The 57,671-nt window shown below is 60.6% G+C and carries 46 protein-coding genes and 2 pseudogenes (1 of these 48 running past the window's edge); 27 read left to right on the top strand and 21 right to left on the bottom strand.

All coding sequences use genetic code 11. The features are described from left to right. Positions 1-58: the 5' portion of an ABC transporter substrate-binding protein gene (locus tag ACIPV6_RS19395; protein ID WP_400272447.1), read on the bottom strand. 1,499 nt of this gene lie to the left of the window's left edge; the window shows 58 of its 1,557 coding nt (coding positions 1-58); it begins with the start codon at positions 56-58; its stop codon lies beyond the left edge, outside the window. Positions 59-295: 237 nt separating this feature from the next. Here ACIPV6_RS19395 and ACIPV6_RS19390 point away from each other — a divergent pair, with 237 nt between their 5' ends. Continuing rightward, a complete protein-coding gene (locus ACIPV6_RS19390; protein WP_400272446.1) occupies positions 296-1,120 on the top strand; it encodes an IclR family transcriptional regulator in 825 nt (274 codons plus the stop codon). Here the strand turns inward: ACIPV6_RS19390 and ACIPV6_RS19385 are convergent. Together ACIPV6_RS19385 and ACIPV6_RS19380 are read right to left on the bottom strand one after the other, a co-directional pair. Continuing rightward, a complete protein-coding gene (locus ACIPV6_RS19385; RefSeq protein WP_400272484.1) occupies positions 1,117-1,608 on the bottom strand; it encodes a TetR family transcriptional regulator C-terminal domain-containing protein in 492 nt (163 codons plus the stop codon). The two genes, ACIPV6_RS19390 and ACIPV6_RS19385, sit on opposite strands and share 4 nt — an antisense overlap. 24 nt (positions 1,609-1,632) lie before the next feature. Then, positions 1,633-1,764: pseudogene (locus tag ACIPV6_RS19380) on the bottom strand (TetR family transcriptional regulator); the annotation flags it as partial. A gap of 110 nt (positions 1,765-1,874) precedes the next feature. On the opposite strand from ACIPV6_RS19380, the gene ACIPV6_RS19375 reads away from it, so the two are divergent. Together ACIPV6_RS19375 and ACIPV6_RS19370 are read left to right on the top strand one after the other, a co-directional pair. Beyond that, entirely contained in the window at positions 1,875-4,247 is a 2,373-nt protein-coding gene (locus ACIPV6_RS19375; RefSeq protein WP_400272445.1) for a family 78 glycoside hydrolase catalytic domain, read from the top strand. Positions 4,248-4,536: 289 nt separating this feature from the next. Beyond that, complete coding sequence (locus tag ACIPV6_RS19370; protein ID WP_400272444.1) at positions 4,537-5,187, top strand: flavin reductase family protein; 651 nt, start codon at positions 4,537-4,539, stop codon at positions 5,185-5,187. Between the two features lie 488 nt (positions 5,188-5,675). Here ACIPV6_RS19370 and ACIPV6_RS19365 read toward each other — a convergent pair whose 3' ends face one another. From ACIPV6_RS19365 to ACIPV6_RS19355, 3 genes are all read right to left on the bottom strand, one after another. After that, positions 5,676-6,446, bottom strand: a complete 771-nt coding sequence (locus ACIPV6_RS19365; protein WP_400272483.1) for a 2,3-diphosphoglycerate-dependent phosphoglycerate mutase — start codon at positions 6,444-6,446, stop codon at positions 5,676-5,678. Between the two features lie 49 nt (positions 6,447-6,495). Continuing rightward, positions 6,496-6,711 carry a hypothetical protein gene (locus tag ACIPV6_RS19360; protein WP_400272443.1) on the bottom strand — a complete coding sequence of 72 codons (216 nt, stop codon included), beginning with the start codon at positions 6,709-6,711 and terminating at the stop codon, positions 6,496-6,498. 99 nt (positions 6,712-6,810) lie between these two features. Beyond that, on the bottom strand, positions 6,811-7,779 hold the full coding sequence (locus tag ACIPV6_RS19355; protein WP_400272442.1) for a tripartite tricarboxylate transporter substrate binding protein: 969 nt from the start codon (positions 7,777-7,779) through the stop codon (positions 6,811-6,813). Between the two features lie 165 nt (positions 7,780-7,944). Between ACIPV6_RS19355 and ACIPV6_RS19350 the strand changes: the two genes are divergently transcribed. Beyond that, on the top strand, positions 7,945-8,727 hold the full coding sequence (locus ACIPV6_RS19350) for a MurR/RpiR family transcriptional regulator (RefSeq protein WP_400272441.1): 783 nt from the start codon (positions 7,945-7,947) through the stop codon (positions 8,725-8,727). On the opposite strand, the gene ACIPV6_RS19345 is transcribed toward ACIPV6_RS19350, so the two are convergent. The 5 genes from ACIPV6_RS19345 to ACIPV6_RS19325 form a co-directional block, all read right to left on the bottom strand. After that, positions 8,724-10,235, bottom strand: coding sequence for a tripartite tricarboxylate transporter permease (locus ACIPV6_RS19345; RefSeq protein WP_400272440.1), 1,512 nt, complete (start codon positions 10,233-10,235; stop codon positions 8,724-8,726). The genes ACIPV6_RS19350 and ACIPV6_RS19345 overlap by 4 nt on opposite strands. Positions 10,236-10,237: 2 nt before the next feature. Next, positions 10,238-10,810: a tripartite tricarboxylate transporter TctB family protein gene (locus ACIPV6_RS19340; protein ID WP_400272439.1), complete on the bottom strand. Its 573-nt coding sequence runs from the start codon at positions 10,808-10,810 to the stop codon at positions 10,238-10,240. Positions 10,811-10,824: 14 nt separating this feature from the next. Beyond that, positions 10,825-11,502, bottom strand: coding sequence for an RraA family protein (locus ACIPV6_RS19335; RefSeq protein WP_400272438.1), 678 nt, complete (start codon positions 11,500-11,502; stop codon positions 10,825-10,827). A 35-nt stretch (positions 11,503-11,537) separates the two neighbouring features. After that, the gene (locus ACIPV6_RS19330) at positions 11,538-12,530 is read right to left on the bottom strand and encodes an amidohydrolase family protein (RefSeq protein ID WP_400272437.1); all 993 of its coding nucleotides are present in this window, start codon (positions 12,528-12,530) and stop codon (positions 11,538-11,540) included. 468 nt (positions 12,531-12,998) lie between these two features. Then, positions 12,999-13,985, bottom strand: a complete 987-nt coding sequence (locus ACIPV6_RS19325) for a tripartite tricarboxylate transporter substrate binding protein (protein ID WP_400272436.1) — start codon at positions 13,983-13,985, stop codon at positions 12,999-13,001. A 291-nt stretch (positions 13,986-14,276) separates the two neighbouring features. Between ACIPV6_RS19325 and ACIPV6_RS19320 the strand changes: the two genes are divergently transcribed. From ACIPV6_RS19320 to ACIPV6_RS19310, 3 genes are read left to right on the top strand one after another with little or no spacing between them, the layout of a single operon-like run. Beyond that, positions 14,277-15,176 (top strand): MurR/RpiR family transcriptional regulator, encoded by a 900-nt coding sequence (locus tag ACIPV6_RS19320; protein WP_400272435.1) that lies wholly within the window; start codon positions 14,277-14,279, stop codon positions 15,174-15,176. Next, positions 15,173-15,778, top strand: coding sequence for a tripartite tricarboxylate transporter TctB family protein (locus ACIPV6_RS19315; protein ID WP_400272434.1), 606 nt, complete (start codon positions 15,173-15,175; stop codon positions 15,776-15,778). The genes ACIPV6_RS19320 and ACIPV6_RS19315 overlap by 4 nt, the downstream gene beginning before the upstream one ends. Before the next feature lie 8 nt (positions 15,779-15,786). Further along, positions 15,787-17,304 carry a tripartite tricarboxylate transporter permease gene (locus ACIPV6_RS19310; protein WP_400272433.1) on the top strand — a complete coding sequence of 506 codons (1,518 nt, stop codon included), beginning with the start codon at positions 15,787-15,789 and terminating at the stop codon, positions 17,302-17,304. A 234-nt stretch (positions 17,305-17,538) separates the two neighbouring features. Here the strand turns inward: ACIPV6_RS19310 and ACIPV6_RS19305 are convergent, their stop codons facing one another. Genes ACIPV6_RS19305 through ACIPV6_RS19285 form a run of 5 tightly spaced genes read right to left on the bottom strand, consistent with a single transcriptional unit; the run spans position 17,539 to position 22,275 of the window. After that, entirely contained in the window at positions 17,539-18,732 is a 1,194-nt protein-coding gene (locus ACIPV6_RS19305; protein WP_400272432.1) for an MFS transporter, read from the bottom strand. Next, positions 18,729-20,348, bottom strand: a complete 1,620-nt coding sequence (locus tag ACIPV6_RS19300) for a hypothetical protein (protein WP_400272431.1) — start codon at positions 20,346-20,348, stop codon at positions 18,729-18,731. The genes ACIPV6_RS19305 and ACIPV6_RS19300 overlap by 4 nt, the downstream gene beginning before the upstream one ends. Before the next feature lie 34 nt (positions 20,349-20,382). Continuing rightward, positions 20,383-20,898: a ribonuclease E activity regulator RraA gene (gene rraA / locus ACIPV6_RS19295; RefSeq protein WP_400272430.1), complete on the bottom strand. Its 516-nt coding sequence runs from the start codon at positions 20,896-20,898 to the stop codon at positions 20,383-20,385. Beyond that, on the bottom strand, positions 20,895-21,890 hold the full coding sequence (locus ACIPV6_RS19290) for an amidohydrolase family protein (RefSeq protein WP_400272429.1): 996 nt from the start codon (positions 21,888-21,890) through the stop codon (positions 20,895-20,897). The genes rraA and ACIPV6_RS19290 overlap by 4 nt, the downstream gene beginning before the upstream one ends. Before the next feature lie 34 nt (positions 21,891-21,924). Continuing rightward, positions 21,925-22,275: a VOC family protein gene (locus ACIPV6_RS19285; RefSeq protein WP_400272428.1), complete on the bottom strand. Its 351-nt coding sequence runs from the start codon at positions 22,273-22,275 to the stop codon at positions 21,925-21,927. A gap of 328 nt (positions 22,276-22,603) precedes the next feature. Between ACIPV6_RS19285 and ACIPV6_RS19280 the strand changes: the two genes are divergently transcribed. From ACIPV6_RS19280 to ACIPV6_RS19235, 10 genes are all read left to right on the top strand, one after another. Continuing rightward, positions 22,604-23,518 carry a MurR/RpiR family transcriptional regulator gene (locus ACIPV6_RS19280; RefSeq protein ID WP_400272427.1) on the top strand — a complete coding sequence of 305 codons (915 nt, stop codon included), beginning with the start codon at positions 22,604-22,606 and terminating at the stop codon, positions 23,516-23,518. Continuing rightward, positions 23,515-25,122, top strand: a complete 1,608-nt coding sequence (locus tag ACIPV6_RS19275) for an ABC transporter substrate-binding protein (protein ID WP_400272426.1) — start codon at positions 23,515-23,517, stop codon at positions 25,120-25,122. Before ACIPV6_RS19280 ends, ACIPV6_RS19275 begins: the two co-directional genes overlap by 4 nt. A gap of 64 nt (positions 25,123-25,186) precedes the next feature. After that, positions 25,187-26,104: an ABC transporter permease gene (locus ACIPV6_RS19270; RefSeq protein ID WP_400272425.1), complete on the top strand. Its 918-nt coding sequence runs from the start codon at positions 25,187-25,189 to the stop codon at positions 26,102-26,104. Positions 26,105-26,139: 35 nt separating this feature from the next. Beyond that, positions 26,140-28,110 carry a dipeptide/oligopeptide/nickel ABC transporter permease/ATP-binding protein gene (locus ACIPV6_RS19265; protein WP_400272424.1) on the top strand — a complete coding sequence of 657 codons (1,971 nt, stop codon included), beginning with the start codon at positions 26,140-26,142 and terminating at the stop codon, positions 28,108-28,110. Continuing rightward, on the top strand, positions 28,107-29,171 hold the full coding sequence (locus ACIPV6_RS19260; protein WP_400272423.1) for an ABC transporter ATP-binding protein: 1,065 nt from the start codon (positions 28,107-28,109) through the stop codon (positions 29,169-29,171). The genes ACIPV6_RS19265 and ACIPV6_RS19260 overlap by 4 nt, the downstream gene beginning before the upstream one ends. Next, the gene (locus ACIPV6_RS19255; RefSeq protein ID WP_400272422.1) at positions 29,168-29,764 is read left to right on the top strand and encodes an RraA family protein; all 597 of its coding nucleotides are present in this window, start codon (positions 29,168-29,170) and stop codon (positions 29,762-29,764) included. The genes ACIPV6_RS19260 and ACIPV6_RS19255 overlap by 4 nt, the downstream gene beginning before the upstream one ends. A gap of 67 nt (positions 29,765-29,831) precedes the next feature. After that, a complete protein-coding gene (locus tag ACIPV6_RS19250; RefSeq protein ID WP_400272421.1) occupies positions 29,832-31,439 on the top strand; it encodes an ABC transporter substrate-binding protein in 1,608 nt (535 codons plus the stop codon). A gap of 69 nt (positions 31,440-31,508) precedes the next feature. Beyond that, positions 31,509-32,273 (top strand): fumarylacetoacetate hydrolase family protein, encoded by a 765-nt coding sequence (locus ACIPV6_RS19245; protein WP_400272420.1) that lies wholly within the window; start codon positions 31,509-31,511, stop codon positions 32,271-32,273. A gap of 45 nt (positions 32,274-32,318) precedes the next feature. Continuing rightward, complete coding sequence (locus tag ACIPV6_RS19240; RefSeq protein ID WP_400272419.1) at positions 32,319-32,630, top strand: hypothetical protein; 312 nt, start codon at positions 32,319-32,321, stop codon at positions 32,628-32,630. A gap of 48 nt (positions 32,631-32,678) precedes the next feature. Further along, positions 32,679-33,107, top strand: a complete 429-nt coding sequence (locus ACIPV6_RS19235) for a universal stress protein (protein WP_400272418.1) — start codon at positions 32,679-32,681, stop codon at positions 33,105-33,107. Positions 33,108-33,342: 235 nt separating this feature from the next. Here ACIPV6_RS19235 and ACIPV6_RS19230 read toward each other — a convergent pair whose 3' ends face one another. Together ACIPV6_RS19230 and ACIPV6_RS19225 are read right to left on the bottom strand one after the other, a co-directional pair. Next, on the bottom strand, positions 33,343-34,530 hold the full coding sequence (locus tag ACIPV6_RS19230) for an MFS transporter (protein WP_400272417.1): 1,188 nt from the start codon (positions 34,528-34,530) through the stop codon (positions 33,343-33,345). Beyond that, a complete protein-coding gene (locus ACIPV6_RS19225) occupies positions 34,527-35,369 on the bottom strand; it encodes a MurR/RpiR family transcriptional regulator (RefSeq protein ID WP_400272416.1) in 843 nt (280 codons plus the stop codon). Before ACIPV6_RS19225 ends, ACIPV6_RS19230 begins: the two co-directional genes overlap by 4 nt. A 151-nt stretch (positions 35,370-35,520) precedes the next feature. On the opposite strand from ACIPV6_RS19225, the gene ACIPV6_RS19220 reads away from it, so the two are divergent. Genes ACIPV6_RS19220 through ACIPV6_RS19205 form a run of 4 tightly spaced genes read left to right on the top strand, consistent with a single transcriptional unit; the run spans position 35,521 to position 39,288 of the window. Then, positions 35,521-36,114, top strand: coding sequence for a tripartite tricarboxylate transporter TctB family protein (locus tag ACIPV6_RS19220; protein ID WP_400272415.1), 594 nt, complete (start codon positions 35,521-35,523; stop codon positions 36,112-36,114). A gap of 2 nt (positions 36,115-36,116) precedes the next feature. Then, the gene (locus ACIPV6_RS19215) at positions 36,117-37,643 is read left to right on the top strand and encodes a tripartite tricarboxylate transporter permease (protein WP_400272414.1); all 1,527 of its coding nucleotides are present in this window, start codon (positions 36,117-36,119) and stop codon (positions 37,641-37,643) included. Further along, entirely contained in the window at positions 37,640-38,650 is a 1,011-nt protein-coding gene (locus ACIPV6_RS19210; protein ID WP_400272413.1) for a Bug family tripartite tricarboxylate transporter substrate binding protein, read from the top strand. Before ACIPV6_RS19215 ends, ACIPV6_RS19210 begins: the two co-directional genes overlap by 4 nt. Before the next feature lie 32 nt (positions 38,651-38,682). Further along, positions 38,683-39,288 carry a methyltransferase gene (locus ACIPV6_RS19205; RefSeq protein WP_400272412.1) on the top strand — a complete coding sequence of 202 codons (606 nt, stop codon included), beginning with the start codon at positions 38,683-38,685 and terminating at the stop codon, positions 39,286-39,288. 102 nt (positions 39,289-39,390) lie between these two features. On the opposite strand, the gene ACIPV6_RS19200 is transcribed toward ACIPV6_RS19205, so the two are convergent. Next, positions 39,391-40,650 (bottom strand): DUF3500 domain-containing protein, encoded by a 1,260-nt coding sequence (locus ACIPV6_RS19200; protein WP_400272411.1) that lies wholly within the window; start codon positions 40,648-40,650, stop codon positions 39,391-39,393. A gap of 1,490 nt (positions 40,651-42,140) precedes the next feature. Here ACIPV6_RS19200 and ACIPV6_RS19195 point away from each other — a divergent pair. Together ACIPV6_RS19195 and ACIPV6_RS19190 are read left to right on the top strand one after the other, a co-directional pair. Next, complete coding sequence (locus ACIPV6_RS19195) at positions 42,141-44,519, top strand: restriction endonuclease (protein WP_400272410.1); 2,379 nt, start codon at positions 42,141-42,143, stop codon at positions 44,517-44,519. 953 nt (positions 44,520-45,472) lie between these two features. Beyond that, positions 45,473-45,889, top strand: a complete 417-nt coding sequence (locus tag ACIPV6_RS19190) for a hypothetical protein (protein ID WP_400272409.1) — start codon at positions 45,473-45,475, stop codon at positions 45,887-45,889. A 145-nt stretch (positions 45,890-46,034) separates the two neighbouring features. On the opposite strand, the gene ACIPV6_RS19185 is transcribed toward ACIPV6_RS19190, so the two are convergent. Then, complete coding sequence (locus ACIPV6_RS19185; RefSeq protein ID WP_400272408.1) at positions 46,035-46,844, bottom strand: hypothetical protein; 810 nt, start codon at positions 46,842-46,844, stop codon at positions 46,035-46,037. A gap of 739 nt (positions 46,845-47,583) precedes the next feature. Here ACIPV6_RS19185 and ACIPV6_RS19180 point away from each other — a divergent pair. From ACIPV6_RS19180 to ACIPV6_RS19165, 4 genes and pseudogenes are all read left to right on the top strand, one after another. Next, a pseudogene (locus ACIPV6_RS19180) lies at positions 47,584-47,748 on the top strand (DUF4236 domain-containing protein); the annotation flags it as partial. 240 nt (positions 47,749-47,988) lie between these two features. Beyond that, positions 47,989-50,943, top strand: a complete 2,955-nt coding sequence (locus ACIPV6_RS19175; RefSeq protein ID WP_400272482.1) for a TerB N-terminal domain-containing protein — start codon at positions 47,989-47,991, stop codon at positions 50,941-50,943. Continuing rightward, positions 50,940-52,337: an ATP-binding protein gene (locus tag ACIPV6_RS19170; protein WP_400272407.1), complete on the top strand. Its 1,398-nt coding sequence runs from the start codon at positions 50,940-50,942 to the stop codon at positions 52,335-52,337. Before ACIPV6_RS19175 ends, ACIPV6_RS19170 begins: the two co-directional genes overlap by 4 nt. Further along, on the top strand, positions 52,255-55,152 hold the full coding sequence (locus ACIPV6_RS19165) for a DEAD/DEAH box helicase (RefSeq protein ID WP_400272406.1): 2,898 nt from the start codon (positions 52,255-52,257) through the stop codon (positions 55,150-55,152). Before ACIPV6_RS19170 ends, ACIPV6_RS19165 begins: the two co-directional genes overlap by 83 nt. 527 nt (positions 55,153-55,679) lie before the next feature. Here the strand turns inward: ACIPV6_RS19165 and ACIPV6_RS19160 are convergent. Beyond that, positions 55,680-56,711 carry an HIRAN domain-containing protein gene (locus tag ACIPV6_RS19160; RefSeq protein WP_400272405.1) on the bottom strand — a complete coding sequence of 344 codons (1,032 nt, stop codon included), beginning with the start codon at positions 56,709-56,711 and terminating at the stop codon, positions 55,680-55,682. Positions 56,712-57,671 lie beyond the last annotated feature (960 nt).

The raw sequence follows: 57,671 nt of genomic DNA, 5'->3' as shown, positions 1-57,671 counted from the left end.
GGAGCGCCCCGGCCAGGACGGCCGCGCTCCGACGTGCAGGTGAGTTGAGGAGATTCATGTGCTGCGCCTTCGCATTCGTGATGGAATCGTGTGTCGAGATGAGGAACCGGTGGCCTGGATAGGGTCTGCTTTGACCTTGTGCGGGCCGACCCGTCGGCGCCCTCTCGTCAGATGGCTTCCGGTGACCGGCTTCTTCAAGAGTCGTGGGCGAACAGCACGTTCCCCCACGTGTATTTCATTGGTTGAAACAGTATTGTGGTGGAAGTCACTTCCCGGATTGAAAGGATTCAGCCGAATGGCCGTCGAGAATGGGAACGCCGCCGAAAAACCGCAACGCGGCGGGCGACCCAAGCAGGGCGAACCCGTGATCGATCGCGCACTGAGCTTGCTCGCCGTCTTCAGCGACCGCCGTCGTGCCTTGACCCTGTCCGAAATGGCGCGGCTGGCCGGGATGCCGGCCCCTACGGCACTGCGGCTGATAGCCCGGTTAGTGGCATGGGGGGCCTTGGAGCGCCTGGAGGACGACCGTTACGTCGTCGGCGTCCGGCTATGGGAGGTGGCATCGTTGTCGCCGCGCGGTCACGGCGTCCGGGAGATCGCCCTGCCCTACCTTGAGGACCTTTTCGCCGTCACCCGCCATCACGTACTGCTTGCCGTGCGGGACAGGAACGAGGCCGTCTTGATCGAGCGGTTGTCGTCCAAGGAGGCAACCGAAGTCGCTTACCGCGTCGGCGGGCGCGCGCCGTTAAGGTCGACGGCGGTGGGCCTGGTCCTGCTGTCGGGTGCAGACGCTGACTTCCAGGAGCTGGTCATCAGCCAACCGCCCGATGTCGAAGCCGGCGTGGACTCCATGCCCGAAGGCCAGTTGAGGCGCACACTGTCCGATGTCCGCCGAACAGGCGTGGCCATGATCCGACGATCGGCACCGTCGCGGACCGTATCCGTAGCCTCCCCCATATTCGGCGCCGAAGGGTCCGTGGTGGCAGCACTGTCAATTGTGGTACCCGACGGCGCGACGCCACCCAACGTGTTGGCTCCCGCCGTACAGGCCACAGCCAGGGCTGTGTCGCGAAACCTGGGTTACAGCCCCGAGCCCAGTGGAAGCGTGCGAATGCGCTAAAGGCTATCGGCTGCACCCGCGTGTTCTGGAGCCAGGAGGGAGCGGGCGAGGCGCCGGGAGTAGTCGCGGATACCCTCAACGAGATCGAGATTTCCGCCTGACAACACCCACTGGAGTTGCAGTCCGTCACTGACGGCAATTATCTCCCGGGCGCATGCTGTCGCGTTGAAATCGGGCCGCAGGTGCCCCCTCCCGACCCCCTCGTCCAGTCGCTGCGCGGTCTCATGCACGGCCCTGTCGTACCAGGAGGCGTAGAGTTCGTGCGCCGGGGTGGTTGCATCAGCGGCCTCCGAAGAGATCAGCACAAACAACTCGATGAGACCCGGCTCCCTGGCCAGTTCACGCGTGGAGTCCACCATATTCCGGAACACGGCCGCGGGATCCTCGGCATGCTCGTCCCAGCGCGAGCCCCACCAGGTAGCCGTCTGCTCAAGCCTCCGCTCGGCGACACCCAGCAGAAGGTGCTTCTTGGATCGGAAGTGATGCATGAGACCGCTTTCACTGAGCCCCACATCCGCTGCCACCTGGGATAAGGGCACCCTGTGATAGCCGGACGCAGCAAAGAGCCTCGTTGCCGCATCGAGGATCTGGGTGCGTTTGGCCCGCCCCACCTCATAGCTTCCAGTTTTCCGCCGCGTTCGCATGCTTCAGGGTAGCCATTCATGGACCTAAATAAAAACAGTGCTTACTCGGTTTTTATGTTCTAGCATTGGATCAATCCGGCAATTAGGCCGATTTCTTCAAGGAGTTGCCTGTGATTGACCTTCAGCCTTCCGCCCAAGTGTCCCTGAGCGGCGCCACGTGGATTTCGCCAAGCGAAAAGACACCCACCGAGCCCGGCCATCGGCCGGCATACTGGCTCCGCGGTCACTTCACCTGGGGCCCTGAGGACGGTCCGGCAACAGTCCATGCCACTGCCCACGGCATCTACGAATTGTTCGTCAACGGCACCCGCGTGGGCCACGAGGAACTGACGCCTGGTTGTACGTCCTACCGGAAACGCCTCCAGGTGCAGTCATGGGATATCACTCCCCTGCTGGCCGCCGCCGAAGAGAACGAGGTCTCAGCCCTGCTGTCCGACGGCTGGTTCCGCGGCCGGCACGGCTTCGAACGCCGCGCCAACGGGTTCGGAGCAGAGACTGCCTTCCTCGGCGCCATCCGGACGGACCGTAGGACCCTCCTCACGACAGGCCCGCAGTGGGCATCCCGGGAAAGCCACATCACACGCGCCGACCTCATGGACGGCCAGGCCACTGATTTCCGGCTCCATTGCTCCCTGGGCGAAGGTACGACGCCGGATGGCTGGCTTCCCGTGGTGCCTCGCCGAAATGGGCTGTACGCCGACCGGCAACGCCTTGTCATCCAAACCGAACCCGGCGTGCGACGAATCGAAGAACTTCAGCCCGTTGCGGTGACGTATCCCATGCCGGGCCGCACAGTGGTGGACTTTGGCCAGAACATCAATGGTTGGGTCCGGTGGACAACGCTGGGACCCAGCGGGACGCGAACCCGGCTTGTCCACGGGGAGGTCCTGGACGATACCGGTTCTGTCACGACAGAACACCTTCGAGCCTTCGAATTCGCATCAGGGGCGAAGTTGCCCGCAGGCCAAGTGGATGAGGTCATTTCCGCGGGACGTGCCGGGGACGTCTTCGAACCACGGCACACGACACACGGCTTCCGATACGTGCAGCTCGACCGGGACGGCGACGCCCCCACGCCAGGCGACATTACCGCCGTCGTTGTCCACTCGGATCTGGAGCGGACCGGCCACTTCGAGTGCAGCGATCCCCGCCTCAACGCCCTCCACGACGCCGTGCTCTGGAGCTTCCGCGGCAACGCCTGCGACGTTCCCACCGACTGCCCCCAGCGGGAGAGATCCGGCTTCACCGGCGACTGGCAGGTGTTCGTCGACACCGCTGCCCTCATGTATGACGTCTCAGGGTTCAGCGCCAAGTGGTTGAGGGACTTGGCGTCGGACCAGTGGCCGGATGGTCGGGTGCCAACGGTCGTGCCGAACCCGGCAGGCGATGGCCCGTCTGGCAACGCCTTTGAAGACCTCGCCGCAGGGTCGGCGGGCTGGGGTGACGCAGCCGTGTTTGTCCCGTGGTCGCTCTGGCGAGCATACGGTGAAGATACCTTACTGGCCGAGGCGTTCCCGCCGATGTGTGCCTGGGTTGACTACGCAGCAGGGATCGCATCCTCGGCGCGTCACCCGGAGCGGGCTGCGCGGCGCCCCGTTCCCCTGCCCCACGAGCAGTACCTGTGGGACACGGGCTTTCACTTCGGCGAGTGGCTCGAGCCTGATACTCCGCCAAACCCGGACCCCACCCGCGACCACGGAATCCTGGCCACCGCCTACCTGCACCGTTCCGCCAGCCTGCTCGCCGCAGCAGCCAGAGTACTCGGCAACGCCGAAGCAACATCACGTTACGGCGCACTAAGTGCCAACGCACTCGCAGCATGGCAAAAGGAATACCTCGACCACCACGGAAGACTCAGGGAGGAGTCCCAAGGCCACTATGTGCGGGCACTGGCTTTCGGGCTGGTACCTGAACACTTGCGGCCTGGCACCGCGGCCAGGCTCGTGGAATTGATCCAAGCCAACGGCGGCCGGCTGGGCACAGGCTTCCTGGCGACAGGGATGTTGCTGCCCGTCCTGGCCGACCATGGATACTTGGATGTCGCCTATGATCTCCTGCTTTCAACAGAGGAGCCGTCATGGCTGGGGATGCTCGACGCAGGAGCAACGACCATGTGGGAGTGGTGGGACGGCGGTTCCGGTACCACAGCCAAGGGCTCCCTGAACCACTACAGCAAGGGGGCCGTGGCGTCGTTTCTCTACACCCATGTGGCCGGCATCCGCCTGCCGGACAACCCCGACGCCGAGCACGCCGCCTATCGCTCAGTGACCATCGCACCGCAACCTGGAGGCGGCATCACATCCGCGAGTGCCGCCGTCGAGACCTTCCGCGGCCGGGTCAGTGCGGCATGGACGATGAAGGCCGGAAAGTTCGATCTCACCATCGAGCTGCCAGCTGGGTCGAGGGCAACGGTGAAATTACCGGACGGAAGCAGACACACAGTTGTTGGTGGACAGCATCAGTTCGACTGCACCTGCCGCTGAATGTTCGAAATCGGGCAGGATCTTGGACGAGGCACTGGACGGCGGTGAAGCCAACCTGACGGAATATCCGTTATCGGCGTTCTGTCCGAGGTGTCGTTAGGGGACAGAATCGTGCATTAGACGGGTGTCGGGTCTGGCCGTGTCGGTCGAGCCGGAGCAGGCCTTCTGGGGCTGATTTGCGCGAGTCTTGGCCATTGACGAGGCGAGTTGCGTGGCTCACTGCGTTTGCGGTGTCTGGCTACGGGTACGTATCCGGCATGCAGTCGTTGATCCCGATTAGTGTTGTGTGGTGACTTATGCGCTGCATGCTGAACCCGTGACCGAGACGTTCCTGACTATCGAGCCGAGTATCCTCTACTTCGGCACACCCGTCGTGCTGATATCCACGACAAATCCCGACGGAACAACCAACCTCGCACCGATCTCATCGGCCTGGGCTCTAGGCCACACCGTGGTGTTGGGCATCGGCACCGACGGGCAGACCGTGTCCAACCTCCGCGAACAGCCCGAGCTCGTCATCAACGTCCCGTCACCGGACCTGTGGGAGCACGTTGAGCGCCTGGCCCCGCTGACCGGACGCTTCCCTGTCCCGTCCACGAAGCCGCACGGCATGAGGTTCCAGCCGGACAAGTTCACCGCCGCCGGGCTGACACCCCTGCCCTCCGACACGGTGAACCCGCCGCGAGTCGCCGAATGTGCCCTTCAGCTGGAAGGAACAGCACTCAGCCTTACCGAAGGCTCAGCAGGAGGTTTCGTAATCGTCGAGGTCGCAGTCAGCCGCGTGCACGCGGCCGCCGAGATCGTCGTTCCCGACACCCAGCACATCGACCCGACCAAATGGAGCCCGCTGATCTACAACTTCAGACACTACTTCGGACTCCACCAGCAACTCGGCCACTCATACCGAACCGAAACCCCTGTCTCGGGGGCCGTTTCCTGATCCATCGCCCGCAACCCGCTACCAGGCATTCCCCCGGTGTCCACTGGGTCTCAGGCCGGGATGACTACCAGAAACCACGGACCTGACCCCGCGACCTCTCAGCCGGAACCGGCCACCCCGGGACGGCGACGCAACGGCTCGTAGCTTGACGGAATCACGGTTATCGGCGTTTCGTCGAAAGCGTCACAGGGAGAGAGAATCGCGCATTCATTGATGGCTTGCTGGTCAGATGAACGACGTGGATCTGCCTGGTCACGTCCTTAGGGTTGGTCAGCGCTTACTTGACTGCAAGCATCCGTATCCTCGGTGCCTGGCAGGATGGACCGGCCGCCGCGTTGTGCATCAAAAGAAAACCCGCGACCTGGATGCCTCCTGGGCCACAAGTTTGACTTCACAGCTGACTGCGGCCCGCGTTCGGCCGCTCTTCCCCATTCGATCGGGCTCGGAGGTTTGGGTCCGCCGACGCTGGGACTCGGCATCATCGGCTCTCAAAATTCCGAAACGAGGTCTTTGACCTCTGTCTTGCGGGCCGGCGATTGCCGAGCAGACAGATAGTTGTGTGAGACCGCTGCCATGGTCGAGTCGAAGCGGTAGATGAGTGGACTGGCAATGGGGATGTTCAGGTGCGCCAGGTCCTCATCCGGAGTTCGGTCCAGATGCCTGACGATGGCGCGGAGGGAATTGCTGTGCGCCACGACAAGTACTGTCTTACCTCGGCGGAGATCGTTTTTTATCTCGTTTTCCCAGTATGGGAGTACCCGGTGGCTGACGTCTCTGAGACTCTCTGACATGGGCGGGACCCCTGAGCCTTCGCCATAGCGGGGGTCAAATGGATCGACGCTTTCGCGGCTGGGTGGCGGTGTTCCTTCCCAGGATCGCCGCCACCAGTCAAGGTGGGTGCCTCCGTACTTTGTGACAGCATCTTCGCGTCGTTGACCTTGGAGGAGTCCGTAGTGTCGTTCGTTGAGCCGCCATGTCCGTTTGCTGTCCACCCACGAAGATTTGGCCGCCGCAAGCACGTGGTTGGCCGTCTGAATGGAACGTACGAGACGGGATGTGTGGGCGACGTCGGGGAAGATGTTGGCTGCCGAGAGTAATTCTCCGACCCGGTGTGCCTCCATTATTCCGGTTGAGCTCAGCGGCACATCCGCCCACCCCGTGAAACGGTTCTCCTCGTGCCAGACGGTCGTACCGTGCCGCAGGAGTATCAAGGCTCCGGGAAGTAAAGATGCCTTCCGGGTGCGATACGCCGTTGCCATGCCCACGGTGCGTGTGCTCCCCCGGCCGGCAGCATCCGCAGCCGACCCGTCAGAGAGCATGATGTTCCCTGGTTAGCCCGAACGGTACGGAATCACTCAAATCCACGGTGAATGATCCGTAGTCCAGTCTGGTAACCAGAATGCCCTGCGTTCCGTTGCGCATTGCTGCTCGCTTGGCGACAATGACGGCGGCGTCCAGCCGAGCTTCCATGTTCGATCGCGTCGTTGCTGTCACCGAAATGGGCAGGTTCGCTGTGGTCTGCATGGGTTCCTCATCTCCCATCTGTTCCGGAGTGCAATACCGGAGATTTGTGTATGGTCCGTGGCTCCCGCCCCGGGGGGCCGGAGCCACGGACCGGCCGTGCTATTTGGCGGCCAGTTGGTTCTCAAAGGTGGACTGCTGGGCAGTCCACTTGCTTTCGATGTCGGAGCTTGGGAAGAACAGCGGCTCTTGGAAGCCTGCGTTGACCATTTCCTTGAATTTGCTGTCCGATGCGGCTTTTTCGACCGCGGCTTCAATCTTCTTGATGGTCTGTTCGGATGTTCCCTTAGGCGCGGAAACGGCGAGATAGCCGTTGATGTCAATATCGATACCGAGTGACTTGAACGTCGGAACGTCCGGCAGGAAGGGGTCCTTCGATCCGCCAAAAATGCCGATCGCCCGGAAGTCGCCGTTCTTTACCCCCGGCACAACGGTGGTTCCTCCGCCGACGATTGCATCGACCTTGTTGCCCAAGAGTGCGGTTGTCTTGTTGCTGCCGCTGTCAAAGGGGACGATGTTGAACGTTACGCCTGCAGACTTTGCTGCTGCCTGGACACCGAGCTGCTCGTCATCTCCGGCTACGCCTACCGTGATCTTCCCCGGGGTGGCTTTCGCGGCCTCAAGCAGATCCTTTAGGGAAGTATGAGGGCTCTTCGCGCTGACTGCGAAGTAATTGGTGGTGCGCGCCATCCCTCCGATGGGGACGAAACTTTCCTTCGTGTACGCCGCGCCCCGGTCTTTCACCAGATAAGTCGGGATCGTGGAGGGCAGGTTGGTGAAACCAATGGTGTACCCGTCAGCAGGAGCGTTTGCCAGTGCGGTGAGTCCGATCTGTCCACCGGCTCCAGGTGTGTTGATGACCTCGACGTTCGTTCCGAGCCCCTCGGCGAGAAGCGGTGCAAAGGCCCGCGCTGTAATGTCCGTCGTGCCGCCTGCGGCAAAGGGGACGATGAGCTTCACGGTTGAACCGGATTTAGGGTAGTCCACGTCTGTGGCCGGCGCCGTTTCCGGAGCGCAGGCCGTAAGAGCGAGAGCTGCTGTTGCCATGACGGCAAGGATGAGCTTCTTCATTGAATCTCCTGGGAAAGGTACTGCGATGTGCAGTGAAAGTGGATTGCATGTTTTCCTGCACCCGTTTGTTATGCTGCAAGAAACATGCGTTCATGTCAAGGGTTAGTTTTGTGTGATGGCAATGGGCCGACCAGCCGCGGTCGACGGCAGGAGGAGGAGACGTACGTGAGTTTCAGGGAAGCACTCAAGAATGCTCCGGGCACGCTCACCAGTTCCGAGCTCCGAATCAGCGAGGTCCTTCTAGGGGATCGCCGGGGCGCCCCGTTGTACACCGCTGCACAGTTGGCTGAGGTGGCCAATGTGCACGAATCTACGGTGGTCCGGTTCGCCCAGAAGCTGGGCTATTCCGGCTATCTGGCGCTTCGCTTGGAGCTGGCGTCGGACAGCGTGGGTCCCAGCAGGCCGTCGAAAAAGCAGCCGGGGTTGGAAGAAACCTCGCTCGCGCAGGTTCTCCGGGGGCAGATCGAAGTGCTTGAGAAGGTGGAGGAACATGTGCCTCAAGCCTCCATCGATGGTGCCATGAAGGCGCTTTTGGCCGCGGATAGGGTATTCATTGCGGCTAATGGGCTGACGGGCCCGTTGGCGGACTTCTTTGCCAGGAAAATTGCCTTGCTGGGCATCCCGTCAACGGTGATCCACCAGACCGGCAACGAACTGGGCCATCAACTGGGAACGGTTCGACCCGCTGACATTGTGGTCTTTTTTCTCCTTTCTTCCGAATATGAGGCCATGAAGGGCTTTGAGGGTGCCCTGCTGGAGCAGGGAACCACGGTGGTGCTGGTGACCGACCAGCCCATCCTCGCCCTGCACCCGCAGGCGCCCTTTGTTCTTGCCGTGCCGAGGTCGGAGCTTAACCACGGTGTCTTCGTCGTTCTTGCAACGATCGGCTACGCCATGGACTACTCCCTCATGCAGCAGCTCGGGACTGCGTCGGTCAGGGAGGCCTAGTCTTGCAGAAGGAGTTCACGCTCCTTCTGCACCTTGGCTTTGCGGCTGCCGAGTATCCGCGCGAGGAGCGCTCCGCCCATGGACGCAACGGCCAGGATGAGCAGTGTCAGCGAGATACCGCTTTGCAGAAACGTCGATGGGTCCCCGCCGGAGATTGCCAGTGCTCTCCGGAGATTGCTCTCCATCAGGTCACCAAGCACGATGGTCAGTGCCATGGGCGCCAGAGGAATGTCGACTTTCCGCATGAGGTAGCCAATGAGCCCGAAGATGATCAGGACGCCGATGTTGAACACGTTGCCGTCCAGTGTGTAGGCGCCAAGGATCATGAACCCGAAAACCACGGCATACAGCACCGGGAAGGGTGTTTTCAGGAACGACACCCACACCCTGACAAGGGGGATGTTCAGGATGAGAAGGATGACATTGCCTACGAACATGCTGGCGATGATGGTCCAGGCAACATCGGGTGAGTCTTGGAAGAGCAGCGGACCGGGGATGAGTCCGTTGACGATGAAGGCGCCCATAAGGATTGCCGTCGTGGCAGAGGTAGGGACGCCCAGGGTGAAAAGCGGGATCATTCCGGCGATGGCGAGGGAGTTGTTGGCCGTTTCCGGACCGGCGACGCCCTCGATGGCGCCCTTGCCGAACTCGGATTTCCTTCTGGAGACGGCTTTTTCGAGGGTGTAGGAGGCAAAGGACGTGGCCGCTCCGGGCGATCCAGGAAGGAGCCCGAAGAAGAATCCAAGCGGGGCGCCGCGCAGGATCGGTCCGACCGAGCGCCGGAAATCGGTGCGTGTTGGCCAGATCTTTCCTACTGGAAGGGCGCGTCCGAATTTGGTGGAGTGGTCGACTGTCGTTAGCAGTTCGGAGACGCCGAAGAGTCCCATGACCACGGCGATGAAGTTGATTCCGTCCAGCAGGGGTGCCTGCCCGAATGTGAACCGGGGAACGCCGGCCAAGGGGTCGATTCCGACGATACCGATGCCCAGCCCGATAACGGCACTGATCAGTGCTTTGACCATGGACTTCCCTGCAAGCCCGATGACCAGGCTCAACCCCAGGAGGGTGAGGGAGAAGAACTCGGTCGGTCCGAATGCCAGGGCGAACTGGGACAGGGGCGTTGCGACGACAAACCCCAGGAGCCCGACAATGCAGCCGACGAAGGACCCCACGGCTGCGATGGTCAGAGCCGCTCCTGCCCGTCCTTTGAGGGCCATCTGATACCCGTCGATTGTGGTTGCGACAGAGGATGTTTCCCCTGGAACGTTCAGCAAGACGGCGGTGATTGTCCCTCCGTAGCTGGCCCCGTAGAGGATGGCGGCCAGCATGATCAGGGCGGGGACTGGGCCCAGCGCAAAGGTTACCGGAAGCAGGATGGCTACGGCCGCGGCCGGGCCAAACCCTGGCAGGATGCCCACGAGCATCCCGAGGATGCAGCCGATCAGGGCCAGAAGCAGGTTTTCCCAGGTGAGCACGGCCACGAAGCCGTTGAGAAGTTGTTCAAACATGTTCAGAGCCCCAATCCGTGCAGGAATGGCAGTGCGGACATCGGCAACGGCAGACCAAGACCGAATTTGAAGGCGAAGTAGGATCCGACGCCAAAGATGACGGCGATGAGTGCACTGTTGACCTGTTTGCGTCCGCCGACGAAGGTCAGCAGCGCGAACACGAACAGTGTCATGGCGATGAGGTAGCCGACCCAGAGGACGGCCCAGACGAAGATGGCGGAGGCCAGAAGGGTGACCAGGATTCTTCTGACCCCGATCCGGTCGGGGACGGCCGTATCTTCGCTTCGGTCGAGCCGGCCGGTGAGTGCGATGAGGAACAGGGCGACTCCCAGCACCATCAGCAGTGTGCCGATGATGGTGGGAAACAGGCCTGGGCCGGGTACTCCCCTGCTTGTCAGACCCAGGGACAGACCACCGTAGGTCAGTGCGCCGCCCAAGAGGGCAACGGCGGCTCCGGCTATCTGGTTGGCCCGCCGGTAGGCGGTCGTGACAGGCAGTCTCTCCTCGTGCGCTTGCGGATCAGCAATCGCTTCGCCTGGGTTCGGGGCGGCTGGGTCTTCTTTGACGCTTGCCATCATCGTCCCTCCGCTTAGTTTTCGATGTATGCGCCGAGTTTCTCCACCCGAGCCCTGATGTGGTCGCGTGAGCTGGTGCCGGCCTGAAGCTTCGTTGCTGATTCCAGCTCGGCTGCGTTCTTGGCGATCGCTGCTTCCAGAATGGATTCGGCGTCTTCGTAGGGCACTGCCAGGACGCCGTCCGGGTCACCGATGACCAAGTCGCCGGGCCGGATGGTCATCCCGTTGACGGAAATCGGAACGTTGATTTCACCGGGCCCGTCTTTGTAGGGTCCACGGTGCGTGACGCCGGCGGCGAAGACCGGAAGGTCCTGATCGGCGATGGCTCCGCTGTCGCGGATGGCTCCGTTAATGACTATGCCCCCGAGGCCAAGCTGGGTGGCGTGCATGACCATGAGTTCACCGATGATGGCATTGGTAAGGTCCCCTCCGGCGTCGACCACGACGATGTCGCCTGGTTCGGCCATGTCCAGGGCGAGGTGGACCATGAGGTTGTCTCCGGGCCTGGTCCGGACGGTGACTGCAGGACCGGCCATGACGGCACCTCGGTGCATGGGACGCAGACTGGCTCCTGCGGCACTGAGGCGGTGCATCGAGTCGCTGACGGTGGAGACGGGAACGGCCTTGTATCGCTCGGCGATCTGCGCTGAAATCGCCTGACGGCGGATGAGGGCCTGGAAGCCGGGTTTCATGAATGTTCTCCTTCTGCGGATTCTGGGGGGCGGTCTTAGAACTTGGCGCGGGTGTACAGCTTTTGGGCGTTCCCGGCGAAGATCTTGTTCTTGTCGTCCTCGGTCAGCCACTCGATGTCTTCGATGAAGCTGGCGGTGTCGTCGAACCGCTTCCCCGTTTTCGGGTCGATGGCTTTGGCGGTGCCGACGATCTCGGCGGCAAAGAGCACGTTGTCGACGCCCATCTTCCGGATGAGCATCTCCATGGAGTCGCTGTCGTAGATCGCCGTATCGAAGTAGATGTTCCTGATGGCCTCTTCGAAGGGCTTCTTGCCGGCCAGCTCATGCAGGGAGCGGTGGCGGTTGTACTGAAAAGGCGCAGCGCCGCCGCCATGGGGAACGATGATCTTCAGGGTCGGGAAACGGTCGAAGAGGTCGGACCAGGCGAGATCAAAGACGACGGCGGAGTCCGAGTTGGTGTAATGCGAGCCGTTGAGGTGCAGAGCGGGGTTCACCGTCGAAGTGGCGTGCAGGAGCACAGGCACGTCCAGTTCGACGACTTTCTCCCACAGCGGATACCACCAGGAATCGCTGATGGCCGGAGTGAAAGGCTGGCCGCCGCCGGCGACGTCAGGGTTCACGTTGACACCAACGAATCCCATGTCGTTGACAACACGGTCCAGTTCTTCGATGCAGTTGGCAGGACTGACCCCTGGGGACTGCGGCAACTGGGCCGCTGGAATCAGCTTGTCAGGGTACAGCGAGCAGGCACGGTGAATGAGGTCATTGCAGTGCTCGGTCCAGTAACGGCTGATCCGCTCATTGCCGAACTCATGACCCATGCCGGAGGCCCGTGGGGAAAAGATGAGCTTGTCAGTACCCGTCTGTTCCATCTCCGACAGCTGGCGCTGCAATGCAGCACGGATCTCATCGTCACTGATGACAATCTTTCCCTTTGCGGGCCGGTTCAACTGGGCGATCTGCCGCGCACGCCAAGCCTCCAGCTGCGGGGGCGCAGTGGTGAAGTGGCCGTGGGTGTCGATACGCATGAGGATTTCCTTCGGTTCGTCCTGTTTGGTCTGTAAAAGCTGGCCGTCCGGGTCGGGATGCCCTGCAGCGGGCCGTGGTTGCCCTGATTGTTCGTGTTCCTCGGGTCTGCCGGTGGCGCTGGCGGGAAAACGCCGTGCCGGCATTTCGATCTGTTTCTTCATCGTGTGGCCTGCCACATTGCGGCCCCGGAACTGCAGCCCGCAACACTATATGCATATTTCCTGCAGAAAAAAACATTTCTGCAATTTTCCTGCATGCCAGAGAGTGGCGGATGCCGTGATTGCGCAGCGCGTGGCACAGCATGGACTTGATGGGACGCGCTTCAGCCAGGGGATGGCTGGTCTGGGCCGTTATTGGGCCCCAGAGACGTCGGCGACTGGGCCCCTCAGGGCGCACGAACGAGCCGCTCCGCGGCAGCGCGGCGGGCTTGGACCCGGCGGCCGCGGAGCGGTCCTTCGAAAGTCTGCTTACTTGCCCAGAATCTCCGCGGCAGCGGATTCCTGGTCTTCCCAGTACTTGGTGGTTTCGGCGGCGTCACGGAACAGGATGTCGTAACCGGCTGCGTTCGCGGTCTTCACGAGGTCGGGATCCTTGGCTGCAGCTTCGGCACTGCGGCTGAGGATGTCGACGTATTCCTGCGGGGTGCCGGCGGGAGCGGCCAGAGTTACGTTGCCGGAGGTGACGATGTCGAAGCCGAGGGTCTTAAGGGTGGGCACGTCCGGAATCAGGGGGCTCTTGTCCTCGCTGGCCACCGCGAGCAAGCGGATTTGCTTGCTTTCAAGCCCGGTCTTCACGGCTCCGAGGCTTCCTACGGTCACTTGGATTTGTCCGCCCAGCAGCTGCGTGGTCTTGTCCGCTCCCCCGGTGTCGATGGTGACGACGTTGAAGTCAACACCGTTCTTTTCCAAGGCCGCCACGGTCAGGGCGTCGTCGCTGGTCACGTTGGTTCCGCCAGCCAGTGTGATGTGCCCGGGGGATGCCTTTGCGGCGGCGACCAGGTCTTCGAATGTCTTCCAGGGCGAGTCGGCGCGGACAGCGACAACGGTGGGGCTCGTGGCCAGTCCTGCGATGCCTTTGAAGGAAGCTGTGGTGTACGTGAGGTTCTTGGACTTGTCCAGGTAAGCCAGCGCAGAAGGCATATTGAGTGTTCCGATGGTCAGCCCGTCCGCTTTCTCGGCTGCCAGCTGGCTCAGGCCAACGGTGCCACCGGCACCGGGCTTGTTGATGACCTGCACGGGGCTGCCGAGTTCGTTGGACATTCCCTCGGCAACGATGCGGGCCAGGACATCGGTAAACCCGCCGGCGTCGTAGGGGACGATGACTTCGATGGGCTTTCCACTAGGGAATGAGGCGGTGGCTTGTGCGGTGGAATTGCCGCCAGTCCGCGCGCAGCCAGTCAAGGCCAAGGCGAGGATGACTGATCCTGCGGCCACACTGCCGATGATCTTGCGCATCTGTTTGCTCCTATTCTGCTGTGTTTGATGAGCGCCGCTTCAACAATGGTCCGGCGGGAGCGGGTTCTCTGTAGGCCGCTCGACCTCATCCCGCATGCCACTGTCTACCTGAGGCTCCAAGCTGCATGCGACCTACTGCAAGAGTGCATGGAAAATTGCAATAAAGTCAATAGCTGCAAGCTTGGGATCTAAAAATCCCTGTAATCAGCGGCCAATGCGGGTTGACTTTGCAGGATTGAACTTGCAAACTCAGATAGCACTGCAAGTAACCGTGACAGAGAGGTCAGGTTGATGGGACTCCGTAAAACCGTTCTGGAGAACACGAGAACGCTGACCGAATCGGACCGCAAGATCGTGGACATCCTGATGCGTGACATCCGTGAGGCGGCCTTCCTTCCGGCGGCCAGCGTGGCCTCGATGGCACAGGTTCACGAGTCCACCGTTGTCAGGCTGGCCCAGAAGCTGGGCTATGCCGGTTATTCGGAAATGCGTGATGCCATGCGCGCCGATGTCCGGGAACTCAACGATGGCAAATCCAGACTCGTGAAGTTGAATGATGAGCGCAAGTACGACCTCGGTTCGCTGGTGGTTGCCGAGGCGCAGGCGCTGATGAGGCTTCCTGATCACCTGTCCCAGGCCAGCCTGGACGAGGCCGCACAATTGCTTCTGGACGCCAACCACATCTTCATTTACGGAAACCACTATGCAATCCCTTTGGTCACTTTCCTTGACCGTAGGCTGCGGCTGCTGGGATTCCGGACATCACCGCTTGCCGCCGACAGCAGGGAACTGGCCGAACGGGCCAGTTCCCTGGGTTCCGGTGACCTGATCTTCGCGTTCGCCCTTCGCCGGGAACCCGCCGGATTGCTGCCCCTTCTCAGCAAGGCACAGGAACGAGGAGCGACCTCCATTGTTCTGACCGATGTCCACGGCCTGGCATTGGACCCGTCCCCGACGAAACTCCTGCTTGCCCCTCGCGGCCTGGACGAGGATTTCCGGACCCAGGTCGTACCGCATCTGGTGTGCTACGCACTGCAGCTGTCGATGTACCACCTTGCCCCGGAACGGTGCGAAGCAGCGTTGAGCAGTGTCGATGACCTGAACCGGGTTATCGAACCTGAAACCCGCCGGAAGCTCCGCCCCCGCATGAACCACACCTCCCCCGTCCCCCAGAGTGAGATCAAGAAATGAGCAATCAAAACGGCGTGACAGCTCAAGCGACGCCCTCCCACACGCTCGGTGAGGCCGAGGCAGCCGCCGAGCATTCGCTGGGACTTGAACCAACCCAACGTCTCCGGCGGGTGGTGGGACGGAATTTGTGGACCGGAAATCTGATCGGCGCCTGCGCGGCAGCAGCACTTGGTATCTACGTCATCATCTCGTCTTCGGGTTTTGGCTACGGCACCACATCAAAGCCTGGGGCTGGCGTATTTCCGCTGGCCATCGGGTTCGTCCTCGTCCTGCTCTCTCTGGTCTGGCTGGTGCAGTGTCTTGCGGGCAGGGTCTCCAGGGAAGAAGAACCGTCCGATGCAGACAGGCCGGGCCGGCTGAAGGTGGTCCTCACCGTTGCGGTGATCATCGGTTTCGCTCTCCTGGTCAACGTTCTGGGCTATCAGTTGACCATGCTGTTGGCCATGGCCACGATCCTCACCTTCGTTGCACGAACGAAGTGGTGGCTCACCTTGGTTCTTTCGGCCGGCATGGCCTTTGGCACCTTCACACTCTTTGACCTGGGCCTGGGCGTCTTGCTCCCTGTCTCCGGCATTCCTTTCCTTGAACAGCTCGGACTCTAGGAGCCACCATGTTTGATGCCTTACTCAATGGCTTCATCACAGTCCTGTCCCCCACCAATCTGCTCTTCGCCCTGATCGGTTGCGTCCTGGGCATGCTGGTGGGTGTCCTCCCGGGCTTCGGTCCCGCCGCAGCGACCGCACTGCTGCTGCCGGTGACCTTCGCTTTGGATCCCGTCACGGCCATCATCATGCTGGCCGCCATCCTCTACGGCGCAGCTTACGGGGGAACCGTCACAGCGGTGCTGATCAACGTTCCCGGTGAAACGTCCTCGGTCGCGACCACGATCGACGGGTACCAAATGGCCAAACAAGGCAGGGCTGGTCCCGCCCTTGCCATCGCCGCCATCGGCTCGTTCATCGGCGGTCTCATCGGTGTTCTCGGCTTTGTCGCCGCCGCCCCGTTGAGCCAGCTCGCCCTGAGCTTTGGTCCTGCCGAGTTCTTCGCGTTGACGCTGCTGGGCCTGACCCTGGTGGTGGGCCTTGCCAGCGGTTCCATCGTCAAAGCCCTCGTCAGTGCCGTCATCGGCCTCCTGCTCGGTGTTGTCGGGCTGGATCCCGTCAACGGCGTGGCCCGCTACACCTTCGGCAGCCTGGAACTTTTTGACGGCTTGAACTTCGTGCCGATCATCATGGGCATTTTCGGCCTTTCCGAACTGTTCATGAGCATCGAACGGCGGATCAGGCCCGATGACGAACCGATCAAGGTTGGCAAGATCATGCCCTCACGGAAAGAATTCCGTGCCTCGGCCCTGCCGATCCTGCGTGGCTCGCTGCTTGGGTTCGGCACCGGCCTGTTGCCCGGATCACCAGGTGCAGTGGCCTCGTTTGGCGCCTATGTGATGGAAACCAAGCTCTCCAAAACGCCGGAACGATTCGGCAAGGGCGCCATCGAGGGTGTCGCCGCCCCGGAATCGGCCAACAACGCCAACGCGATTTCCGGCATGATCCCCATGTTCACCCTGGGAATTCCAACCTCCGCGACGATGGCGATCCTCATGGGCGCGTTCATCGTCAACGGGCTGACCCCCGGTCCTCTCCTGTTCGCGAACAACCCCGACGTCGCCTGGGGAATCATCGCCTCGTTGGTCGTCGGCAACATCATCCTGCTGATCCTCAACCTGCCCCTGGTCCGTGTCTGGATCCTGTTCCTGAAGACCCCGTACCCGATCCTGTACGCGTTCGTCATCGCATTCATGATCGTTGGCGCTTACAGCCTGGACGGCAGTGTCTTTAACGTCTTCGTGATGCTGGGTGCCGGCCTGCTCGGCTATGTCCTTCGCAAAATCGAGGTCCCGCTGGCTCCCATTGCTCTGACGTTGGTGTTGGGACCGATCATGGAGCGCTCCCTGAACACGTCCCTGCAGATCTCTGAAGGTACCTTCTCGATTTTCAGCAACAGCGGCATCGCCATGGGCCTGCTCATCACCACAGGCGTGGTCCTGGTTCTGGCCGCGACCAAGTCCCTGTACCTGCCGTGGATCGTCAAGACCCGCGAAAAGATGAAGCGAACCAAGGTAGCTGCCTAACCGCATCACTGATGCGCTCCTGTACTGGGAGGCTGCAGACGGACAGCCCGTCGGCAGCCTCCCTTTCCATATGGCCCGGTTTCCCTGCCACACGCACCGGCAAGGGCCGGGCCAAGGCATCAAAAGCACGGCGGAACACCGATCCCGTGGAACACACCAGACAGCGGGGCCCGGTAAGCAAGTGATTGCTTACCGGGCCCCGCTGCTTGGTCGTGCAGGCACTGGCAAAGTGCGCTAGTCCGTAGGCGGTTCTTCGTCCTTGTGCCTGGCGGCCATGGACAGTGCTGCTGCCCCCGCCAGGAACGCCGCAGTGCTCCAGAAAACGGCTCCTACCCCCGCAGGGCCCGCGACGGCACCGACCGCCAAAGGGATGGACACCTGGGCGAGGCGGTTGGACGTCATGCGCAGCCCCAGCGCGGCGCCGCGTGCTCTCTTTGGCGCCAGGGACACAACCCACGCCATCGTCAACGGTTGCGGCAGCCCAAGACCCACACCGATCAGGCACATCAGCGGAAACGCCCACCACTGGTTCGCCAGCGGCAGGGCGCCGAGGGCGATAACGGCTACACCAATGGCGGCTGTGAGTACTTTCTGCCGGCCGAAGACGTCCAGAAGCCGCGACATGCCAAACCGGCTTGAGACGGTGAAGACGGCCCGCGATGCGAGCAGCAGTCCCACAACCGTTGCAGGAACGCCGCGCTCAACGGCCCATAGGGGCAGGAAGGAGGCCAACAGGTCAACGGAAACCAGCACGGCACCACTGACGACGAGGGACTGCCACATTCCCGGCACCCGCATCACTGCATGGACGGGAATGGACGCTTTACCTGTCGCAGTCCCCTTCACCGGCGCCATCTTTTTCTCCCGCCCGTTCATGGTCAGGACAGACCGAATCGCCAGCACCAGGAACCCCAAGCACACCAGCAACCCCAATGTGGTGTTGGGATGCGTTGTGGACGCTGATACGGCGGCGAAAGTGGTGACCAGTGGTGGCCCGAAGAGCTGGCCCATGGATGCGGCCGCGGTGAGCGCACCGAATGCCGTGTCGGATTTCCCGGCAGCGGTCAGCCGGGCCGCGAAGCATTGCTGCCCTACAAGAAGCCCGATGTGGCCGGCGCCCAGGAGGATCGCGGCGGTGAGTAGCCCGACGGGTACGGGGAACAGGAGTGCGATGGCGGTTCCGGCAAGGGCGATGAAGAGGCCTGCAGAGCGCACGACCGCGCTCCCGAACCGGTCGGCGATGCGACCGGTCGGGAGCGCGATGAGCAGCCCTGCGAGGGCGAACGCGGAGGATTGCAGTCCAAGGAAAAACGCGTCGCCCGTGATGGCCAGCGTCTGGTAGCTCATGATCAGGCGGGCACCCTGCCAAGCTGCTTGGCCGAGTGCCGCCTGAACCCAGAGCCCTACCGGCCGCTGGTGGTCTCTCACTGGGTGAGGGCCGTTTGGGCTTCCGATTTGAACTCGAAGGCATAGATCTTTGCCAGGTGCAGGTTGAACCGGAGCTGCACGGTCTGCCCGGCGAGATCAGCGATGTCGCCGCCGCGCCAAGTCACCTTCCGCGCAAGTTCATCACCGGAAAGCAGGGGCGCGTCGTCCAGGGAGAAGCCCGGGATGACGTTGCCCTTGGCGTCCAAGGCTTCAATCCGGACGGATCCCGCGGATCCCTGGGTCTTGAAGTTGATGGACAGTTCGTTGCCGGTGACCACGAGGCTGTGCGTGGTGAACTGGCCACGGTCATCAGCGACTACGGCCGAGACCCTGTCCTTCTTCCACGTTGCGTAGCCTGGGATGCCGAGCTTGGGGCGGCCGAAACGGGGGTACTTGTACGGCTTCTCGTAGCCGACAATCGGGATGCCGATGCGGTCACCCGGCAGGTCAACGATGCCGTAACCGGCTTCGAGGTCGTCGTACTCGAACTCGCTGGTTCCATCGTTCGGGGAAGCGATGCGGTTCCCCGGCGACCAGTTCCAGTACAGCCCGTCGGAGCTGACGGCCAAGGCGATGTCGCGGTTGTTGGTGTTGATGTTGAACATGGTCGCGTACATCAGGTAGACGTCATCAGTTCCCGGGTACTTCTGGACCGGGCAGTGCATGATGTCGGAGGCCGGGTGTGCCGTGAGCGGTACTTCCAGCACCGGATAGGGCGTTGACCAGGTTTTGAAGTCCGAGGTCTCCGTGCGCCCGGCCGAGCGACGTCCAGCGCGCTGCATGCGGAAGTAGCTGACGTACTTCTGGATCTTCTCGTCCCAGAAGGCGGTGTTCATCTGATCAGAGCAGTACATGACCAGGGGCTCAGGCAGTGCCTTCCAGTGGATGCCATCTGCTGAAACCGCGCCGGCAGTGGTGGCAAAGGTGCCCTCCTTGCCCGGCTTGCCCTTGGTGGACTTGGGGTCCATGTCTTCGCCGAAGCGTTCCTTCTGCCGTGCCAGGAAGCCAGCAGGATCATCGTATTTCTCTTCGGCCCGGTAGATGAGCTTGAAGCGTTCCTCCGGCGGTGCAGTCTCGTCGAGGAACACCGCGCCGCTGGCGAAGTGGTTGGGGCTGAGTTCACGCCCGTACACCCAGTTGGTCGGCTCTCCCTTGTAGTCTTGGAGACCGAGTTCGGGCTTGTGCCAATTCAGGCCGTCTTCGGATTCTGCATAGCAAAGTACCCAGCCCACGTCCCAGTGCCATTTCAGGTCGGGAGTGTCGTGGTGGTCCGGCGGCACAACGGTGTACCACATCTTGTACTTGCCTTCATGGACGATGACGTTGTTCACGTACATCAGATAAGCCTGTTCCCAAGGCTTGTCCGTGGGGAAGATCGGGCCGATCAGGTGGGCCTTTTCGGCTTCGATGCGGATGCCGAAGGGGGTGTCGGCCACTGCCACAGGCTCCGGAAGTGCCGGTCCCCATTGGGACATCTTCTTGGGCTTTTCCCCGGTGCCGACGGTGGCCGGGTCTACCCAGTTAATGTCTCCGACGCTGATGTTTCGGTAATCGACGAACAGTTGCGGGCCCTTGGGCCTGAGCGGCAACTTCTGGTCGGGAGTAATCAAGAGCATGTGCTTCTCCTCCTGGGAGTTGGTCGGGATTCCTTTAGTTGGCGTGCGCGGCGGCAGGCGAGATCACGATGCCGTCCGCGTCCGCGTAAACCCAGTCACCCTCGTTGATGGTGACGCCGCTGATCTCGATCGGCCCGCCCACGCGGCCGCTGTGCAGGTTGCGTTCGGTCTTGCGCGGGAACAGGCCTACGGCGCGGATCCCGATGGGTGTTGCGGAGAGCTCTGCGATGTCCCGGACGCAGCCATGGATGACGAGCCCGGCCCATCCGCTGTCAGCGGCGCGTTTGGCCAAGTTGCCGCCCAGCAGCGATGCCCTGGTGGAGCCGGCGCCGTCGACAACCAGGACGCGGCCTTCCCCAGGTGTCAGCACCAGTTCGCGGATAGGTGCGTTGTCTTCGAAGACCTTCACGGTCAGTGCAGGGCCGGCGAACTTGGAGATGCCGCCGAAATCCTGGAGGAGGTTGGGTGTGATGACTCCGACGTTGTCGTTCTTGTCGCAGAGATCGGAGGTTGCGAAGTCAATGGTGGTGGCGGAAGCGATGGTCGTCACAGCTTGATCCTTGGGTAGACGTTCAGTGCGTTGCCGGAGAAGATCTTCTCCTTGTCGGCGTCGCTGAGGGTGGTGTTCTCGGTGATGAAATGGGCGGTGTCATCGAACGTGGTGCCGGTTTCGGGGTCGATGTGCTTGGAGGTCCCGAACGGTTCCGTGGCGAAGAGGATGTTGTCGATCGGCATCTTGCGCAGCAACATATCCATGGAGTCGCGGTCGTAGATCGCGGTGTCGACGTAGATGCGCTTGATGGCTTCCTCGAACGGCATCCGGTTCGTCCCGAGGTGGAGCGAACGGTGGCGGTTGTAGTGGAACGGCCAGGATCCGCCGCCGTGGGGGACGACGAGTTTCAGGTCCGGGTAGCGGTCCAAGAGGTCGGACCAGGCGAGTTCGAAGAACGCCATGGAGTCGTGGTTGGTGTAGTGGGAACCGTTGAGGTGCAGCGCAGGGTTCACGCACGATGTTGCGTGCATCAAACCGGGGACCCGCAGGTCGATCATGGCTTCCCAGAGCGGGTTCCACCACTGGTCACTCAATTTGGGGGTGAAGGGCTGACCGCCACCGGAAATATCGGCGTTGATGTTCACACCCACGAAGCCCAGTTCGAGAACAACCCGCTCGACTTCGTCGATCCAATGCTTGGGCTTGACCCCAGGGGACTGCGGAAGCTGGGCTGCACCAATGAATTTGTCCGGGAACATTTCGCAGACCCGTGCGATCAGATCGTTGTTTGTCTGCGCCCAGTACAGGCTCATCTTGAAATCGCCGACCTCGTGTCCCATGCCGGAGGCGCGTGGGGAGAAGATCATGCGGTCGATGTTGTGCTTTTCCATCCGCTCAAGGTGACCCTGCAGCGAATCGGCAAGTTCCTGGTCTGAAATCTTGAGCGGACGGCCCTTGGTGGGTCGGTTGCGCTGGGACAGCTGCCGGCCGCGGTACGCGTCCAAAGCCTGAGGCGCCGTGGTGAAGTGGGCGTGGGATTCGATGATCACTTGAATGTGGCCTTTCTTAGGAGGTCGAGCGACGTTATTCGGCGAGCTGCCACTTGCCGCCGGCAACGTCGACAAAGTTGCTGACGGTCCGGCCGGTCGGTGTGGGGTGGTGTTCACGGGAGAAAGTGACACCGGCGTTCTTGATCAGCTCGATGGTGGCGTCGGGGTCATCGACAGCGAAGGCAATGTGGTCGATCTTGCTCGCCTCAAGCTTGTTGTCCTGGCGGATTTCGAACATCACCTGGTTCTCGCCCGGCAGGGCCACTTCTACAGAGCCACGATCCTCCATACGGCGGAGAACTTCGAAGCCGATGGAGGTGAAGAACCCAACAGTCTCTTCAAGATTGGGGACTTTGATGTCGATGTGATCGACGCGAGTGAGCATGGGAATCTCCTTTGACTTTGCGGGAATGCCTATAGACCAGGCGCTGGGAGCCGGTGCGGTGCCGGATGGCCCGTCGTCCTGCGCTCTGTACTGACTCTTGCAGATAAACATGCAGACTGTCAACAACTTTGCAAGAAAGTGGCCCAGCGCGGCAAGGCGGCTTCGGTTCAAAGTTCTCAGTAATAGCAAGCATTTTTCAATGAGATACAAAGAATTCGACTATTGACACAGATCACATAATCCTGCAGAGTGGCTTACACGATGCAAGGCCGATTGCAGGCAAGGTATGTTTTGCAGGTCCTTACATTTCGACCCAACGGAGCCTCAAATGCGATTCAGCGATGCTTTGCAAAGCAAGGCCGGCAGCCTGACAGAATCAGACCGGCGCATTGGCAACACCCTTCTAACGACATCATTTGGTGCCGCCGGCCTGACGGCTGCCCAGCTGGCCGCGGCGGCGAACGTCCATGAATCCACCGTCGTTCGCTTCGCGCAAAAACTTGGCTACGACGGGTTCCCCAGTCTCCGCGCCGGGTTGATCGCTGACTTCGAACGTCAAGTTGATATGGCGGGAGCCAGGTCCAGCAGGGCCAAGACCGAGCGTGACCCGTCGCTGGCTGCAGTTGTTAAGGCGCAGATTGAGCTGCTATCGGATCTGCCGCGGATCATCGAGCAGTCCACTATCGAGACCGCTGCTGAGATTCTGTGGACTGCCCAGCGGGTACTGGTCATTGGCCGTGGACTCATGGGTGCCCCCGCGGTATTCATGACGAGGAAGCTCAGCCTGCTGGGTGTCGCGGCCATTCATTCGGATCAGGGAGGCGGCGAGGCGGTCGAACGAAGCGCCCTCCTCGCGGAAGGTGACGCTGTCCTGATCTATGGCTTCAACGAGGAATATGCTGCGCTTGCCCCGTTGATCACGACCCTGCGCGCCAGGGGCATCCGGGGCATTCTGGTCACCGACCAGGCATCCCTCTTTGAGGAATCCCTGCCCGAAGTTGTCCTACCCGTCCCCCGGCGGCATTCCGATCACGGCGTCATGGCGGCAATCACCGTTGTCAGCTACGCCATCCAGTTCGCCATGGCGGACCAGAGGCCGGATCGGGCCAGGACGGTGTCCAGCGAAATAGTACGGCTTGCTGCCTCAAGCCGCCTGAACCACATCACGCGCGACTACGACCACATTCCCAACTTCGGAGAGCGCGACCCGGAAGAACCAGAACAGATTGGAGAACCTCAATGAAGAGACTCGGGAGAATATCTGCAGCGCTGCTGGTAGCAGCGCTGGCCCTGACAGGCTGTCAGGCAGGCAGCGGCAACACTGATCAGGCTGCCTGGCCCGATCAGGGGACACCCGGTGGCGGCGGCACCCTCACCGTCGTCAGCAACGCCGAGCTTTCCAGTCTTGAGCCGGGCGAAGCCGGCACTGCAGGCCACGCCTTCCCCGTCCTGCGCAATGTACTCCAGGGGCTCCTGACCCGGAACACCCAAACCAACGAAATCGAGCCGCTCCTCGCCACCGAGTGGTCCTCCCCTGACAACCTGCACTGGGTTTTCAAGCTCCGCAAAGATGTTGTCTGGCACGATGACACACCTCTGAATGCGGCGAATGCGGCGAAGTCACTGACGTACATCTGGGACAAGAAGGTCCCATACGCAGGGAACTTTGTTGGCGCCCCCGTCAAGTTCTCGGCCATTGACGAATACACGCTCGGCATGGAACTTACCGCACCGGATTCCCTCATTCCCGCCAAAATGACGGTCATGCCGCTGGCTTCCCCGGTGCAGATCGAAACCGCACCGCAGACTTTGCCCGAGAAGATGATCGGAACCGGCCCCTACAAGTTTGTCTCCTTTACCCCGGGCTCCGGAGTGAAGCTCGAACTGAACACGAAGTACTTCAACCTTCACCCCGGCATGTTTGACAAGGTCGACTGGACCTTCCGGACCGAGAGCCAGGTACGCGCCCAGCTCGTGCAAACGGGCGAGGCCGACGTCGCCGTCGGTGTGACGCCGGAACAATGTGAAGGTGCCGCGACCAGCGGCGCGCATTGCCTCTCCGTTCAGGCGACCGGGTTCCGGTTCCTGCGCCCGGACCAGTACAACCAGACCGTCCTCGCCGACGAACGGATCCGCCAAGCGATCGCCATGGGTGTGGACCGTCCGGGAATCGTCTCCGCCTTCATCAACAAAGACGGCAAGGTACTCGACAACGCAGGCCCCGAAGGCATGGTGGGCTTCGACAAGGACGTCAAGAGCTTCAATTACGACGTGGATGCTGCCAAGAAGCTGGTAGCGGACGCGAAAGCCGACGGCATCAACACCGGGCTGCCGCTGACCATCAAGTACCGTGTCGGCTTCTTCCCGAACATCGATGACATGGCTCAGACCGTGGCGACCAATCTGAACGCCATTGGCCTGAACGCAAAGGTCGAGGCCATGACCGACGCCGAAGGCCTGGCACAGTACCGGCAGAACTTCGAAGGCAACACGATCGAGAAGATACCAGCAGACCGCGGGTGGATCTTCCTGGCGACCACCACGAACGATCTCTTTGACTTCTCACAGCCGGCAGACACCCTGTTGACCTGCAAGGGCAAGTTCTCCGTCACCTGCGACCAAGAGTTCGAGGCTGCGTACAAGAAGGCGAACCAGCTGGTCGGTGACGAACGGCAGAAGGCCTTTGCTGATCTCTGGTCCTCGCTCTACGAGAAGGATGTGCCGTTCCTGCCCATCGGCCAGACGGCAAACAACTTCGTCATCTCCGACCGGGCGAAGATCCAGCCCACCTCGGATACGTTCCTTCCTCTCACGGAAGCCCGCGGACCCAAGACCGCCGGCAACTGAACCGACTCGGCGCCCCCATCTCCCCAAGTAGGTGGGGGCGCCGGCCACCCCGGAAGGCCCTTCCATGACTTCGTATGTGATCAAACGACTCCTCTCGGCTTTCGCCGTCATCTTCCTTGTACTCACTGCCATCTTCTTCGTCACCCAGCTTCTGGGTGACCCTGTTCAGCTGGTACTCGGCGACACCGCAAACTCAGAACAAATCGAAGCCGTCAGAGAGCGGCTGGGCCTGGACCAGCCCATCCTGGTCCAATACTGGAATTTCGTTGCCACGGCAGCCCAAGGATCCTTTGGCGACTCGTTCTGGCAGCAACAACCGGCCCTCGGCCTGGTTGTTTCCCGGCTTCCAGCGACGATGCTGCTGGCATTGGCAACGATCGCCATCATTGTGCCGATCGGAATTACGCTCGGCGTCCTGGCCGCCTACTACCAAGGCAGTGTTCTGGAACGCATCATCAACTTCTTCTCGATCGTTGGGAGTTCCCTGGTCTCCTTCTGGCTGGCCTTGATGCTGATCCTCTTGTTCGCCGTGACGCTGCGACTGCTCCCGACATCCGGGTACGGCTCGCCGGCCAACATCGTCCTGCCCGCAGTGACTCTCGCCACCTTGCAGATCGGAACCTTGGCCCAGGTCACCCGGACCAGCGTCTCTGAACAGCTATCCTCGAGCTTCGTCTCCGCCGCGCGTGCCAGAGGGTTGTCGCCGGCCCGAGTCATGACCCGCTACGCGCTCAGGAACGCGCTGATCCCGATCTTCACGGTTGCATCAGGCATGTTGATCGCCCTGGTCAACGGTGCGGTCATCGCCGAGGTTGTCTTCGGCTGGCCCGGCGTCGGGTTGCTCATCCTGCAGGCCATTCAGCAAGGGGACCTGCCCCTTATCCAAGCGGCGATATTTGTAACCGCCAGCCTGATCGTCATCCTGACACTGCTGGTCGATCTCGCCTACCTCCGAATCAACCCCCGAGTGAGGCTCCAATGACGTCGATGGTGACGGCACCCGAAACTCCGCCAGCCGTGTCCGCTGTAACCCCCGCCAAGAGCCCTGGAACGCCGCTGCGACTGCTCGTCAGGTCCGGGCTCAGGGACCCCCTGGTCATTGGAAGCTGCCTTTGGGTGCTGTTGGTCATCGTGGCCATCGCTTTCCGTGAAGTGATCCTTCCGTCAGGTTGGCAGGACTCCGTTCTCGTCAACCGGCTGAAGCCGCCCTTCTCCACCGATGCGGCAGGGCATTTTCACCTCCTGGGAACAGACGCGCTCGGACGCGATTACCTCATGCAAATGATCGCCGGTACCGGTGCCACCGTTTTCCCGGCACTGACTGCGGCCGCGCTGGGCCTGCTGGTCGGCCTGACCGTCGGTGCCGTCGCAGGCTACATGGGTGGAAAGGTCGATGCCGTTCTTCTGCGCATCACCGAATTCCAGATGGCATTTCCCTCGCTGTTGCTGGCCATCCTGATTCTGGCAAGCATGGGATCCAGCGTTGGCGTCCTGATCATCGTGCTCGCCCTGGGTGCCTGGACAGGCATCGCCAGGGTCGCCCGAGGACTCGCTTTGGAACTGCGTGAATTGGCGTTCGTTGACTCCGCGAAGGTCATTGGCGGCTCCAACATGCGCATCATTGCCCGCCACATCGCCCCCAACCTGTTCACTTCGGTGTTGGTCCTCGGGACCCTCGAAGTAGCGGCGTTGATGCTCAGTGCCGCCGGTCTGGACTTCCTGGGCCTGGGTGTCCAGCCTCCTGAAACATCGTGGGGACAGCTGGTATCCAAGGGCCGTGAAACCTTGGCCTCGGCCTGGTGGCTCGTCGTGATCCCGGGTCTGGCCATTTTCCTCACGACCCTCTCGGTAAACCTGATCGCCGTCTGGCTCCGCAACAACCTGGACCTTGACCAGCGCTCCCGAAACCTGGCCAAAGCCACCCGCAAAGCCGCCGTCCAATTCGACCCCGAGGAGGCCCCTGAACAACCGAGGCAGGACGGCGAACACGGCGCGAACAGCACCACGAACGCCATTTTGGAAGTCCGGGACCTGTTCGTGGACTTCGCCACCGACCGTGGCACCGCCAAGGCGGTGCGAGGTGTTTCCTGGGGCATCGGGAAGGCCGAAGTACTGGCCATCGTCGGTGAGTCCGGGTCCGGAAAGAGCGTTACCGCACGGGCAATCATGGGGATTCTGGAACGTCCCCAGGCCCGCATCCGCCGCGGGGCCATCGACTACGGCGGGGTGGACCTGCTGACGCTTCCGGAGAAGAAGCGCCGGGAGATTTACGGCGCCGGTATTTCCATGGTGCAGCAGGACGCCCTGGCAGCCCTGAACCCATCTGCGACGATCGCCACCCACCTGATCGAGGTCATCCAGGCCCACCAGGAAGGCGTCTCCCGGAAGCAGGCCCGCGAACAGGCAGTGGAACTGCTGCGGAAGGTGGGCATTCCCGATCCGGTTGCCCGGCTCGATGACTATCCGCACCAGTTTTCTGGTGGTATGCGCCAACGCGTCCTGATCGCCATGGCAATCGCAAACTCGCCGGCTGTCCTTATCGCCGACGAACCCACGACGGCGCTGGACGTGACAGTTCAGGCGCAGATTGTGAAACTGCTCCTGGAACTGAGGAAATCAACGGGGATGAGCATCATCCTCATCACCCATGACCTGTCGTTGGTGGCAGAAAGCGCAGACAGGGTCGTGGTCATGTACGCCGGGCGTGTCATGGAATCCGGGCCGGTTAGGAACGTCATCAGCCAACCAGCGCACCCCTACACGAAGCAGCTTCTGGCGGCGACGCCGGATGTCATGGTCACCAGTGAACGCCTGAAGCCCATACCGGGCTCTCCCCCAAGCCCAACGCGGGTTCCCACCGGGTGCCCCTTCAACCCACGCTGCGAACACGCACAGGACATCTGCCGGGAAATCCGGCCGAACCAACTGCAGCTGACACCCGTCCGGTCCAGCGCGTGCCACTTCGCCGAGGAGGTCGTGTCGGAATGACCGCAACTGCACAAACACAGAACACAGGACCGGCGCAGCCGGCCCTGGACGTCCGGAACCTCACCAAGAAATTCAAAGTCAAGAGGTCCCGATCCTCCAAAAAGGGCATCGTTCAGGCGGTGGCCGGTGTTGACCTGCAGGTCCGGCCCGGAACCACCCTGGGCATCGTGGGGGAATCCGGGTGCGGCAAAAGCACCCTCGCCCGGTTGCTGGCCGGGCTGGAGTCACCGACCAGCGGGGAAGGCTCGATCGATGGTCTGAGCGCGTTTTCAACGCACCGGGCAGAACGCCTCGAACGGGCCCGGAAACTGCAAATGGTCTTCCAGGACCCATACACCTCCCTGGATCCCCGCATGACCATCTTCGAACTGTTGAGCGAACCGTGGTCCGTTCACAAAGGCTTCCTGCCCAAGAACCAATGGCGTCCCACCGCCGAGAAGACCCTCGAACTCGTAGGCCTGGACCCGGCGCTGGCTTCCTCCACCGTCCGTTCCCTCTCCGGCGGCCAACGCCAAAGGATCGGCCTCGCCCGCGCCCTCGCCCTGCGACCAAAAATCCTCGTCCTCGACGAGCCGGTTTCCGCGCTCGATGTCTCCGTACAGGCGCAGATCGTTGAACTCCTCCGCGAGCTGCAGACCCGCACCGGCATGGCGATGATCTTCATCACCCACGACTTGGCAGTGGTGCGCAGCCTGGCAACCGAAATCGCCGTCATGTACCTGGGCAGGGTGGTCGAAACGGGACCGACGGAATCCGTATACGGCAACCCGCAACACCCCTACACCCAGGCCCTGCTGTCTGCCGCCCCGAGTTTCCACCAACCCAGCACCGAACGCCAGCTCGTACTGCAAGGCGAAGTTCCAAGCCCCCGGAACATTCCCAGCGGCTGCCCCTTCCGTACCCGCTGCTGGAAGGCACAGGACGTCTGCAGCACAGACCGTCCTCCCCTGGTAAGCCACGGACTGCAGCCAGTCGCCTGCCACTTCCCCGACAGCACGCCCCCTAATCCCGTTGCTGCCGAGCCCGGCAACAACCCAACCCAAGTAAAGGACCCATCATGACCGAGACCATTGAAACCACCCGGCTCACTGCCGCTGAACTCGTCGAGCGCTTCCGTAACATCCCCGCAGCCAACGTCGGCGACGCCATGGACCGGCTCGGTGCACTGGCACACATCGGCCCCGTCTGGGCCGGGGCGCGCGTCATCGGCACCGCCTACACCGTCTGGACCAGGGCCGGCGACAACATCGCCATCCACGACGCAATCGCGGCTGCCGCTGAAGGCGACGTCATTGTCATCAACGGCGAGGGTGACACCACCCGTGCGCTCTTGGGCGAAATGATGGGCAACAAGGCCCAGAAGCGTGGAATCCGCGGGTTCGTCGTCGACGGCATGGTTCGCGACGCTGAAGGTCTGAAAGACCTCGGCTTCCCGGTCTTCGCCCGCGGCGTCACCCCGGCCGGACCCTACAAGAGCGGTCCCGGCCGGCTCAACGAACCCATCGCCTGCGGCAACGTGGCAGTTTCCCCCGGCGACATCATCCTTGGCGACGACGACGGAGTTGTCGTCATCCCGCTGGCACGCGCCGAGGAAATCCTCGAAAAGGCCGAGGCCGTGTTCAAGAAGGAGGAACTGAAGCGCGAAGCCTTCTAAAGCTTCCTCCCACTGCCCGGAGAGAACCCAACCACGGCCACCTTGGAACGAACGGACGATGACCTCAATGAAGATGCACAGAATCCACGTTGCCCTGGCAACGATCGCGCTGCTCGCCGCCGGCACCATTACCGGCTGCAGCACTCAATCGACGCAGGCCACAACCGGGTTCGACTGGCCCTCTGACGGGCCACCGGGCGGTGGGGGGAACATCGTCATCGCGGGGACTACCGAACTCGCCAGCCTGGAGCCCAATGAAGCCGGTGCGGCCTCGCACGCAGTCCCCGTGATGCGGAACGTGTTCCAGCCGCTGTTGAACCGCAACACCAAGACCAGTGAGATCGAACCCCTGCTGGCCACGGAGTGGAAGGCCATCGACGAAACACACTGGGAATTCACACTGCGCGAAGGCGTCACCTGGCACGACGGAACTCCGTTCAACGCCGAAACGGCAGCCGCATCCCTGACGTACATCTGGAACCCCAAACTCAGCTACTCGAGCAACTACGTCTCCGGCGAGGCCCGCTTCCGGCCCATCGACGAGAAGACACTCGGCGTCGAACTGGGCAAACCAGACCCACTCTTCGAAGCGCGCATGACGATGCTGCCACTGGCCTCCCCCACCCAAATCGCCAAATCCCCCAACACCCTCCCCACACATCCCACCGGAACCGGACCTTACGAATTCGTCTCCTGGGCCCCGGGACAGAACCTCAAACTGAAGCTTTACCCAAGCTCATGGCAGGCAGCACCGGGCATGTTCGACACCGTCGAATGGTCCTTCCTGCAGGAAAACCAGGTCCGCGCCCAAAAGGTACAGACCGGCGAAGCCGACATCGCCCTGGGAGTCACCGACGACCAGTGCCGCACCAGCGCCCAGGACGGGGCCAAATGCGTTGAAATCGTCTCCAACGGCATCCGATACCTGCGCATCGACCAATACCACCAGACCACATTGGCCGACCCCCGGATCCGACAAGCCATTGCCTACGCAATTGACCGTGACGGCATCGCGAAAGCGTTCGTCACCCCCAACACAAGGGCCGCCAACAACCCTGGCGCACCCGCCATGGCCGGGTTCAGCAACGACGTCGACTTCCCATACGACCCTCAAAAGGCAGCAAACCTCGTCAAGGAGGCAGCCGCCGACGGCGTAAACATCTCAACGCCACTGTCCATCAAGTACCGGGTCGACATGTTCCCCAACGTGGACGACATAGCCCAAACAATCGCGACCAACCTCAAAGCGGCCGGACTCAACGCGAAAGTAGCCGCAGAAACAGAAACCGAAGGACTGGCCCAATACCGTCAGACCTTCGAAGGCAAAACCATCGAGGACATCCCCCAAGACCGAGGATGGCTCTTCCTGGCCAGAACCTCCAGCGAACTGTTCGACCTGTCTCAACCGGCCGGCACCATCCTTGAATGCAAAGGAAGGTTCTCCGTGTACTGCGACGCCGACTTCGAGCGGGAGCTGAACGCCGCAAAGAAACTGACCGGAGAACCTCGCAAGACAGCCATGGAAGCCCTGTGGAAGAAGTACTACACCGAGGAAGTCCCCATGCTTCCCCTGACGCAGGTAACAGACGAGTACGTCATCTCCGACCGAGTCGACATCACCCCCCGCGGTGACATGTTCCTCCCCCTCGCCGAAGCCCGCGCCAAGAAGAACTAAACAATACGGGTCGGCTGCGGGGTTCTCCCCCAGCCGACCCGCCAACCCTCCAGACCAGGACACCCAATCGTGAGCCAAAACAGATTCGCCGTCACCCCGCTGCCCCGCCCGACCGTGCCCGTGAGGGGTTCCGACATCCTGTGGCCGGTCCGACGTGTGCTGTGCGTGGGCCGCAACTACGCAGAGCATGCCAGGGAGATGGGAGCCAACCCCGACCGGGAACCCCCGTTTTTCTTCACCAAGCCGGGCGATTCGGTCGCCCCTGCTTCGGGGACGATCGCCTATCCTCCGCTGACGACCGACCTGCACCACGAAGTGGAGCTTGTGGTGGCCATAGGAACTAGGGCCTCTGGGGTCACTCCTGAGGAAGCCAGTGCATGCATCTATGGGTATTCCGTGGGGGTTGACCTTACACGCCGTGATCTGCAAAACGAGGCCAAAGAAATGCGCAGGCCTTGGGACTGGGGCAAAGCTTTCGATCAATCCGCACCGCTGACCCCTATCGTCCCCTTCACCCAACAACTGAATCAGGGGCGCATTTGGTTGGCCGTGAACGGCGACATTCGTCAAGAGGCCAACATCGCAGACATGATCTGGTCCGTCGAGGAAATAGTCTCCTTCGCTTCCCAATCCATCACCTTGCTGCCCGGTGACCTCATCTTCACGGGAACGCCCGCAGGAGTCGGTGCCGTCCATCCCGGCGACGTTCTCTCCGGCGGCGTCCACGGCGTTGCAAGCTTTGCTTTCAGCATCGGCAAAGTGCGCCCTGCGCCGGCGCAGTTCGCGCAGGACCACGAACTGACGCCGACCTTCCCCGCCGTCAGAATCATTTGACCCGCATGCAAGATAATTGCAGAATCAATCAAAGGAACAAGAAACTTGCGTGTAGATTTTCCACCATCCATCACCTTGGGAGATTCGATGACCCCGCTGGGCATAGCAACGCATTCCGCGGCGCGGAGGGCAGAACTCGGGGCCTACGTTCTCACGGGTGACTGGTCGATCCTTGCCCAGGGCGAGCAGGTCTGGTTGTACCGGGGCGAGAAGGTCCTGGCATCCGGCTGGGTTGACGGCGTGATGCCCGACGGCTCCGCCGTGTGGATCCAACGGCATGACGCCATGGGGCGAACGATGTTCCTCCGTGAAGACGTCAGCGCAATTGTCCGGGGCTGGATTCCATCGGGAACGTAGCCCACTGTCCCCCCACCGCCACGCCAGAATGCGAAGGAAAAAAGCCCAATGAATGAAATTGTTGTCGTTGGAGTAGACGGAAGCCCAACGGCCCAAAAAGCGGCGGAAACCGCCCGGAACCTGGCGCTTGCAATGAACGCCGCCCTGCACGTGGTGTCCGCCTTCGACCAGGACGGAGCCGAAGTGTACGGAAGCGGCAGCGACCAGTGGATCGCCTCCGATGCGGACGGCGCCACCAATATCGCAAGGTCTACCGCAAAAGGGCTTGCCACCAATCTCGAAGTCACCTTTTCCGCTGCCCACGGAAAGCCCGCCGAGGCTCTCATCAGCGAAGCGAACCGCCTGGATGCACGCATGATCGTCGTCGGTAACCGCCGCATGCAAGGCATCGGACGGGTCTTGGGCAGCGTGGCCAACACCGTGGCGCACAACGCCTCATGCGACGTCTACATCGTCAACACGTATTACAGCAGCTAGACATCTCGGCTGCAGGCCCCGAGGTCTTGCAGCCTGGAACTGTCCCGCCCACGCGGCCGTTACTGGCACAACAACTGCACATGGGCACGGTGACCCCGACATATTCCAACCAAGCCCGGCTGGTCGCGCGGTGGCGCACGTCCCGGCGCCGCTCGATTCGCCTACCCCGGCACCACAGGGACCTTGCCCTTTTCGTCCTTCAATCCGTTGCCTGCGAAGTGGATGGCAACGGATGTCACTCTTCGCCAGAAGAAACCTCGCCGGCATCGGATCCGGCGACCACGACGATAGCCCCTAGAAGCAGTGCTGCGTTGGCCCAGAAGATCCCCAGCACCCCCAGAGGCGCAGCAACTGATCCGACCGCCAGAGGCAGCGATATCTGCGCCAGCCGGTTCACCGTCATACGCAGCCCCAATACAGCTCCATGATGGGCAGCTGCAGTCGTCGACACCACCCACGCCATGGTCAGTGGCTGAGGAATGCCCAAGCCGAGCCCCAGTCCCACCATGACCGCTATCGCCGCGTAGGGCCCGACGAGCGGCAGCATCGCCAGCGAAGTGACTGCCGCGCCGATGGAAACCATCAGCATGGCTTTGCGGCCAAACCGGGCAATGAGGCGTGTCAAGCCGAGACGGCTCAGAACAGAGACGGCAGCCCGAAGGGCCAGCAAGAGCCCCACCATCGCGGCACTGACGTTCTGTTCAGTAGCCCAGACCGGGACAAACGCGTACATCAGGTCAACGGTCACCAAAACTGCGCCGCTGACTACAAGGGAGCGCCAGAGTCCCGGGACTCTCAGGACGTTGACCATTCTGATCGGCGCGGCCGTTGCCCGCCGGTCCTTCTTCAACCCCGCGTCGGTCCTGCGGAGGAGAAAGTAGGCGGGGGTGGCAAGTGCGCTGAAGCCGAGGCACACCAACAGGCCAAGATTTGTATCCGGTACGGCACCACCAACAGCCCCCAGGGACGCCACTAGTGTCACCGCGGGTGGGCCGACCAGTTGTCCGATCGAGGCCGCTGCCGTAAGAGTTCCGAAGGCGCTGTCGGCCGACGTCCCGCGGCTGACATGGGCGACGAAGGTTTGCTGGCCCACCATCACCAGCAGATGCCCAAGCCCGATGATGGCGCTTGCCGCCAAGAGTGTGGGCAGGCCCCCCAACAGGAGCATGGTGGCGGTCCCCGCAGCTGCCGTCAGGAGCCCTGTAACGGAAACAACTGTGCCGCCGAACCTGTCAGCAGCCCTGCCTACAACGAGCGCGAGCAGCAGTGCGGGCAAGGCAAAGCTGGATGCCAGCAGCCCAAGAAAGACGGGGTCGGCGCCTTCCGCCAATGCGCGGTAGCCAATGGTAAGTCTGATCCCAACCCAGGATGCCTGCGCCAGAACCGCTTGGGAGCTTAGCGCGACCCGCCACCGGTCACTCACGCCCGCAAGGGAATTTCGTCCCCGCCGCCGAGCAGTCGCGTAAGGTCTTCTATCGAATCCCTGGCGGCACGATATCTCGCCGGATCCAAGTGGAAGATGGCAAGTTGCAACGCATACGCCAGGAGGATCGGGACGAGTTGGGTACGGTATTCGCCATCGTCACCTCGCCTGGCCGTGATGAGGTGGTCGGGACTTGGCCGGAATCGGTAACCAGGGACGTCGGAAAGGAGGATGGTTTTCCCTCCGCGCCTGGCCGCCTCGGTGACGAGTGCGGCCAACTGGCTGGGTGCTTCACGTAACGCAAGGCCGATCAACGTGCTGTTCTCGTCAAAGCTGGAAAACCGCTCCGCCATGTCCTTGGGTGTCGTACCGAGGGTAACCGTCGTCAATCCCAACCGCCGCAAACGTCGGGCCAGGACGTCCCGGGTGGCCTTGTCGTCCTCCCGCGAAAACAGATAAATAGTCTGCGACTCGTGAACGGTCCGTGCCGCGGCCTCCAGATTCTCCTGGCGGACAAAATGCGGGAGCCGCTTCAACGCCAGGATCTCGTCGGCCACGAAAGCCGCGAGATCGTAGCCGGAGTCTCCCCTCATGATCCCGCCATGATGCTCGTTGATCTCTGTTTCATCCTTGCGCAAGTCGTTGCGCAGATCCGGGTAACCCCGGTACCCCAGCTTCTTTGCCAGGCGGACAACCGTCGATTCATGCGTCTTGGCACGATCGGCCACTTCTGCCGCTGGAATGCCCGACATGCTCCCCGACATGAGCACGTTCATGACCCGTTCTTCCGAGGCACTCAGGCGAACGGTACTGCTGTCGACTACTGCTTTGAAACTCATGATGGCTCTCCTCTGAGGCCCAACGGAAAATCCTGTGACGCTTGACACTCTCTCATGAACCTGCAATCCTGTGCAAGATTGCAAGTTGGCTTTACGCCGATGTTGCAACCCTATTTTCACCACATTTGCCGCAGAGAGGCGGACAACCAAGATGCAAACCTTCCAAGCACCCGTTGCGCTTGAATGGACGGTCGCTGCGGCGGCTGTCGCAGGCGGGCTGACCATGGCTGTGGTTGGCGCAGGGTATGGACTGACCAACACTTCCGGCGTAGGCGCCGGGTTCTTTCCAACGGTCGCTGGATCGCTCATAGCGCTTGCCGGAGTCCTGTGGGCCGGGCAGCTCCTCGCAGCCCGCCGGACGATCGCGGCGGCTCCCGCTGGCGACACCCAGGAAGCCGTTCCGCCACACCACGAATCCGAATCCGCACTGGTCGCCCTGCTGGATGACGACAACAGCGACGAGCCGGACGCCGGCGACTTCCCCGACCGCCAAGGCTGGGTCCGGGTGGGCATCATTACCGTTTCGCTCCTGGGAGCTGCACTCCTTCTGCCGTACCTGGGCTACACGGTAGTGATGACGCTGATGCTGGGCGCCATCCTGTTCTTCGTCAGCAAGCGCAAGCTGTGGCTAGCCGCCGTCGTTGCGCTCGGTTCCGCCCTGGCATCCCGGCTGGTCTTTGAGGTGTGGCTCGGCACAGCGCTCCCCACCGCCAGCATTGACTTCCTCACCGGGTTGGGGCTCTGAGCATGGGATTCGATCAACTCCTGGGTGGACTGGCCACAGTCTTCACACCCGAACACCTCCTGTTCGCACTGCTGGGCTGCGTCCTCGGCATGCTGGTGGGTGTCCTGCCGGGGTTCGGCCCCGCGGCCGCAGTGTCGCTGCTGATCCCGGTCACTTTCGGCCTCCACGCAACCTCGGCCATCATCATGCTCGCCGCCATCCTCTACGGCGCAGCCTACGGCGGCACCACCACAGCGGTCCTGCTGCGGATCCCCGGCGAAGCCTCCTCCATCGCCACCACCCTGGACGGCTACCAGATGGCCAAGAAGGGCCGCGGAGGGCCCGCGTTGGTGATTGCGGCGCTGGCATCGTTCGTCGGCGGCCTAATCGGCGTGGTCGGCTTCGTCGTCGTGGCACCGTTCAGCCGCCTGGCGCTGGAATTTGGGGCACCCGAACTGTTCCTGGTTTCCCTTCTCGGGTTCGCCCTGATCACCAGCTTTGCTGGCAACAACCCTGCCAAAGCCCTTCTCAGCGCCGCTGCCGGCCTGGCAATCGCCACGGTCGGTGTCGACTCCGGAGTCGGAATCGCACGCTTCACCTTCGACATGCCGGAGCTCTTTGACGGCCTTGGTCTGGTAGCTGTCGTGATGGGTGTCTTCGGCCTCAGCGAGGTTCTCGGACAAGCGCAGAAGGGTCCCCTGGGTGTCCCCAGCCCCCTGAAGGTCGCAAGGCTGCTGCCAACCCGGACCGATCTTCAACGCTCAGCTCTCCCATCCCTCCGGGGATCCATCATCGGCTTCTTCATGGGACTCCTTCCTGGTTCTCCGGGGGCGGCAACGTCCTTGGCCTCCTATGCCGCGGAAAAGAGGCTATCGAAGCATCACCGGTCCGAATTCGGCAAGGGCGCGGTGGAAGGCATCGCCGGCCCGGAATCGGCAAACAACGCTCTGGCAGTGTCCTCCATGATTCCGCTGTTCACGTTGGGCATCCCCACATCAGCAACCGTGGCCATCATGGCAGGAGCGTTCACCATGAACGGTCTCATCCCCGGGCCGCTCTTGTTCAGGGACAACCCCGAGGTGGCCTGGGCAATCATTGCCAGCCTCATTGTGGGCAACCTGATCCTCCTGGTGCTCAACGTCCCCTTGGCACGGGTCTGGATCGCAGTGCTGAAGGTCCCGTTCCACTACTTGATGGCAGCCATCCTCGCCTTCATGTTCCTGGGCACCTACTCCATCAACGGCAGCGCATTCGACATCCTGATCATGCTCGGCGCCGGCGTCCTGGGCTACATCTTCCAGCTGACCAAGGTTCCTCTGACGCCGCTGGTCCTGGGCTTGATCCTGGGCCCGCTGCTCGAAGAGAACTTCCAACGGTCCCTGGCACTCTCGCAGGGCGACTACAGCGTCTTCCTCGACGGACCCATCAGCCTGGTACTCCTCGCAGTCATCGCCATCGCCATCCTCTTCGGCGCCGTCCGCCCCCTCATGGCATCGCTGCTGAAGAAGAAATCACAAACCCCCACCGCATCAAAGGAGCTTGCGAAATGAAAAAGACAACAAGACTGATCACCACGGCCGTGGCCGCGACCTTTGCCCTCGCTCTCTCGGCCTGTGGCGGACAATCCGGAGGCTCCACCGGCACAGCCGCCGGGGACTTCCCCAAGTCAGGATCCACCATTGAATGGATAGTCCCTTCCGCGGCCGGCGCAGGCAACGACATCCTTGCCCGCATCGTGGCCCCAGTGATGCAAAAAGACCTGGGCGCCAACATCAAGGTGGTCAACAAAGAAGGCGGAAGCCAGGTCGTCGGGTTGAACTTCGCCGCCCAATCGAAGCCCGACGGACACACGATCGTCAACACGAACATTCCATCCATCCTGGGACGCTACCTGGACCCCAGCAAAAAGGCCGCCTTCGACCGGAGCAGCTTCACGCCGATCGGTTCATTTGCCACAAACTCCGTAGTCATCGGCGTCAACAAGGACAGCAAATACACGTCCATCAAAGAGCTACTCGACGCCGTCAAAGCATCACCCGGGAAAATCACCGTGGGTACGGACTCCCGCGCAGGCGATGACCACATCAACCTGCGTTTGCTGGAAGATCAGCTCGGCCTGGACTTCAACATCGTTCACTACAACAGCGGAGCCGACAAGATAGCAGCCCTCGTCTCCGGCGAAATCGACTTCGCCCTCGGCGGTGTCTCCAGCTTCTTCGGCCAGTACAAGTCCGGAGACGTTAAACTCCTCACCGTCATCGAAGACAATCCCAGCTCGTTTGTCCCCGAAGTTCCCACGATGAAGAGTGCCGGCTACGACGTCAAACCCATGTCCAGCACCTTCTCGCTTTCCGTACCGGCCAAAACGCCCAAGGAAATCGTCAGCAGGCTGGAAGCATCCTTGAAGAAGGCCGCTGAAGACCCGACCGTACAGGAAAAACTGAAGGGCGCAGCCACCCAAACCGCGTGGATTTCCGCCGCCGACGTCAGCAAGGCATGGGAAGAACGCGAAACCGAAATCAAACCCATCATCGCCGAACTCCTGCAAGAGAAGTAACCGGCGAAACCCTGAGAAAGAACGGCCAAACCATGCAACCCACCCACAATCCTTTGTCCACCGCGGACCTCGTGCAGCGCCTAGGTGCCATCCCAGCAGCGAATATCGGCGATGCCCAGGAAAGGATCGGAGTAGCCTCCGCGCTCTCCCCGATTTGGGCCGGTGCCAAGCTTGCAGGCCCTGCCTATACTGTCTGGACCCGACCCGGTGACAACCTCTTCATCCACAACGCCCTCGCGGAGGCACAACCAGGCGACGTAATCGTCGTCAACGGCGGCGGCGACCAAACACGGGCACTGATTGGCGACATGATCGGCATCAAGGCACGGAATCAGGGCATTGCCGGGTTCGTCATCGATGGAGCTGTCCGGGACGCAGACGCCCTTGCAGACTGCGGCCTTCCAGTGTTCGCCCGATCCGTCACCCCCGCCGGCCCGTACAAATTCGGCCCAGGCCGCCTGCAGATGCCAGTCGCCATCGACGGAGTCGTGGTCACACCCGGTGACATCATCGTGGCGGACGCCGACGGCGTCGTAGTAGTTCGACGGGAAGAAGCCGAACAGGTCCTGGCGGAAGCCGAAAAGATCGAAGCCCGGGAAGCCGAGAAGAGAATCGCCCTGGGCGTCCCTGCACTGTAACCGGATCGAAGGCGTGATCTGGAGACCTGACTGCACCCCCAGGCAGTCAGGTCTCCAGCCTTTATGGCGCTCGACCTTGCAGTTGTGACCGCCCGGAGAAACCTAGGCGGGAGGGGTTGCGCCGGGGATCCCGGCGCCGCCCATCATTCCCGTGGCGGCCTGCTGGGTGACGCTGTTGGCGTAGTCGTTGGACGGGTCGCGGTAGATCGTGTGGATGTGTCCCCAGCCGCCGGTGATGACGCCCTCGACGTCGGCGCCGGCCGAGCCTTGTTGGTTGGAGAACTCGATGAACACGTTGGGACCGGAGATCTGGAAATAGATGCCGTCCCCTTGGGTCATGTCGTAGACGGTGGCGCCGGACCAGTTGATGTAGGTCTCGTCGAGGGTCGCCTCAATCTTTGCCAGGGCATTTTCCGTGGTCTGTTCATCCGACAGACCAACCCAGTTGGCGATGACGTCCAGCAGCAGCTGCTTTTGTTCGGCGGTCAGGTCCGCGCCGGCGATACCTGTTCCTGTCGGGTAGTCGCAGGTGTCGCCGGGTGCGCACGTGAGGTTCGAGACCTCGGTGCCCTGGTATAGGGCGGCCTGCTGTTCGGTGGTGAGGCTGTTGTAGAAGGCGAAGGCCGTCTCGTACATGCCGGACAGGGGCTGGACCTCGGTGCCACTGGCATCAGTGTAGACGGCGGGCTGCGAGCCGAGATGGGTGGGGGCGAAGGTGATGGAGTCCGCTGACCCGTCCATTGTGGCGTTGATGCCCAGGTGGTGGCCGCCGAACTGCAGCTGCCATGCGCTGGTGTCGGACGGGTCGCCGAAGAAGGCGATGTAGTACTGGCCAAGGGATGTTTCCGTGCTGGTGCTGTTGTCTAGCAGGTACTGGTCGCCGTCCATGATGCCGATTGCGGTGGCGTACGCTTCGTCGCTGAGTAGGGCTTCGAGGACTGCCTTGGCCGCGGTCTGCTGCTCTTCGGTGAGGTCGGCCAGGTTGACGCCGGCGCGTTCAACGAACGTCACCGGAAAGTTGGACCAGGAGGTGGTCTTGGTTTCGTCGTCGTAGGAGTACAAGACCTGCTCGCGCTGTTCCACGGACAACGTTGCAAGAAAGGCCTCCGCGGCGGCTGCCGTGTCTGTGATGGACTGGGCGGTGGTCTCGGCACTGTCCGTTTCCGCCGTGCCGGTCGACGCGGCGCTTGACGATGCCGTGATACTGGAGGCGGAGCCCGTGGTCGCAACCGCGGACGACGTGGTGGTTGTGGCGGTACTCGCGCTGCACGCGGCAAGAGACCCGGCCAGGGCCAGAGCCGCGACGGAGGAAGCGAACCGAGACCAGAAACGCTGTGAGGGGGACAAGGTGGAGGAGTTCATGTAGTAAGTGAACGACCTGGACCTGTTCGTCCTTTAGCTCCAACCTGTTCGACGGCTGTGAAGAGTCTGGAGCGGGAACCTACTCGCCGGGGCTGACTGCATGATGGACGTATTGTCGCCACGTCAGATCTGGGCACACCCAAATCTGACGTCAGGGAACGATGCGAAAGCACGTAAGGTTAGGGCCCGTTGAGCCTTTGTCTGACGGCAGCCACCCGAGATCATAGACCTCATCCTGACAGTCCGCCTGGCTCGAGACCGCGCAGCCCTGCCGCTGCTTGTTGCCGGAATTCGACTGCTTATCAAGCGAAACGAAGCCCCCGCAGACAACCACGGATTTGCCCTCGGTCATGTCGCCCCTGGTTGCCTGCGGAATGAACACGTGACGGCAAGAAAGAGAGCAGACCGTGGTCAGAAACAAAACAGACTTAAGTGTGTACAACGTACACGCCCACGTAGGCCTGACAAAGCGACTCTTCGGTGCCGTGACGGGAGGAAGATCCGACGGCTGAAACCGACGAAACAGAATTCGCTCGAAGTCATGTCGTACCTAATCCCCCCGCCCATGAACATGTGTAGGCCACTCCAGACCTACCGGACAGAACCGAAAGAAGGACCCCTATGACCCCAACTCAGAGTCAGCGGAGCGTCCACCAGCCAGGGCGCTGACCCCGCTCCCCCCACCTCAACTGAACAGGCCGCACCCGGGGGGCCAGGCACCATCCGGGACATGAGGCAGCGGCATTTGTCAACATTTGTCCACACTTAAAAGCAAAAGCCCCTCTGACGAGGGGTTATGCCGTGCCCGAGGTGGGACTCGAACGGGATTCCGGGGCTTGCAAATACTGGGGAGTGGCGGAAACATGCGGAATCCGGGCAAATCCGATGGGCGTACGAGCCAGTCCGAGGTGGAAAGTGTGGACATTGTCCACACTTCCTTTTGTCCATGTGTTGCTGTTAGGACGACATCTTTGGCGGGAGAAACGCAAGGCACAACGGAGCGCACCAGGAGCACCGATTCGACGCCGCCAAGGCCGCCCAGTACGAAGCCAGAGACTTTCATCGTGTTTCCCTTTCCAAACGTCCATGGCGGTTCGACCCGACGGCGACATGACATCGCCGAACCCCTTTGGATCTCTTCCCGGCGATCCTGCGGCGGCGCCCGGCGCCACAGTTACTAGCCAACACTTCTTCAGTGAGAAGACGGGGCAATGACATCGCGACCGAACTCAAGCACGTTGATGGAGACCAAGTGATCAAGGTAGATCTTTGACGTGCTCTTAGTGCCGGTCACGGCCATTGCTACGCTTCTTGTCGGCCTACGATGTCGAAGCCGGCACCTGCGAAGCGTTTTCATGCGAATCATTACGCATGCGGGTGGTGTTGGATATTGAAAAGCCAACACCACCTGGGCCGAGCACAAGGACTGCGTCGTGGCTCTCGTGCCGCAACAACTGAGTCATTCCTGCGGATAGCTCAGCATGGTGAATATGATCATGATCGTGTCAGATTACGATTTTAGAGCTCTCTCGCCTATTGACTTCGAAGTGTTCGTTCGCGATTTGGTGAACGCACACTTGGGGTTGGAGATGGTGACGTTCGCAATTGGCCCCGACGGAGGCATTGACCTCCGGGACTCCAAGGCCAACAACCTCCCTTCAATCGCCCAGTGTAAGCACAGGCCAGCTGCCTCTAAGGGAGCCCTCACGGCGGCCGCCGCCAAGGAGGCGGAGAAGTTGAAGGACACGAGAATGGCCCTGTATCTTTTCATCACGTCGGCGGCAGTGAGCCCGGAGGCGGAAGAAGAGATACGCGCAGAATTGGCTTACCTTGATGCCGGCGAAATTCAGGTGTGGCATCGAGGCAAGATCAACGAGGTGTTGTTCAAAAATCCACGCGTCGAGGAATCGCACTTTAAGCTTTGGTTATCCAGTTCGAATGCGTTGCGACGGCTCATACGGGGCTCGGAGTGGAAGCGAAGTGAGGAACTGGTCCGCAGGGTCGTCGAACGCGCGCGTCTATACGTTCATACTTCAGCCTATGGGCAGGCGCTAAAGATCCTGGAAGACACAGATGCTGTCATAATCACGGGCTCACCGGGTGTTGGCAAAAGCACCTTGGCGGAGATGCTCTTACTGGGTCATTGGCGTGATGGATGGCGAGTTGCCAACATAACGTCAAACGTCGATGAGGCTTGGCGCCAGATGCGCGATGACGACGAAAAGACGATCTTTTTCTACGACGACTTCCTTGGACAGGCAAGCACAGCAGAGCTGCACCGCAAGGAAGGGGGCGGAATATCAGGCCTGATGTCGATCGTTCGGCGTAACAGAGGGCGTTTCAGGATCATTCTCACCAGTCGTGAACAGTTATTTGGAGCTGCAACAAATGGCGGCGATGATCGACTCCGCGAGATGGCCAACGATGCCTCGAAGATAAGCATTAGCCTGTCATCAATTAGCCGGCAGGCGAGAGCCGAAATGCTCTTCAATCATCTATATTTCAGTTTCGGTAACCAGGAAGATCGCTCCAGACTCGCCGTCGATACGAGGTATCGGGCAGTAGTGGACCACAAGGCTTTCAACCCGCGAATCCTTGAGTCGATCGTATTGCTGAGGAAGCATGACAACATTGACCAATTCTACGGGGCGCTCTTGGAAGCTCTGAATAATCCAGATCTAATTTGGGCTGGAAGCTTCAATCAACTGCCGCGTATAGCCGTCGATATCCTGTTGCAACTCGCTTCAGATCCGACCGAAATGGTGGAAATCCAGGGTCTGCGACGGTCGATTGCCGTCCCAGACGAACGACAGTGGATTCCAGCGCTAAAGACATTGGAATCGACCTGGATCCACTTAAATCCAGCCACGGGTGAAATCACCTCAGCTAGCCTGTACGATGCCAGCCGAAGGGACTTCCTGCTAAAGAGGATCGACGAGCCACAATACCTACAGTCCCTGCTCGGCTGGTTACGAAACTGTGGCCAGGTTGGATATCTCCTACGATTGTCCGGTCTGATGAAGGACCGGTTGTCTGACGTTCCTAACGAACCGCGTACGGGTCTGAGAACTAGCCTGCAACAGCACCTCGTAGAACTAGACGAACTAATCCGTTCCATAGCCGAGAAGCAGTCGGCTGAAGCAGATCGTCAAGAATCAGTACGGGCAATCGAACGGCAACTGTCCCAGGGCAATGGCGGCGTGCGGGGCGGTGCAAGAACATGGCCACTTGAGCGAAAGATAGAACGGCTGGACGCATTAATTGATCTTGCTTCCATCATATTTGATCTTCCAATAGCCTTGCCGCAATCTCAGGACTTCCTGAAGCGGCAACTGTTGGCACTGCGAGAATCACTTTCTGGAAACTGGTTCCCATATTCACCTCAGTTCTTCCGACTCTCGGCCTATCTAGCAACGGAAAGCGGTCCGACTTGGGCTCTTGATACGGTTTGTGATCTGCTGGAAGTTGCCTTTGAGAATGCCGAACAAGCAAGCGAGCTACTTGCCTACGGAGGTGTACCCGAGTGGTTCAGAGAAGGTAGTTTCAAGGAAGTAGCCAATGATATGTTGGGCGTGGCTATTGAAAGAGAAGAAGAAGCAATCGGGCAGCAATCACATGATGTAGAGCTAATGCAATCAATGCTAGATGAACTTTACTCGGTTGCATATCAGCTGGATTTTCCCGCGAATCTGGATTCCCTACAGGAACAAATTGACGAAATTAAGATAGATATTTCTGAACGGAGTGGTGAAGGTCGATGGAGGAGCTACAGGACTACTGAACAAGTAGATGGAACAAACGAGGATTTACAGATTCTTTTCCAGAAACTTGCAGAGGATAATGAGAAGCATGAAGAATATACAGAGTGAGACGAGTTTCACTTCTTGAGGGCTTCCTGCATTATCGTGGGCTGGTCGTGGTAACTGCAGACTAGATGATCACGCAGGTGTGAGTGGGAACCGTCGGGCTGGATGGTCAGGCAAACACAAAGTTGCCGTTATCCGGGAACAAAGAATCCGTGTGATCCAAAACGCGGTTGCGATTAGCTTGAATAACCATCACACCGGATACCTACCCGCTTCCGTAGCGGACGTCTATGCTCCAATACTGACGGGCTACATAGCGGAGGGCTTGTCCCGTTCGTCGCTGGCCAAATATGTGCGTTTGCTGACGGCCGATAAGGATAATCCCGAGCCCAAATATTTGGGTGAAAGGCACCTGTACATCGGGAATTTAGAGCTGGAGGTTCTATTCCCGTCTGGGACATCGCTGGGGGCAGGTCGCTCACAGCTCAAGGCGCGGGCCTTTTGGACTACCAATCGCGCAGCTGCGGGGCGGTCGGTGAGGGGCATGAATTTGAAGCACTGAGCTATTTTGTGACGACTTTCGACGCCGAGTACAGGCTTGAAGATAATGCTCCTGCCAGCGGAGCGACCTGGTTGCGCACGGCGAGTTGGGATTCAGCATGAGGGGGTCAGGTTGGGCAGCCTATCCGCAGTGTCCAGCGGCCTGTACCGACACGAACTCGTGGTCGCCCCGGGTCCATTGGACCAAGCTGGCTGTAGCAGTCCGGGCGCCCAGGCGGTTTCGGCGCAACGGTTGGGACGTCCTGATCCCTCGTGACCTACCAACTCAGATTGACAGACACCAGCGGCGGACTCCGTGCTTTTATTTGAAAAGCCCTCCGCCCCTTCCTTCCCTCCGGTGCGATTGCATGGGGCCCAGAGGCTACGCTCGATTTTGAAACTGTCCATGTGCGCCACGAATATGAGGACTGAGGCTTTGAGACCGGCCTCGTGGTTCGCCCGCTTACGATAGCCAGATGAGCGAGACGACCGACACGGAGACAAAGTCCAAGCCTTGGCAGTGGCCAGCCGAGTGGATGCGCGACGAAAAGTTCTGGCGTGATGTCGCCTCACGCACTCTTTCGGGCTTGCTCGTGGTTCTTCTTGGCTACGCAGCCGCAGTGTGGCTCGGTTACATCAAGACCCCGGATGGCTTCAATGTTATGCAAGCCATCGTGCAGGGCATCTTCGTACTTGTGGCAGGCTTTATCCTCTTCCGGTATTACAAGCCCGTAAAACTCGCCAGAGAGATGTACAAGCACACGTCACGTTGGCAGGCCTGGCTCATTTCGCTCGCTACGTTGATCGCCATGGTCTTCATGATAGGAGTACTCGGCGGCGCCGTCATAAGCGTAGTTTTCCAGCTGGCAAAGCCTCTCTTCGGAGGAAACTAATATCACATGGCCCCATGGATCTTCCTGAATAAATTGACAGGGGAAACGCCATGCAACTGAATACGCTTCGGCAGATAGCGGAGCTCCCCCCGCGCAACTAATGTGGAGCCCCTCTACGGCCGACGTGATGGTCCGTGCCTACCAGCTAATTGGCCGGGTCACCTGCACCAGCGCCGAAGTTTGTTGCTGGGTCCTTGTAGCTGCTCTGCTCCGTCCGTTCAGCCGCTCGCGCTTCTCGATACTGGCGATTCTTGCGTGCCTGCTCTTCATCTTTGGTGGTTCCGTCACGGGAGTAGACCCTGAATCCTCCGTGGACGCTTTCATTCCATTTCTTCTGGTTGTCACGAATATCACGAAGCGCTCTAGCTGCGTGGTGGATGCCGAAAACCTCTGTGTAGATACGTGCCTTATAGTGATGGAGGTCAATCACGACATCGCTGTTCTGGCATTCGCCATCAATACCGTCGTAGGTGACGATTCCCTTGTATGTCATCGGAAAATTGTCCCGACCAGCACGAACCGTAGACACATCAAAGAAAGTACGCCACTCCTGGCCCGGCGCCAGGAACGAGATCACGTCTGGAAGACCTACCGCTTCTTCACCACCATTGTCATCCGTGCGGTTGAGCGCGGGATCAAATGACAGGCGAACATTGCGACCGGCAGTCTGTCCAAAGTTCTTGACCACCAGATCGAGTATGTGGGGGCCCACGGGATTCTCTTCCAGGTAGGCAACTACATACGGCTGGGACTTCTCACGTTCCAGCTGTTTGGTCTGTCGGCGAGCTGAGGCGGCTTCTCGCAACTGGAAGAACGCAACCACGCCAGCCCCGATAGCAATGAGCAACGTCAGCGCCGTCGAAACGGCCGAAATCCAATCAGTCACGCTCGGCGCATCGTCCTTGATGGCGTCGATCAATTCGCGGGGAAGGTCTCCCCATTGGTCGTCGATCACTTCTCGCCCCCAGTGATCTGCATCGAAGCGTTCACCCAGACCCTTGCCATGCCCTCTTTTGCATCTTCCAATTCGAGCTGTTCAACCATCGTTTCCCCAAAAATCTATGTGCGTCTCGTCTACTGGGAAAAGAGTACCGACTACGAGTGACAAATTTGGACGTACCGCTTCCCCAACCGCTCACTTCTAAAGCGCTGCCGACGACCTTGATCGGCGGGCAGCGCACTTTGGCAACGGAATCAGGCAGGTCTGAAGGCACCCTGTCCCTCTCCCGGGCTAAGGCAAGTCAGCGGGTGTGCCATCCGGTTCTCCCTCATGGAGAAAGCAGACTATTTGTGTCCGAACGCAGGAAGGGCCGCCGTCATACTAGTCTCGGAGAGACATCACGTTGCAAGGTCCGTGGCGGTCGTAGTGCGCACAGCCGTATTCGCATGAGAGTGCTTCATATGGGTGCAGGACGGGACCCAAGCGCCGTCCACGTGGCACATTGCGACTCTGAGGACGCCGGCAGTATTGCGAAACCCCGTAGAGCGCGACTTTCAGATGCTTGGCCCTGAGCTTGTCTCGGTTCCTTGAACGTGTACTACCGCTGAAGACGGAACGCCAGAAGCGGAACTGTTGACTTGCGAAATTGCGGCAGAGCTGTGTGACACGCCAGCGACACGTTCGTGATCTGTTGAAGGATCAACACTCGCTGCTGCAAGAATGTCACTCATTGATTCGATTGGCTGCCGGCTGAATGCTGCGTGTGGGGGTAATGGTGGGGTTTTACGTTCGGAAGAGCCTGAAGGCAGGTCCATTCAGGTTTAACCTGAGCAAGTCCGGGCTTGGCGTCAGCGCCGGTGTTCCAGGTTTTCGAGTTGGTTCAGGTCCTCGTGGCAACTATGTACGTATGGGTGCCGGCGGTGTCTACTATCAGGCTTCAGTCGGTGGAACGAAGCAGCCCGGGCAGCCTTCCGGTCCCTCCATCCTTCCCGATTCAGCATCCTCAGAGGTGGTCTTTGAGGACCAACGCGGAACAAGCGTCCAGGCGCTTGCTCCTACATCCTCAGGTGACCTTGTACAGCAGCTGAACGAGGCCGGAAAACGTAAACCACTGACTCGCTGGGTCGTCATTGCAGTCGTGTTCCTGGGCTTGATCACGATGCCGTTTGGCTTTCTTGTGTGGCTGCTCGGTATTCCTGCCATCTGGTGGGTTGTTCAGCGGGACCGTGCCAAACGGTCCGTCGTGATTTTCTATGACGTCAATGACGGGCACGCCCGCCAATTTCAGGCGATCCTTGACGCCGGAAGTATCTTGGGGCAATCCCAGAAGATCTGGCGCATTAACGAGGCCGGGGCGTTGCAGTCCGGGCACCAACAAAAGGTCAATGCAGGCGCTTCATCTTTGGTTGGACGGTCCATCGCGGGCTTCAGCCTCATCGGCCCACGGGAGCTGGTGACGAACATTGCCGTACCCGGCGTAACGGCGGATAAGACGTCAATGTATTTCCTGCCGGACCGGATCCTCCTCGCGCATAACGGCACATTTGCGGACGTCACTTATGACTCGCTGCGTATTCGTCAGCGCTCGACAAACTTCATCGAATCCCCAGGCGCGACTCCTTCGGACGCGGTCCAGGTTGGATCTACGTGGCAATACGTCAACAAAAAGGGCGGTCCGGACCGTCGGTTTAAGAGCAATCCCGTGTTGCCCATCATGAAGTACACGGAGCTGGAGCTCGAAAACGCAAACGGCTTCAGATGGGCCCTCCAAGTATCCAGCGCCGAGGCAGCATCTCGATTCGCCAGAGAACTGGAATCAGCTGCAGACAACGAAGTCTCCATCCCCAGCCATGCCCTCGCCGCTCCAGCGGCACCTCAGCCTAATACGACGCCTTCACCCGCGGTACACGCACTCACCCAAGCACCCCAGGTTCAACCCGAGCCAGCTAATCACCCAGCACCGGCCGTGGCGGTTCCGCGCAAGACACGGTGGTATGGGCCGGAAGAGTCACTGGATCTCGGCAACGGCGTCCGCATCCCTGGCATGGTCTACGCCGGTCAGGAACTCACATCCCCGCGAGGAGGCACTGAGCCGTCCTTGATCAACCCCACCCTCCGGGTTGACTCCCGCAACCCGGACTGGGCAGGCCAATGTCTGAACTACTGGCCCTCCTATGCCGACATCACGCCGGCCGGGCGAGCCGCTTACCTCTCCTGGCTCGCCCAAGGCCGCCGACTTCCAAATACACCGATCGGTTACGTTTTTCTCTTCATGTATGGACTTGAGCGCCGCGTCCTGGTCGACATCGCCAAGCAACCAGAGTTGGCTTCCGAGCTGACCGGTATCAAAGCGGAGATGTCGGCGCTGCTTGAGGTATACGAGGACTCAAGTGGTTCCTTCCGATCGTACGCATCACGTTTTGTGGACGTCATCGACTTCATGATGCTGCAGGCTGAGGACGACTCCCCCAAGGTCCCTGCCCTGACCGAATCACGGTGGGACGTACCCCTAGCTCTCCGAGCACACCTTGGCTCCTTCGCCGCCGACGGCAAGGCCATCCCCGCCGAATGGGCGATGGCATGGGGATGGTTCCACCCTGAAGTCGCCGTCCGCACACCGGCAACCCGGTGCACCGAAGAATTCACACAGCTATTCCGCCTCCGCTACCAGCAGCAATTCGGCGAAGGATTCACCGTCCGGCCCGGCGCATCGAAAGTGCAGCTCAGCTACACGACGGCCAATTCCCAAATCGGCGGCGCCACCATGACCATGGGTGAAATCGCCGACGTCTTCAACCAGCGTGCACCACAAAAGAAGCTCTCAGCCTTGTTCGATGACGTCACTTCAGAACTGGACGCATACAGTCGCTGGCTCGGCCGCAACACCGACAAAGCAGGAACACTTGCGGCAGCAGCTCTACTGCCCAGCGACCTACTCGTCGACGCGGAAGGTCCGGTAGGTGACTTCCGAACCTGGGTTACACAAAAACTCGCAGAACGCCGAAGCGTGGAACTGACAGGTCAGGAGCTCTTCGAACACTGGCCCCCTAATGACGGCCAGAAACTCTCCAAGCCTGAAGCGGTTAACCTGGCGACACTTCTCGACGGCTTCGCCATCGGGCTCGAACCCGACGTACGTTTCGGTGGCACTGCCATCACTCCCGAACTCCCCGTCGTCCTCTTTCACACGGAGCCCGGAAGCCCCCACTCTCCAACACCGTCGTATAGCACCGCCCTGACCATGACGCACCTCGCCGCCGCGGTAATTGCGGCCGACGGCGACATCTCCCCCGCCGAACTGGACCACCTGACTGCCCACATCGAATCTTCCCTGCAGCTAACCTCGGCCGAACGCACTCGGCTCCACGCACATCTCCAGTGGCTCGGGGCATCAGAGGTGAAGCTCACCGGACTGACAAAACGGCTCAGCACACTCACCACAACGCAGAAAGCAGCTTTGGGAGACATGCTGGTGACCGTCGCAGTCGCTGACGGACAGATTGCGCCGAGTGAAGTGAGTACCCTCCAGAAGATCTACAAACTTCTCGACTTGGACACCGCCGTCGTCACCAGCCGCCTCCACGCAGCTATGTCCGCACCGAACCCAGCCGCAGCGGGACCGGTTACCGTGCGTCAGGCAGGAAAACCTGATCCGGGAGTTCCCATCCCCGCGCCCCTACCGCTGACTCAGGATGCGCCGCCGGCCAGCAGGTACCTCCTCGACTCATCGACGATCCAAGCAAAGATGGCCGAAACCGCGGAAGTCTCTGCACTTCTTGGTGACATCTTCAGTGAGGACGATCCGGCCTCTGCCGAACAACAGGCACAACCATCCCCCGCACCAAGTCCATCCGTCTCGGCGCCGAGCAACCAGCCCAGCTCAACCATCGGGGACCTGGATGCATCTCACTCCGACCTCGTCCGCGCACTTGCCGGGGTCACACAACTCCCTTGGGCCGACTTCGAAGACCTCTCCGCACAGCACGGTCTACTGCCGCAAGGTGCCATGGACGCCGTCAACGAAGCAGCACTGGACGCCGCCGACGAGCCGCTCCTTGAAGGCGACGAAACCCTCACCATTAACCCGACCGCACTGCAGGAGCTCCTGGCATGACCGTCTCGCCTCAAACCACCATCCGACCACGCGAACGTGACGCGCTCCTGCAATCCCTGCGCGCCGGCGTCGTTCCCAGAATGGGACAACAACACGTACAGGTAGGACGGGTCAACGAAGTCAAAGCACTCCTGTCCGATATCAACAGGATCAACGACGGCGGCTCGGGCAGCCGTTTCATCATCGGAGACTACGGCTCCGGTAAGACGTTCTTCCTACACGTCGTGCGATCCATCGCGCTTCAGCAAAAACTAGTCACCGTCCATGCCGACCTCTCCCCCGACAGGCGCCTTCACGCAACCGGCGGCCAAGCCCGCAGTCTCTACGCCGAACTCATGAGAAACATGGCCACACGAGCCAAACCCGACGGCGGCGCCATGTCCAGCGTCGTGGAGCGATTCGTTTCGCAGGCCCTAACGGAATCCCGGGACACCGGTGCACCTGTCGAGAGCATCATCCGCAGGAGCCTGTCTGAACTCTCCGAGCTCACAGGCGGCTACGACTTCGCCGAAGTCATCGCCAAATACTGGCAAGGACACGACACCGGCAACGAACAGCTCAAGTCCGATGCTGTTCGGTGGCTGCGAGGAGAATTCGCCACCCGTACCGACGCTCGAGCAGCCCTTGGCGTCCGAACAATCATTGATGACTCCAACTTCTACGACCAACTCAAGCTTCTCGCACGCTTTGTCCGCCTGGCTGGCTTCGGGGGGATCCTCGTCTGCCTCGACGAGATGGTCAACCTTTACAAGCTGGCCAACACACAAGCTCGAAACTCCAACTACGAACAAATCCTCCGGATACTCAACGACTCCACCCAAGGCAGCGCAGCAAGCCTTGGTTTCATCTTCGGCGGAACACCCGACTTCCTGCTCGATCCCCGCCGCGGCCTCTACTCTTACTCCGCGTTGCAATCTCGCCTGGAAGAAAACAGCTACGCCGTCGACGGACTCGTGGACTACTCCGGACCAGTCCTGCGCCTGGCCAGCCTCACGCCGGAAGACTTCTACGTCCTGCTGACCAAACTCCGGCATGTCCAGGCCGCCGGAGACGAATCAGCCTACCTGATCAGCGACGAAGGCATCACCCAGTACATGAACCACTGCGCTCAGCGCATCGGAGACGCGTACTTCCGAACCCCCCGGAACACGATCAAAGGCTTCCTCGACCTGCTGGCGGTGCTAGAACAAAACCCAGACCGCGCCTGGGAGGACGTCGTGACAGGCATCAACATCCAACGGGAGTCCAACCCGGACCTAGCTCCGTTGGCTCCCACCACTGACCCTTCTTCCGTACCCACCCGAACCCGCGATGTTCTCTCTGACCAGAACCCAGCCGACGACCGCCACACAACGAACGACACCGATGACGAGCTTTCAGTCTTCAAGCTCTAGGGCCTCAGAAGCCCACACAGCGTTTAATCGGCTCCATCGAAGTGTTCAGTCGTGGATTTGGGAACAGAAATGGGAGCATCTGCGCCCTGCCCAGGCCGAAGCGATCGACCCCATCCTCCGCGGCGATACCGACGTCATCATCAGTGCAGCTACCGCCTCAGGCAAAACAGAAGCGGCCTGGCTACCAATCTTGTCGTCCTTAGCCGCGGCTCGGGACAGCGAAACGCTGCCCAATGGGGTGAAGGCACTTTACATCTCCCCCTTAAAGGCCCTGATCAACGATCAATACGGCAGGCTCGAATCCTTGGCCGAAAAAGTGGATATGCCGATTCATCGCCGCCACGGAGACGTAGGCGACAGCGCCCGCCGTGCCCTCAAGGAATCACCCGACGGGCTCCTGCTCATTACCCCGGAATCCTTGGAAGCGATGTTTGTTATCCAAGGGACTCGCCTCCCGGTCATGCTCAGCGGGCTGCAGTACATTGTGATCGACGAATTGCACTCCTTCATCGGCACTGAACGCGGAGCGCAGCTGCAATCGCTGCTGCATCGGGTCGAGCTGGCCATCCGCAGACGGATCCCCCGCATCGGGCTCTCCGCCACACTCTCCGACGCCTCCATCGCCGCGCGCTTCCTCAGACCAGGTAACGAACAAGCCGTCCACGTGATCGGGGGCCACGACGATGACGCCGCTGAGCTCCGCATGCAGCTGCGCGGGTACATCACCAGCGGCGGCGGTGTGTCCGACGGCGAAGATCCCACGGAGGTCGAACCCGACAAGCTGGCAATCGCTGACCACCTATTCGGGAACCTGCGCGGACAGGACAACCTGGTTTTCGCCAATTCGCGTGCCAATGTCGAAACCTACGCCGACCTCCTCAAAAGCATCAGCGACCGAGCACGGGTCGTGAACGAGTTCTTCCCCCACCACGGCAACCTGTCCAAGGACTTCCGCGAAAACGTTGAGTCCCGGCTACGGTCCGCCGGGACACCAACAACGGCCGTCTGTACCTCCACACTCGAGATGGGCATCGATATAGGTTCCGCCGACGCCGTAGCCCAAGTCGGCGCACCGGGTAGTGTTTCCGCGCTGCGTCAACGTCTGGGAAGGTCAGGCCGACGTGGCAAACCGGCCACCCTACGCATCTACGTATCGGAACGGTCAGTCGATCAACGGACCCCTCCCGTCGACCAACTCCGTGCCGAGTTGTTCGAAACAGTCGCCACCATCGAACTGCTGCTTGAGAAGTGGTACGAACCACCCAATACCGACGGCCTTCACCTCTCCACGCTGATCCAACAGACTCTCTCCGTGATCGCCCAACACGGCGGCGCGACAGCGGCCGAACTCTACAGTGCCCTTTGCAAAGAGGGCCCCTTCAGCCATGTTGATCAATCCATGTTCATCCAGTTGCTGCGCAGCTTGGGCAACAAAGACATCATCTTGCAGTCATCCGATGGCACCCTGTTGGCCGGAGCCAAGGGGGAACGGCTCATCAACCACTACAGCTTCTACAGTGCCTTCCACTCGGCCGAGGAGTACCGGCTCGTCTCCTCAGGCCGCACGCTCGGATCAATCCCCATTGACCAACCGCTTGTGGAAGGCGGCCTCCTGATCTTCGCCGGACGTCGGTGGCGCATCCTTGACGTCGACGTCGCTGGCAAAGTCATCAATCTGACCAAGGCCGGAGGCGGCCGGCCCCCGTCCTTCTCGGGTAGCGGCATCCTGGTTGCCGACGGCATACGTCAACGGATGAAGCATCTCTACGAAACTCGGGACGTACCTATTTACCTCGACGAAGCAGCGCGAGCGCTCTTCCAGGAAGGCCGAGCTGCCTACGACAGGCTTGGCCTTCGAGAAAGCCCTCTCATCACATGGGGCGATGACACCATTCTGTTCCCTTGGGCCGGTGACCGGACAATGAACACACTCCATGTCCTTTTCAGCAGCAAAAACTACGAGTCAACCCTCGACGGTGTAGGGATGACGCTCCGTAAGACAACACGCGCGCAAGCAGCTACCGCCCTCAACTATCTAGCTACTCTCCCCTCACCCAATCCAGCTGACCTAGCGAGCAACGTCACTGTCAAAGAGCGCGACAAGCATGATCTTTACCTTGACGACCAACTACTCACGCACTCCTACGCAGCCGCAGCACTCGACGTCGAGACAGCGTGGCCACTCATCAAACAATTGGCCGAGGCAACCACCAAATTTGCGGAAGACCTGACAAACTATCAACCCAAATCAGCCGTCACGACTAACACCGAGCCCATGCTTGAACTTGCTGACGCCGGACCATATGCCGTCATCGACGTCGAAACAACCGGATTCTCGCCGCAACGGCACCGCATCGTCGAAATTGCCATCGTGCAAGTCAACGAACAAGGCAAAATTCAGAGCACCTGGTCAACCCTCGTCGACCCCGAGCAATCAACTGGCCCTAGCCACGTCCACGGAATCACTGATCACGACGTCCGCAGCGCCCCACGGTTCACTGACGTCCTCCCTCACGTTCAGCACCAGCTAGCCGGACGAACTGTGGTCGCGCACAACGCGGCATTCGACCTGGGATTTCTCAGATCGGAGTTCCAGCGAGCAGGAGTGATGATCCCGAACTGGCCTCTTGTCTGCACGATGCAACTAACAAAGAGCTACTTCCCGGGCGAGAGCGCATCCCTAGCCGACACCTGCAAACGACTCAATGTCGAAACCGGGAAAGCGCACACGGCCGCCGCCGACGCCCTCGCAGCGGCTGGAGTACTTTCCTCGTACATTGCCAGAGGCTCTAAAGTCCCAGCTCGGCGCGTCTAGACCGATGCCGGCTGCCACCGACTAACTCGAGCATCACCGATAACGGCGCATATCTCGTGCCTAATGCACCCCCGGCCGTATCCGGCACAGCAAGCCCGCCAGGCGATGGCACATGCCGAAGACTAGGGCCTTACTCACGTCATGACGCCCCGCCCCCGCCTGCCCATGAATCAGTGCAGCCGCCGCCAGCTCCTGACAAATGGAGAAGGGCACATGATTCGTGTGAGTTCTCGTATCTTTTGAAGCAGCCCCTGACATATGTCGTCGTGTTGCTTTGTGGAATGCGTTCTTGGCTATCGGCAGGTCCATCGATCTTCAATCCCCTAGCCACCGGCAGGAAACGACCCGCGGCCAACTCCCCGAGGTTGACGAAGTTCCATTTATCGGCCCAGGAGTGTACGAATAGAAGTAGATGAGAGAACCCGGTATATAGCCGCTCTGGCAGCGTGTGCGGAGCGTGTTAGGGTACGCACTTGGAGTCCTATTGAGTTTTCGGTGGGACCGGCAGCTGAAACAGCGAAGGACCACTAGACGACCACGTATCGGCCCTTCTCTTCCGACCACCTTTTGTGCACAAAACGTTCCGGGTACTGCCGGAGGTTGATGTCGTCGACGACCGGCAATTTTTCGTGCGGGTTCACCCACTCGTCGTATGGCAGGCTTGCAAGTCCGGACTCAAACGGGCGACGAGAATTGATGAAGCACGACCCCTCTGAAATGTGAAGTTCCGCGGCTACTGCGCTGCAACGCCCCAACTCCTGCCGGATCCAAGGAACGAAGTCCTTGCTCATCGGGATGCTCAATCGTCCAATAGGACTGCCTTCAATGTTTACTATCGCCCGGTCTCGCCTACCGTCGCTTTCAACCGCCAGAGTCGCGTATGCGGCCAAGTCTGTCTCGTGAGATAGCTCCATCAACTCACGCTGACTCTCAGTCGTTGGGTTGACGTCGTAGACATTGATTGTTCTCCCGGGCGGGAGAAGGACATAATCGCCTCTGGGAGTGCCGTTGATGGGATAGATGGCATGCTGGTCTTGGAGGCTTAGCTGACCTCCGCACGAGTATTGGGGCATGGTCTCGCCTTCCACCGCGACCGACACCGTCTCCGGCTCGTCATCGTCTACTTCTGCATCCCAGTATCTATTGGGAATCTCCACATATTTGTCTGTCTGCGTCTCCCTGAACCACAGTTGAATCCCGCACAATGCAGCAAAGCCAGCGTTTCTCACGGCCCCGACCATTGGTCCAAAATAGGCTGCATCGTCTCTGGGCATGTACCCGATCATCAGGCCGCGCACGTAAACGGAGACAGCGTTAGGATCATTAGGATTCCACGGTTCGTGGACGAGCTCTGCCGTGAAGATCTGCCGAATCCCCTCCGAGACACCCGGAGCGCCGTCAAATATCGCGATGTACGAAGCCTCATAGTAATTGCCGCCAACTAGCCGCAAATCGTGGAAGAGTCCGCTTCCCCAGAGAAAAAAGCCCTGACGCCCGTCACTAACGGAGGTCGCTTTGAGTCCCATTGGAGGCACATGTTTCTCGAAGCCGGATTTCATAGCCCTACTTTCCCGCGGTGTATGCAGCATCGTACCCCGAGGTGATTGCGGAGGTTCTGCGTCGCCGCCCGTAGCTCGACGATTAGGCTCCTCTCAGCTTTAAGGAAGTGCGCTTATCGGCGCTGAGCTTATCGATGCCGTGCCCGCGAGAGATCCGATTGTCCCGCCACCGTCTGGACGAACGAACTCCCTCCCGTCAAGACTGACAGCACCCCCCGATTACAAGCCACACAACATGTTGCACAAACGCAGACGCAGAAAATTTGTACGAAACGGACGGGTTCCGATTACCTCGCCCCTGAAGGGTGCCCACGACAGCGGCGGACACCCGTCCTTCCGCGGCCCGAACCCCGCCCACCTGCATCCAAAACCCAGAAGTTGGGCATAATCAACTCCCCTAAGTCTCCGGTCAGGGTAGAGGCCTGGTCCTACAGCGTCTGGACTCTCGTATGGCTATGTCGCCGTTGAGCAGGAAGTCATGTTGCCAAGAACTGAGAGACCCAATGAAGAGGTGAATACTCCGAAAACCAAGCCACGAGGGAGGTGCGGTGTTATCTGCTTTAAGTGTGGACACTGTCCACACCCCCTTTGGCAGGACAAACCGGAACCGACCACGACGCAACGCGCGACGGGCTAGATCGGATTCGAAAGAATATCCAGTGTGATTTCCACAAAGTCATGTCGACACCACAACCGCACTCCATGAAGTAGTGAGCGGCCGCCAGCCGGAGGAACACCACACGAGAGGACACGAAATGACCCCACAACCCAGCAAGCGGAGCGTCCAAACGCTACGACGCTGACCCCGCCCCCACCCAAACTGAACAGGCCGCACCCGGCGGCCAGGCACCATCCGGGACGATGAGGGTTATAGGACAAAACGTGTGTATGAGTTGGGCCTGCTTCCCAGCGCTGGCGGGCGAATTCCGGGATAGCTAAGCTTTTGGAGCTTAGGGTGGC

Source organism: Paenarthrobacter sp. NPDC089988 (assembly GCF_044748465.1).
In the GTDB taxonomy this organism is placed as follows: Bacteria; Actinomycetota; Actinomycetes; order Actinomycetales; family Micrococcaceae; genus Arthrobacter.
Note: the sequence above shows the minus strand (reverse complement) of the source record. Positions and strands in the feature narration are given on the sequence as shown.

Bases quoted from the DNA above. Each gene is read 5' to 3' on its own strand.
- ACIPV6_RS19390 (WP_400272446.1), top strand. From the start codon at position 296: ATGGCCGTCGAGAATGGGAACGCCGCCGAAAAACCGCAACGCGGCGGG.
- ACIPV6_RS19385 (WP_400272484.1), bottom strand. From the start codon at position 1,608: ATGCATCACTTCCGATCCAAGAAGCACCTTCTGCTGGGTGTCGCCGAG.
- ACIPV6_RS19365 (WP_400272483.1), bottom strand. From the start codon at position 6,446: ATGGCAACGGCGTATCGCACCCGGAAGGCATCTTTACTTCCCGGAGCC.
- ACIPV6_RS19360 (WP_400272443.1), bottom strand. From the start codon at position 6,711: ATGCAGACCACAGCGAACCTGCCCATTTCGGTGACAGCAACGACGCGA.
- ACIPV6_RS19355 (WP_400272442.1), bottom strand. From the start codon at position 7,779: ATGAAGAAGCTCATCCTTGCCGTCATGGCAACAGCAGCTCTCGCTCTT.
- ACIPV6_RS19345 (WP_400272440.1), bottom strand. From the start codon at position 10,235: ATGTTTGAACAACTTCTCAACGGCTTCGTGGCCGTGCTCACCTGGGAA.
- ACIPV6_RS19340 (WP_400272439.1), bottom strand. From the start codon at position 10,810: ATGGCAAGCGTCAAAGAAGACCCAGCCGCCCCGAACCCAGGCGAAGCG.
- ACIPV6_RS19335 (WP_400272438.1), bottom strand. From the start codon at position 11,502: ATGAAACCCGGCTTCCAGGCCCTCATCCGCCGTCAGGCGATTTCAGCG.
- ACIPV6_RS19330 (WP_400272437.1), bottom strand. From the start codon at position 12,530: ATGCGTATCGACACCCACGGCCACTTCACCACTGCGCCCCCGCAGCTG.
- ACIPV6_RS19325 (WP_400272436.1), bottom strand. From the start codon at position 13,985: ATGCGCAAGATCATCGGCAGTGTGGCCGCAGGATCAGTCATCCTCGCC.
- ACIPV6_RS19320 (WP_400272435.1), top strand. From the start codon at position 14,277: ATGGGACTCCGTAAAACCGTTCTGGAGAACACGAGAACGCTGACCGAA.
- ACIPV6_RS19315 (WP_400272434.1), top strand. From the start codon at position 15,173: ATGAGCAATCAAAACGGCGTGACAGCTCAAGCGACGCCCTCCCACACG.
- ACIPV6_RS19310 (WP_400272433.1), top strand. From the start codon at position 15,787: ATGTTTGATGCCTTACTCAATGGCTTCATCACAGTCCTGTCCCCCACC.
- ACIPV6_RS19300 (WP_400272431.1), bottom strand. From the start codon at position 20,348: ATGCTCTTGATTACTCCCGACCAGAAGTTGCCGCTCAGGCCCAAGGGC.
- ACIPV6_RS19285 (WP_400272428.1), bottom strand. From the start codon at position 22,275: ATGCTCACTCGCGTCGATCACATCGACATCAAAGTCCCCAATCTTGAA.
- ACIPV6_RS19280 (WP_400272427.1), top strand. From the start codon at position 22,604: ATGCGATTCAGCGATGCTTTGCAAAGCAAGGCCGGCAGCCTGACAGAA.
- ACIPV6_RS19275 (WP_400272426.1), top strand. From the start codon at position 23,515: ATGAAGAGACTCGGGAGAATATCTGCAGCGCTGCTGGTAGCAGCGCTG.
- ACIPV6_RS19270 (WP_400272425.1), top strand. From the start codon at position 25,187: ATGACTTCGTATGTGATCAAACGACTCCTCTCGGCTTTCGCCGTCATC.
- ACIPV6_RS19260 (WP_400272423.1), top strand. From the start codon at position 28,107: ATGACCGCAACTGCACAAACACAGAACACAGGACCGGCGCAGCCGGCC.
- ACIPV6_RS19255 (WP_400272422.1), top strand. From the start codon at position 29,168: ATGACCGAGACCATTGAAACCACCCGGCTCACTGCCGCTGAACTCGTC.
- ACIPV6_RS19250 (WP_400272421.1), top strand. From the start codon at position 29,832: ATGAAGATGCACAGAATCCACGTTGCCCTGGCAACGATCGCGCTGCTC.
- ACIPV6_RS19235 (WP_400272418.1), top strand. From the start codon at position 32,679: ATGAATGAAATTGTTGTCGTTGGAGTAGACGGAAGCCCAACGGCCCAA.
- ACIPV6_RS19225 (WP_400272416.1), bottom strand. From the start codon at position 35,369: ATGAGTTTCAAAGCAGTAGTCGACAGCAGTACCGTTCGCCTGAGTGCC.
- ACIPV6_RS19220 (WP_400272415.1), top strand. From the start codon at position 35,521: ATGCAAACCTTCCAAGCACCCGTTGCGCTTGAATGGACGGTCGCTGCG.
- ACIPV6_RS19215 (WP_400272414.1), top strand. From the start codon at position 36,117: ATGGGATTCGATCAACTCCTGGGTGGACTGGCCACAGTCTTCACACCC.
- ACIPV6_RS19210 (WP_400272413.1), top strand. From the start codon at position 37,640: ATGAAAAAGACAACAAGACTGATCACCACGGCCGTGGCCGCGACCTTT.
- ACIPV6_RS19205 (WP_400272412.1), top strand. From the start codon at position 38,683: ATGCAACCCACCCACAATCCTTTGTCCACCGCGGACCTCGTGCAGCGC.
- ACIPV6_RS19200 (WP_400272411.1), bottom strand. From the start codon at position 40,650: ATGAACTCCTCCACCTTGTCCCCCTCACAGCGTTTCTGGTCTCGGTTC.
- ACIPV6_RS19195 (WP_400272410.1), top strand. From the start codon at position 42,141: ATGATCATGATCGTGTCAGATTACGATTTTAGAGCTCTCTCGCCTATT.
- ACIPV6_RS19190 (WP_400272409.1), top strand. From the start codon at position 45,473: ATGAGCGAGACGACCGACACGGAGACAAAGTCCAAGCCTTGGCAGTGG.
- ACIPV6_RS19175 (WP_400272482.1), top strand. From the start codon at position 47,989: ATGCCGTTTGGCTTTCTTGTGTGGCTGCTCGGTATTCCTGCCATCTGG.
- ACIPV6_RS19170 (WP_400272407.1), top strand. From the start codon at position 50,940: ATGACCGTCTCGCCTCAAACCACCATCCGACCACGCGAACGTGACGCG.
- ACIPV6_RS19165 (WP_400272406.1), top strand. From the start codon at position 52,255: ATGTTCTCTCTGACCAGAACCCAGCCGACGACCGCCACACAACGAACG.
- ACIPV6_RS19160 (WP_400272405.1), bottom strand. From the start codon at position 56,711: ATGAAATCCGGCTTCGAGAAACATGTGCCTCCAATGGGACTCAAAGCG.